Here is a 56,600-nt window from a genome sequence, read left to right as displayed (position 1 = left end):
GAGGTATAGAAAAGCGCGAAATGCCGGCCGATCGCCTCGGCCGCCGTGAAGCCGTAGATGGCGCGCGCGCCGTCGTTCCAGGACCGCACGTAGCCGTTCTGATCGAGCATGCAGATCGCGTAATCGCTCACCGAATCGATCAGCAGGCGCAGCCGTTCGTTTGCCTCGTTCGCGATGTGCCGGTCGGTGATGTCGTGCACGAAACATGCGAACTGGCGCTGGCCTTCGTACCAGACTTCGCTGATCGTCAGCTCGGCGGCGAACTCGCTGCCGTCGCGGCGCAACGCGGGCAGCTCGACGCGCCGGTTGATCATGCGCGCCTCGCCGGTGGCGAGATAGCGCGTCAGGCCTGTGCGATGCCCGTCGCGAAGGCGCTCGGGCACGATATACGACGCGAGTTCGCGGCCGGCCACCTCGTGCTGTTTCCAGCCGAAGAGCGTGCACGCGGCCTCGTTCCAGTCGACGACCATGCCGGCTTCGTCCATCGACACGAACGCGACGTGCGCGTTGTCGAGCACGGTCTGACGCCGGCGCATGGCGTCGGCGAGCTTTTTTTCGTATTCGATGCGCAGCGACGACTCGATGGAAAGATCCGCCGCGACGCTGGCGTTTTCCTGCAAGAGCTTGCGATTTTCCTGCCCGATTTCCTCGCGCGCGATGGTCTCGGCGATGCACGCGCAAAACGCATCGAGAATGCTGATGTCGGATTGCCCGAAATAATCGACTTCGCCGGAAATGAGCTTCAGCACGGCGACCGAGCGGCCCTCGTAGACGACGGGCGCGACGACCATCGATACGGCGCCGACCGCCTCGCACGCGGCGCGATCGACGCGGTGGTCCGTTGCCGAATTGCGGCAGATGAGCGCCTGCTGGCGGGTGATGCAAAGCCCCGAGAGGCTGCCGGAGGTAGGCAACCGAACGCCGATATGCGCCGCCGCCGCGCCGCTCGCCGCGCGATATAAAAGCTCCTCGCCCTCGATCCATTCCACCACGGCGGACGCGACGCCCGCGACTTCTCTCAGCGTGTCGGTGACCTTTTGCAAATAGGCGGAAAGCGGAAGCCGCGAATGGGCGAGGCTGGCGAACGTGGCGAACCATCGCTGGAAATGCGCCTGACGCTTATGTTCCGCCTTGATTTTATTTTCAGGCATCGAGGCCGCGTATTGAGTCCGCATAAAGGAGTTTCAATCAATGGACGGCGATGGATCATCGCGGAAGTATCGGGATTTGTCGGAATATTGTTTTCAGTCGAGACATAAATATAACGGCAAACGTTTGCGCTTTCGGAGAAATTTTCGGGGCGGATTAATGAGCGCGCGGCTGGGCGGATCGCAGAGCGCTCCGATTTCTGCTTCAGTATTAATTCCGTGTCGGAGGCAGTATTTTCGGTAAATTCGCCGTTTCTCTGTCGGGCTGGCATTGGCCAGAAAGAAAATCAGCCGCGAGGCGGCTGATTTATTTCGCTTGTTTATCGACGGATTATTGGTGCTTCCATTCACGCGCGGCATCGGCGGCAAAATCCCGATACGAACGCGGCGGGCGGCCAAGCAGCGTGCTCAGACGCCGCAGTTCTTCTGCCGACGCCACCGCGCCATCCTGCTGATAGCGCTGCATCATGAGGCGCATGTCGTAGGCGAGCCATTCCGGGCCGGCGCTTTTCATGCGCGCTTCGAGCGCGTCGAGATCGTCGCCGCCATAGCGGATTTCGCGTTGCAGCGCGTCGCGCCAGATCGCCGTGATGCTGTCCGCCGTCAGCGCGTCCGGGCCGACGAGTTCGTACGCCTCGCGCGGCAAAGACGCGTCGCTGCGTTCGCGGCGCAGCAGTTCGCGCGCGGCGGCATCGCCGATATCGCGGGTATCGACCATCGAAATACCTTTTGCGCCGATCGGCATGCCGTACACGCCGTGCTGCATCAGCGCGTCCTTCAGGCGGATGTCATTCTGCATGAAGTAGGCGGGGCGCAGGATCGTCGCGGGCAGATCGCAATGCTCGATCATGCGTTCGACGGTGTGCTTGCTGGTGAAATGGGGCACGTCCGTGTAGGCGTCGCCCTGGAACACCGAGAGATACACGATGCCCTTCACGCCGGCCTCGCGCGCGATGCTCATCGCCTGCAGCGCTTGCGTGAGTTCATCGGCGGCGTTCGGCGCGAGCAGAAAGAGCGTGTCGATGGCTTTCATCGCCTCTCGCAGCGTGCCGATTTCGTTCAGATCGCCTTTTACGGGCGTCACGCCCGCCGGAAGATTCGCGCGCTCCGGATTTCGCGTCAGCGCGCGGATCTGCGCGCCGCTGTCCTTCAAATGGTCGAGAACCTGCGTGCCGATGACGCCAGTGCTACCTGTCACGAGAATAGTCACGTCGATCTCCTTGGATGCGTTGATGACAGTCGTTACGATATGCGTTCCGGTTTCGAGCCGATAGACCAAGGTTCGAGACGCGTCGTCTCATCGATGGAACGAGTCATGGACCTTACCGCGCTCACCGATTTCAACGCCGTCGCGCTGCACGGCGGTTTCGGACCCGCCGCACGACAGACGGGCCGTCCGAAAGCCACGCTTTCGCGGCGCGTCGCGGAGCTGGAGCAGAGCCTCGGCGTGCGGCTGATCGAGCGCGGCTCGCGGATGCTGCGGCTGACCGAAGAAGGCCGCGCGCTGCACGAAGGCACGCGCGGCCTGCTCGCCGAAATCGACGATGCCGGCGAAGCGATTCGCTCGCGCGCGCCCGTGCCGAGCGGACGATTGCGGGTGAGCGCGCCGATCGTGTTCGCGCACGTCGTGCTGCCGCACGTCGCGTCGCGGTTCGCGGCGGCTTATCCGCAGGTCGAACTGGAAATCGTCGCGGAAGATCGCGTCGCGGACCCGGTGCAGGACGGCTACGACCTCGTGATCCGCATCAATCCGGACGCCGACGAATGGCTGGTCGGACGACGCATCGCGACCGACCGGCGCGTGCTGGTCGCCGCGCGCGGCTTCACCTTCGACGAAGCAGCATCTTCCCTGCCTGCCGTCGTGCTTGCGCGGGAGAGCAGCGTTGTCTGGCGGATTCAGAGCGACGACGGCCGCGAGCGTTCAATCACGCCGCAAGCGGTGCTGCGCCTGTCGTCGTTGCTGATGGCGCGCGAGGCGGTGCTCGAAGGCGCGGGCGCGGCGCTGTTGCCGGGCTTGCTCGTGGAGCCGGATATCGCGGCGGGACGGCTCGTCAAGCTTGGGGCCGATGCGGGGCCGTCGGTGGAAATCTGGGCGCTTTACAGCTCGCGGCGGTTGTTGAGCGCGAAAGTGCGGGCGTTTTTGGATGTGTTGCGGAGGGTGGAGTGACGCTCAATACGCATACCTCCCCACCACCTCCGCCACGCGCCCCAACGCGTCGGCCAGCGTCGTCACATCCACCGATCCGAGCGCCAGCCGCAACGCATGCGGCACCTGCGCCGCGCTGCAAAACGGCTCGGCCGTCGACACCGAAACGCGCTCCTCCATCAGCGCCGCCGCGATGCGATCCGCGCGCACGTCCTCGGGCATCGGCAGCCAGACGAAGTACGAAGCCGGATGCGCCACGCGCTTCAATCGCCCCAACGCGTGCGCCGCGATGACCTGCCGCATCGACGCATCCGCGCGCTTCTCCGCCTCCAGCCGCTCGACCGTGCCGTCTTCCAGCCAGCCGCACGCGATAGCCGTCATCACGCCCGGCGTGTTCCACGTCGTCACCCTGATTGCGCGCTCGATCTTCGGCACCCATTCCAGCGGCGCGACGACATAGCCGACGCGCAAACCCGTCGCCACGTTCTTCGAGAAACCGGACACGTACACCGTGAGTTCGGGCGCGATGGCCGCGAGCGGCGGCGGGGCATCGTCGGCGAGAAAGGCATAGGCCGCATCTTCGATGATGAAAAAGCCATGCTTGCGCGCAAGCGATGCCAGTTGCCTGCGGCGCGTCGCCGTCATCACCCAGCCGAGCGGATTGTGCAGCGTCGGCATCGTGTAGATCGCGCGCACGCGGCGGCGCTTGCACAACGCAGCGAGCGCGTCCGGGTCGGGGCCCGTGCCCGACGCCGGCACAGGCGCGAGCTCGATCCGGTGCGCTTCTGCCAGCAGTCTGAAGCCGGGATAGGTCAGCGCGTCGACCGCGACGACATCGCCGGGTTTGAGCAGCGCCATGACTGTCGTGGCGAGGCCGTGCTGCGCGCCATCGACGATCATCACGCGATCCGCGCTCACATCGAGACCGCGGCGCGCGAGATGACGGGCGACCGTCGCACGATCGCGCGCGCGTCCGCCGTGCGGCTGATAGCGCAACAGCGCTTCGAGATCGCCCGCTGACGACAACTGGCGCAACGCATTGCGCAGCAATTCCGCCTGACCGGCCAGCGCCGGATAGTTGAAATTCAGATCGACCATGTCCGCGGCGATGGCGACCTGATCGATGCCGAGTTCGCGCGCGAGCGTCGTTTCCTTCACGAAGGTGCCGCGTCCCGTTTCGCCGCTGACGAGACCCATCGCGTTGAGTTCGGCATATACGCGCGTCGCGGTCACGATGCCGAGCCGCTCGCGCGCGGCCAGTTCGCGATGCGTCGGCAGGCGCTCGCCCGGCTTCAGGCGGCCGGAGCGAATGTCATCGACGAATCTGTCGACGATCTGCTTGTAGCGCGGCGGTTTCGGCATGATCGCGAGCCCCGGATGTATCCATGACAATACTTTGATTGTATTCGTTTGCCGCCGTAGCATGCGCTCATGCGTTCCATGCGCGGAAAGGAGAACATCATGCATATCGCCATTCTCACGTTCGAGGGCTTCAACGAGCTGGATTCGCTGATCGCGCTCGGCGTCCTCAATCGCGTGAAAAAGCCTGGCTGGAAGGTGTCGATCGCGTGTCCGTCGGATGAAGTGCGTTCGATGAACGGCGTCGTGCTGAAAGCGCAAGCCACGCTCGAAGACGCCGCGCATGCCGATGCGGTGATCGTCGGCAGCGGCATGCTCACGCGCGAAGTCGTCGCCGATGCGTCGTTGATGGCGCGCATCAGGCTCGATCCCGCGCGTCAGCTATTGGCCGCGCAATGCTCGGGCACGCTCATTCTCGCGAAGCTCGGGCTGCTTCAGGATGTGCCCGCCTGCACGGACCTGACGACGAAGCCGTGGGTCGAGGAAGCCGGCGTGCGCACGCTCGATCAACCGTTCGTCGCGAACGGCAATGTGGCGACGGCGGGCGGATGCCTCGCGTCGCAATATCTCGCGGCGTGGGTGATCGCGCGGCTCGAAGGCGTCGAAGCGGCGCGCGACGCGATGCACTACGTCGCGCCCGTCGGCGAGAAGGAAGTCTATGTCGAGCGCGCGATGCGAAACATCACGCCGTATCTCGACATCGCGACCATCGCTTGAACGAAGCGCGTCACGCGCGCTTCTTGTGCGGCAGCGCGTCGCGCTCGCGCTTGCCCGCCGGCACGACCTTCAGCTTCTTGCGCGTGAGGGCGAGCGCTTCGGCCTTCGTCGCGACGCACGGTCCCGAGCCGAGCAACGGCTCGCGCGCCGTAACGAATGCGCGTCGGAAAGAGCGCGGGCAGCGACGACGGCATCACGCCGGTGAACGTCGAAAGCAATGCGCCGAGCATCATCATGCCCGCGAAAATCGACGGGACCGTGCCCATGCGGATCAGCGTCAGCGCGGGAATCGACAGCACCAGGAGAAAATCGCCCAGCGTGAGATGCGGAGACGATTTGCTTCGTGCGTTGCGCTCGTGCGAGGGGCTCAATTGTCTCACTCCTGATTTTCGCGGCGAACACGAGGAACGGCGATGTGTTCGCGCAGAAGGCCGCCGATGTGGCGCGCGGCCCTCGGCATGATGGTTTATCGGAGTGTGCGGATCGCGGCGCGTGTCTGCCTTCGCTCACGCGTCTGGAAATCGGTGGAAAACGACATGCGCGGCTTTGCATCGTCGGATCGGATCGAACAGGCAGGGCGCAAGCGTTGGCCGTCTGCCGACATTCGCCCGCTTCGCCGATGATCGCGCATCGCCGCGAAGCCCGTTGTTTTCAAGGCTCGCAGCGAATCAGCGCGTGATTGGCACAGGCCGTGCATTGATTCGAGCGGGCGCGATGCCGTCGGCACAATGATTTCATTCCGGGAACCGTGTCGACAGATCGCGCCTCTTTTTATCGACGAATTCACGGGGTTGCCATGAAAGCGAAGACCATCGGCGTTGTTCTTGTTGCGAGCGCGGCGTTGTCGGCCGTCTCTGCGTTCGCGGACGAGTGCAGCTCGGACGCGCTGCACTCGCGCGATGCGCACGACAAGCCAGCCGTTCATGCGATGAACACGGCACATCGCACGAACGATGTGCCCGATGCCGGCACGTCCGCCGTGGGCGGCGACGATACGTACCGGACGCAATCGGGCAAGCGCGAGCAGCACGACAGCATCGATGCGTCGTATCGCGGGGGGTGATCAGTCGAGCGTAATGCCGTCGAACCGATGCCCGCCCAGCGGGCTGATCAGATACCCGTGCACGCGCTTCGAGATCGGCTGGAAGATATTGGCGTGCGCAAGCGGCGTGTACGGCACCTGATCCTTGAACACCACCTGCGCTTCTTCATAGAGCTTCGTGCGCGCGTTCTGGTCGGTGACGAGGCGCGCTTTCGCGAGCAGATCGTCGAACTGCTTGTTGCACCACTTCGCCACGTTGCTGCCGTGTACCGCGTCGCAACCGAGCGTCGTGCCGAGCCAGTTGTCGGGATCGCCGTTGTCGCCGAGCCAGCCGTAGAGAATCGCATCGTGCTCGCCGTTCGTCTTCGCGCGCTTGTTGTACTCGGCCCATTCGTACGTGACGATATTCGCCTTCACGCCGATCTTCGCCCAGTCCGATTGAATCAGTTGCGCCATCAGACGCGCATTCGGGTTGTAGCCGCGCTGCACCGGCATGGCCCATAGCGTGATCGTGAAGCCGTTCGGAAAGCCGGCTTCCTTGAGTAGTTCCTTCGCCTTCGCGGGATCGCGCGGCGCATCTTTCAACGCCTTGTTGTAGGACCATTGCGACGGTGGCATCGGATTCGTGGCGATGGCCGCCGCGCCTTCGTAGACCGTCTTGATGATCGCCTGCTTGTCGATGGCCATGTCGAGCGCGCGGCGCACGGTCACGTTGTCGAGCGGTTTGTGCGTCGTGTTGTAGCCCACGTACGCGACGTTGAAGCCGACGCCCGACAGCACCGCGAGCTTCGGGTCCTGCTTCGACGCGGCGATATCGGCGGGACGCGGAAACGACGTCACCTGGCACTCGCCGCTCGACAACTTCTGCTGACGCACGGCGGCGTCGGGCGTGATCGAGAAGACGAGCTTGTCGATATGCACGTCTTTTCTGTTCCAGTAAGCCGGGTTCGCGTCGTAGCGGATCGTCGCATCCTTCTGATAATCGCGGAACACGAATGCGCCCGTGCCCACGGGTTTCTGATTGAGATCTTCCGGCTTGCCCTGCTTCAGCAGTTGCGCGGCATATTCGGCCGATACGATCGATGCGAACTCCATCGCGATGTTGCGCACGAACACGACATCCGGCGTCTTCAACGTGAAGCGCACGGTGGTGTCGTCGAGCTTCTCGACGGAGGCGATGTTCTTGTCATAACCGAGATCGGTCAGATACGGAAAGCTGACCGGATGCGCCTTCTGGAACGGCTCGTTCGGATCGATCATACGCTTGAACGTGAACACGACATCGTCCGCATTGAAGTCGCGCGTGGGCTTGAACCACGATGTCGACTGGAACTTCACGCCGCGCCGGAGATGGAACGTGAAGGTCTTCGCATCCGGCGACTCGTCCCACTTCTCCGCGAGACCCGGCACGAGATCGAGCGTGCCGCGTTTGAATTCGACGAGCTGATCGTAGACGGCATGCGCGCCCGCATCGAAGTCCGTGCTCGTGGTGTATTGCGCGGAATCGAAACCGGCGGGGCTGCCTTCGGAACAGAACACGAGCGTCTTGTTCGCCGCCGATGCGGCCTGCGAAGTCAACGCGATTGAAGCAAAGAGGGAAACGGCAAGAAGTCGATGCGTCAGAACCATTTTTCTTGTTTGCTCGGAAGAGTGGGCAAGCCGCCTTGCGGCGGGCGTGAACCGTACTCTACCAAGCAAACGTATTGCGAGCTTGCTACATCGAACGCAACGCGAAGCGCTTGAGCTTGCCCGTCTCGGTGCGCGGCAATGCGTTGAGAAAGGCCACGACGCGCGGATACTTGTAAGGCGCGACGTTGCGCTTGACGTACTCCTGCAATTCGGCGATGAGCGTATCGTCGCCCGTGAAACCGGGATTGAGCACGACGAATGCTTTGACCAGTTGCCCGCGTGTTTCGTCGGGCACGCCGATCACGCCGCATTCCGCCACCGCTTCGTGCTGCATCAGCACGCTTTCCACTTCGGGTCCGGAGATGTTGTAGCCCGCCGATACGATCATGTCGTCGGCACGCGCCTGATAGAACACGTAACCGTCTTCATCGATCACGACGGAATCGCCGGGCAGATTCCAGCCGTCGCGCACGAACTTCGACTGACGCTCATCGGCGAGATAGCGGCAGCCCGTCGGCCCGCGCACCGCGAGCTTGCCGATCGTGCCGGGCGGCACGGGCTGCATCGCATCGTCGACGGCCTGCACGATGTAGCCCGGCACCGCGCGCCCGATTGCATGATCGCGCACGTCCGCGGCCGCCGACGAAATGAAGATATGGATCATCTCCGTGCCGCCGATGCCGTCGATCATCTCGATGCCGCTCGCTTCGCGCCAGAGCGCGCGCGTGGAATCGGGCAATGCTTCGCCCGCCGATACGGTCTTCTTCAGGCTCGATACATCGAAGCCCGCGATGAGCGGCGCCATCTGCCGATAGAACGTCGGCGCGGTGAACATGATCGTCGCGCGATAGCGTTGCACGGTTTGCAGCAGCGTGCCGGGCGTGAGCTTTTCGAGCAACACCGTCGATGCGCCCACGCGCAGCGGAAAGCACAGCAGGCCGCCGAGACCGAACGTGAATGCGAGCGGCGGCGTGCCGCAGAACACATCGTCGGCGGTGGGCTTCAGGATGTGTCGCGGGAACAGATCGCACATCGCGAGCACATCGCGATGAAAATGCATGCAACCCTTCGGCGCACCGGTCGTGCCGCTCGTGAACGCGATGAGGCACACGTCATCGGCGGCGGTATCGCAAGCATCGAAATGATCGGGCTTGCTTTGCGCGAGCGATTCGAGCGAACCGGGCGCGTCGTCGTGAAACGTGAGGACTTGCGCGAGCGCTTCGCAATGGAAGTCGTCGCCCTTCGTCGCGCAGCGTGTGAGTTCATCGGTCAAGCGCACATCGCATAGCGCCGCCGATATCTGCGCCTTGTCGATGATCTGCTTCAACTCCTTCGCGCGCAGCAGCGGCATGGTCGGCACGACGACGAGACCCGCTTTCAACGCCGCGAGAAACGCAACGGCCATCTGCAAGGTATTCGGTCCGCGCAACAGCACGCGATTGCCGGGACGCAGGCCCATTTCATCGACGAGCACATGCGCGCTGCGATTCACGAGCGCGTGCAACTCGCGATAAGTCGTTGCATGCGGCTCGCCGTTCGCATCGGACCAGATCGCGATGCGATCGCCGTGGCCGCGTTCGATCGCGCGATCCAGCAGCTCCGTCGCGCAATTGATGCGCGCGGGATAAGCGACGTCCGCATTGTCGAGCATGAGCACCGGCCATTGTTCCGGCGGCGGCAGATGATCGCGCGCGAATGTATCGACGTGTGCTGAGCGTTCCATCGTGCCCTCCGCTTAGTCGGGGATAACAGCCGTGGCTTCGATTTCCACTAGCGCATCATCTTCGATGAGCGCGACGACCTGCACCGCGCTCATCGCGATGTCGTAATCGCCAATCAGCTCGCGGAACGCCGCGCCGATTTCCTTCGCCGCCGCGAGATACGCGCGCTTGTCGGTCACGTACCACGTCATGCGCACGAGATGCTCGGGTCTGCCGCCCGCTTCGCGCAGCACGGCGACGATGTTGCGCAACGCCTGCGCGGCCTGTGCGCCGAACTCGTTGCTGACGAAGCGCGCCTGTTCATCCCAGCCGATCTGTCCGGCGATAATCACCTGCGTGCCGCGCGCCGTGACGCCGTTCGCGTAGCCGCGCGGCTTGATCCAGCCCGAAGGCAGAAGCGTCTTTTTCATGAGCGTGTCTCCTCTTGCAATGTGCGGCTCGTGCCCGGCGCGAATTGCTCGATCGCATGCGCGATGTCGCCGGGAATGTCGATCGATTTGCCGTCGTCGAGCGATGTCGTCACGAGAACCTGCTTCGCGCGAAAGCGCACTTCGCCATCGCAATGACACACGATGTCGATGCGAATCGAGCGCTGTCCGACGGAATCGACGGCAAGCGACAGCGTCACCCTTTCGCCCATGCGGCTCGGTCGCGAGAAGTCGCAATTGAGCTTGACGATGGGCAGCCCGACGCGGCGCTGCGAAATCATCCGCGCGTAGCCGATGCCGAGTGCGTTGTCGAACCAGTCTTCGACGAGCATGTTCGTCATCACGAGATATTGCGGAAAATAGACGATGCCCGCGGGGTCGCAGTGCGCGAAGCGAACGCGCATGGGCATATCGAAGGTTCGCGTCATCGTTGCTGTGCTCCGTGCGCTTTAAGCAGATCACGCCCGACGATCAGTTGCTGCACTTCCGTCGCGCCTTCATAGATGCGCAACGCGCGTATCTCGCGATAAAGCGACTCAACAGCCGTGCCGCGCTTCACGCCAAGACCGCCCCATAACTGCACGGCTCCATCGATCACCTGTTGCGCACCTTCGCTCGCATGCCACTTCGCCATCGCGGCTTCGCGCGTGACGCTTTCGCCCTGATCGCGCAGCCACGCGGCGCGATAGACGAGCAGCGCGCTCGTGTCGATGGTCAACGCCATCTGCGCGAGCTTCGCCTGCGTGAGCTGAAAGTCGCCGAGCGTCTGGCCGAACATCTTGCGCGATGCGGCGCGATCGAGTCCTTCCTGCATCGCGTGGCGCGCAAAGCCGAGCGATGCGGCCGCGACCGATGTCCGGAAGATGTCGAGCGTGCGCATCGCGATCTTGAAGCCTTCGCCCGCGACGCCGAGCATCTGGCTGCGCGGCACGCGCGCATGGTGGAAGGAGAGGCGCGCGAGCGGATGCGGCGCGATCACGTCGATACGTTCGGTGATTTGCAGGCCCGGCGTATCCGCATCGACGATGAACGCGCTGATGCCGCGCGAACCCGGCGCTTCGCCCGTGCGTGCGAACACGACATAAAAATCCGCGATGCCGCCGTTCGAGATCCACGTCTTCTCGCCATTCAGGATGTAGACGTCGCCATCGGTGCGTGCATTGAGCGACATCGCTGCGACGTCGGAGCCTGCTTCGGGTTCCGACAACGCGAACGCCGCCAGTGCGGTGCCGCTCGCGACGCGCGGCAAATAGCGCGCTTTCTGTTCATCGGTACCGGCAAGCGATATCGCGCCGGAGCCGAGGCCTTGCATCGCGAAGGCGAAGTCCGCGAGGCCGTCGTGCTTTGCGAGCGTTTCGCGCAAGAGGCACACGGCGCGCGTATCGATCGTATCGTTCGATGCACCGTAGCGTGTCCCGCCGATGCAATGCCTGAGCCATCCCGCGTCGCCGAGCATGCGCACGAGGCGCTTGCAGGCGGCGTCGGTATCGGTGTGATCGACGTGCTTCAGATGCTCGCTCGCCCATGCATCGACGTCACGCGCGAGTTGGCGATGCCGTGGCTCGAAGAAGGGCCAGGCGAGTGCGCTATGCGGATCGGCGGTCAAGTCAGTCTCCTTCGAACACGGGACGCGTCTTCGCGGCGAACGCGCGATAGGCGCGCTCGAAATCGCGCGTGCTCATGCAGATGGCTTGCGCCTGCGCTTCGGATTCGATCGCTTCATCGATGCTCATGCTCCATTCCTGATGCAGCATCTTCTTTGTGATGCCGTGCGCGAAGGTCGGACCCGCGACGAGATCGGAGGCGAGTTTGGCGGCTTCGTCGAGCAGGGATTCGGGCGTGCAGAGGCGGTTGTAGAAGCCCCATGCGTAGCCTTCATCGCCGGTCGCGGCGCGGCCCGTGAAGAGCAATTCCGAGGCACGCCCCTGGCCGATGATGCGCGGCAGAATCGAGCACGCGCCCATATCGCAGCCCGCGAGACCGACGCGCGCGAAGAGAAACGCGAGCTTGCTGCGCGCCGTGCCGAGACGCATATCCGACGCCATCGCGAGGATCGCGCCCGCACCGGCGCAGACGCCATCGACGGCGGCGATGACCGGTTGCGGACAATGGCGCATCGCCTTGACGAGGTCGCCGGTCATGCGCGTGAAGAGCAGAAGCTCGGGCATCGGCAGATCGATGAGCGGCGCGATGATTTCATGGACGTCGCCGCCGGAGCAGAAGTTGTCGCCCGCGCCGTGGATCACGACGGCCTTCACATCGGTCGCATAGGCAAGCTGGCGGAACAGATCACGCAGTTCCGCATACGACTCGAACGTCAGCGGGTTCTTGCGCTCGGGCCGGTTCAGCATGATGGTCGCGACGCCGTTCGTCACGGACCAGCCGAAGTGTGTCGCGCGATAGTCCGAGAGCGTGGTGCGATTGCCGGCGAGAAGCGCGTCGGCGGCGGATGAGGTCATCGCCATCTCCTTTAATCCTTCAGCGTGTTCATCAGATGCTGCTTCAGCTTGCCGAGCCGCTGATGCGTCTGCGATTTCTCGTTCAGTTCGAGGCCGCCGAACATCTCGACGACCCATTGCTCATGCGCGGTCGCCATCTTGTCGAACGCGGCGCGGCCTTGCGGCGTGAGACGCACGCTCGTCGAGCGGCGATCGTTCGGATCGGTATAGCGCGATACGAGTCCTTCCTTTTCGAGCTGGTCCGTGATGCCCGTCACGTTGCCGCCGGTGACCATCATGCGGCGCGACAGCTCGGTCATCTTCAGGCCTTCCGGTTGGCGTTCGAGCTGCGCCATCAGATCGAAACGCGGCAAGGTCGTGTCGAACTCGGTACGCAGACGCTTGCGCAATTCCGTTTGCACGAGGTTGGTCGTCGTCAGCATGCGCAGCCACAGACGCAGGCCCATATGGCTGTCGGCGCCCGTGCTCATTTCCAGATCGACGACGTTCTCCGCCGGCTTCTCGATGCCCTTGCGCGGCGCTTTTTGCTCCGTCGCGACAAGGCTCTTCTTCTTGCCTGCAATGTTGCTCACGTGACTTCTCCACCTGATACGGATATCGACTGGCCGTTCATCGCAGCGGAACCGGGCGCGCACAGCCACAGCACGGCGCTGGCGACTTCTTCCGGTTGTACGAAACGGCGTTGCGGGTTGTTGCGCACGAGCGCATCGCGCGCGTCCTGTTCGCTGCGCGCGGTCTTCGACATGATCTGATCGAGCGATGCACGCAGCAGTTCGGTTTCGGTATAGCCGGGGCAGACGGCATTGACCGTGACGCCTTTGGTCGCGACTTCGAGCGCGAGCGCGCGCGTGAGACCGATGACGCCATGCTTCGCCGCGCAATACGCCGCGACATACGCATAGCCGATCTGTCCCGCCGTGCTCGCGACATTCACGATGCGGCCATAGCCGCGTTCGAGCATCGATGGCAACGCGGCGCGCGTGCAGAGAAACACGCCGGTCAGGTTGACGTCGAGCATGCGTTGCCACAGCGCCGCATCGGTGTGCGTGAAAGGCGCGGCTTGCGCGTGGCCCGCGTTGTTCACGAGGATATCGGCGGGACCGGCGCGCGAGAACGCTTCTGCGACGGCGGCTTCATTCGTTACGTCGACGCTGATGCACGCGACATCGCCATTAGCGCGCATCGCGTCGCGCTGTGCTTCGAGGCGCGCGAGATCGCGACCCATCAGCGTGATGCGCGCGCCCGCTTGCGCAAGCGCCTCTGCGCACGATGCGCCGATGCCGCTGCCTCCGCCCGTCACGATGGCGTGTTTGCCGGCGAGCGCTGTCATGATCAGACCGTTCCTTCGGCGCGTTGCGCGCGTTCTTGCGGCGTGAGGCGCGCATTGTCGGCGGCCATCGCGCGTTCGCGTTCGAGATTGCGTTCCAGTTGCGATTTCGCGGCCGCGTATTGCTTCGGCCAGGTCACATCGAAGTAACCGATCTTCGCGGCTTCGTTCAATGTCCACGACGGATTCGCGAGATGCGGACGCGCCACCGCGCACAAGTCCGCGCGTCCCGCCGCGATGATGCTGTTCACATGATCCGCTTCCGATATCGCCCCGACCGCGATCGTCGCGATGCCCGCTTCATTGCGGATGCGATCCGCGAACGGCGTCTGGAACATGCGGCCATACACGGGTTTTTCTTCCTTGCTGACTTGCCCCGACGATACGTCGATCATGTCGGCGCCCGCGGCCTTGAATGCGCGTGCGATCTCGACGGCATCGTCGGGCGTCGTGCCGCCATCGACCCAATCGTGCGCCGAGATGCGCACGGACATCGGCTTGTCTTGCGGCCAGGCGGCGCGCATCGACTTGAATACTTCGAGCGGGTAACGCAGGCGGTTTTCGAGCGAGCCGCCGTATGCGTCGGTGCGATGATTCGTGAGCGGCGACAGAAAGCTCGACAGGAAATAGCCGTGCGCACAGTGCAACTCGAGCCAGTCGAAACCCGCTTGCGCCGCCATTTCCGTGGCGCGCACGAATTGCGCTTCGATCTCGCGCAACTCGTCATGCGATGCTTCGCGCGACCATTGGCTCACACCTTGCAGATACTGTTGCGGCGATGCGGAAACGAGCGGCCAGTTGCCGTCCGGAAGCGGCTGGTCGATGCCTTCCCAACTCACGCGTGTCGATGCCTTCGCGCCCGCATGGCCGAGCTGCATGCCGATCTTCGCGTCCGACTGAGCATGCACGAAATCGACGATGCGTTTCCACGCGGCAAGATGTTCGGGCGCATACATGCCCGGACATCCCGGCGTGATGCGCGCTTCGGGCGATACGCAGGTCATCTCGGTCATCACGAGGGCGGCGCCGCCCATCGCGCGTGCGCCGAGATGCATCAGGTGATAGTCGCCCGCGATGCCATCGACGGCGGAATATTGCGCCATCGGCGAAACGACGATGCGGTTTTTCAGCGTGATGCCGCGGAGTTTGAACGGCGTGAACATCGGCGGAACGGAACGTTGTTGCGCGCTGCGTTCGATGCCCGCGCGCGTGGCAAGCCAATCTTCGAACGAGGCGAGATAGTGCGCGTCACGTTCGCGCAGATTTTCATGCGAGATGCGTTGCGAACGCGTGAGCAGCGAATAAGCGAACTGCTCGGGCTCGAACGACGCGTAACGGTCCACATGCTCGAACCATTCCGTTGAATTGCGCGCGGCGTTCTGGATGCGCAAGACATCGACGCTGCGCACTTGCGTGTAGTGTGCGAGTGCGCCTTCGAGATCGCCATCGCGCTTTGCAAAAGCAGTGTCGATGCTGTTCGCGAGTTCGATCGCATCTTCGAGCGCGAGCTTCGTGCCCGAGCCGATGGAGAAGTGCGCCGTATGCGCGGCATCGCCCATCAACACGACGGGCGTGCGCTGGCCTTGCGCGCCTTCGCGCCAATGCACCCATTCGCGATTTACGACGCGCGGAAAGCGAATCCACTGCGCGGAGCCGCGCAAGTGCGTGGCGTTCGAGATGAGTGCGTGGCCGTCGAGATACTTCGCGAAGAGCTTTTCGCAGAACGCGATGCCGTCTTCCTTGCTCATGTCGGCGAGGCCGGCTGCGCGCCATACGCGTTCGGGTGCTTCGACGATGAACGTCGACGTGTTGTCATCGAAACGATATGCGTGCGCCTGAAACCATCCCCATTCGGTCTTTTCGAACGCGAACGTGAACGCGTCGAAGCACTTGTGCGTGCCGAGCCACACGAAGCGGCAGTCGCGCATGTCGATATCGGGCTGATACGTCGATGCATATTTCTGCCGGATCGCGCTGTTCAGGCCGTCGCTCGCGATGATGAGATCGGCGTCGTAGTCGTCGTCGTTCGTGACTTGCGTTTCGAACACGAGCTTCACGCCGAGTTCTTCGCAACGCGCTTGCAGAATATTCAGCAGACGTTTGCGGCCGATGCCGCAGAAGCCGTGACCCGACGAACGCACCGTGCGCCCGTTGATGTGAACGTCGATGTCGTCCCAGTGATTGAAGGCATCGAGAATGGCGCCGGCGCTTTGCGGGTCGGCGGCGCGCAAGTTGCCGAGCGTCTGATCGGAGAAGACGACGCCCCAGCCGAACGTGTCGTACGGACGGTTTCGTTCGACGATGGTGATGTCGTAAGCGGGGTGGCGGCGCTTCATCAAAAGCCCGAAATACAGGCCCGCCGGGCCTCCGCCGATGCAGACGATGCGCATGCTTGCTCTCCGACTGATGTCTTCCGTGTCGATAATTTAGGTTTAGATAGTTTAGATGTCAAGCAAAATTACGGAGCGGAGCAGGGCGCGGTTGCCATGCGATGGAGGCAGTCTTATCCCTTGCCGAGCGGCGGCCGGCTCGGGAATCCGGCCATGTTGCTCAACTGGGCCAGTTCATTCGCGGCTTCGCGCAGCAGCACCGAGTATTCGTGAATCTTTTCGGCCGTCAGGCGTTTTCGCGGACCGGCCAGGCTGATCACGCCGACGCAACGCGAACCGCTCACCACGGGCGTCGCCACCGCCGACATGCGCGGGGCAAACACCTCGTCGATCATCGCGTAGCCGCGCACACGCGCCGCATGCAGAAAACCCAGCAACGCTTTGAGGGTGGTCGGCGCATTGGGGCCGAACTCGTTCGGCTGTCCGAAGCCCTGCTTCAGGACGAGCGCGGCGGCTTGTTCATCGGTCATCGTCATGAGCCACGCGTGTCCGGTCGACGTGCATGACAGCCGGGCCGCCTGGCCCATGTCGGGATCGTAGCGAAAGCCGGTGCGCTGTCCGTCCGCCTTTCCGACCCAGATGATCGATTCGCCGTCCACCAGAGAGAGCCGCGCCAGTTCGCCCGTCCGCGCAGCGACGCGCTCGATGATCGGCTGGGCGATATCCGCGATGCCCGTCAGGCTCAGGAATTCCAGCCCGTTCGACGTCATGCGCATGGTCAGGATGTAGCGGCTGTGATCGACCAGTTGCCTGACATAGCCGCTTTCGACGAGATCGGCGAGCAGGCGATGGCATGTGCTGCGCGGCAGGCTCAACGCGTCGGCAATGGCGACGAGGCCCGCGCCTTCACCGTGCGAGGCGAGGAAATCGAGAATTTTCAGACCGTTTTTAAGCGACATTTCGCGTCGATTTCGTCATGTGAAATGCAGTTCCGCTCCGGAACGCCCCGCTTTTCAAGCGCAAACAATAGCACTTGTTCGCAGCCGGAAACGAACGCTTCACACTACCTAAAATACTGGAGACATCATGTCAGTTCCTGCTGACTCAGACATTGCCGCGGGCGAACGGTCCGCGCAGGCTCACTCGATGGCGCGTCGCGCGGTGGCCGGCGCCACCGTCGGAACGGCGCTGGAATGGTTCGACTTCGCGTTGTACGGCGTGGTCGCCGCTACGATCTTTCCGAAGCTGTTTTTCCCGTCGCTCGACCCGACCGCTTCGCTGCTCGCGTCCCTGGCGAGTTTCTGGGCCGGGCTTGCGGCACGTCCGCTCGGCGCGGTGATTTGCGGCATGCTCGGTGATCGCTGGGGACGCCGCAATCTGATGCTGATAACGGTTTCGGTAATGGGCGCGTCGTCGTTCCTGATGGGACTGCTGCCCACCTATCAGCAAGTCGGCATTCTTGCGCCGGTCTTGCTCGTGTCGCTGCGCATCGTTCAGGGTTTTGCGCTCGGCGGCGAATCCACGGGTGCACAGTTGATGGCGGTCGAACACGCGTCCGCGACAAAACGCGGGCTGTATTCGGGCCTGCTCGGCATTTGTTCGCCGCTCAGTCAGATCCTCGCCAATTTCGCTCTCTTTGCGTTGTCCAGTTCGCTTTCAGCCGATGACTTCGAATCGTTCGGATGGAGAATCCCGTTCCTCGCGAGCTTCGTGCTCGTGCTGCTGGGCATCTATATCCGCATGAAGGTCAGCGAGACACCGGCCTTCGAGGCGCTCAAGAAGAAGGGCGAAGGCGCACGCGCCGCCAATCCGCTCGGCATCGTCTTCAAGTTTCACTGGCGAACCGCGCTGCGCCTGACGCTGTTCTTCTGCGGCCCGGCTGCGCTGTTCTATCTGATCGTGGTGTTCTCGCTCAGCTATCTGACGAAGAACCTCGGCGTGCCCAAGCAGACCGGCTTCATGCTGCTGATGGTCGCGAATGTCTGCGCCATCGTCGGCGCGCTGGCGGGCGGCTATCTGAGCGACCGGATCGGCCGAAGAGGCGCGCTGATGATCGGCTCGTTCTGCACGCTGGTCTGCTGCCTGATCTACTTTCCGATCCTCAACCAGCACTCGATCGTCATGACGATGGCCGTGATGGGCGCCTTCCTCGGCTTCACGCAATTCCAGAGCGGCATCCAGCCGGTGTGGTTCGCCGAGTCGTTCCCGACCGAGGCGCGTTACACGGGGTCCGCGCTGTCGTACTCGGGAGCCAATCTGCTGACCGGCGGGCCGATGCCTATCGTTGCCGTGGCGCTGCTCAACGCCTTTCATGGCTCGCCGTGGGCCATCGTCGCTGTCTGCGGTTCGCTGAACCTGCTCTCCTTCCTCATGATCGCCACGTCGCGGGAAACCAAGGACATGGCCCTCGAACGTAGCGCCACACACTGACACCATGACTCGCAAACTCTATATCCTCAATGGCTCCAACCTGAACATGCTGGGCGCGCGGGAGCCGCATATTTACGGCACGACGACGCTCAAGGACATCGAACAGAACTGTCTCGCGCTGGCCGAGGATCTCAAGTTCGACTGCGCGTTCCGTCAGACCAACAGCGAAAGCCAGTTGATCGAATGGATTCAGGAAGCGTTCCTGCAGGACGCCGCGCTGATCATCAACCCGGCCGGCTTTTCGTTCGGACGGATTCCGGTGCTCGACGCGGTCAAGCTGATCCGCCGCACGGTGGTGGAGTTGCACATCACGAACATTCACCGGCGCTCCGAGGAGTATCGTCACTCGACGATCTCGGTCGCGGCAACCGCGGTGATCTGCGGGGCTGGCGCGAACGGCTACCTGCTGGCGATCCGCGCGGTCGACGATCTTTGGGGCGGCGAGCGCTGATACATCAAATTCGGAATCCGAACGATATCGAGGGGCGGCGCGGGTGGACGCGTTGACCTACTTCTCCGCCCCAATCGTCGTTACCGGCTGCCACTTCATCGCCTTGACCTGATAGAGCGTCGATGTCGGGTTGTTCAGATCGCCGTATTTATCGAACGAGATATGACCGGTGATGCCGTTGTACTGAATCGTGCGCAGCGTTTGCATGAATACGGCGGGCTTCACCGAATTCGCCTGCTTCATCGCTGTGATGGCGAGCCACGCGCAGTCATACGCAAACGGCGCATAAGTCAGCGTATCCGCGCCGAAGCGCTTCTTGAATTTCTGCGCGAACGCGCGGCCTTCGGGCAATGAATCGACAGGACGCCCATACTCCCAGGCCATCGCGCCTTCCGCCGCGCTTCCGGCCGAGCTGATGAACACGCTATCCGCAATCCCGCCGCTTCCGACGAACTGCGCGCGGATGCCGAGCTGCTTCATGCGCTTGACGATCAGCCCCGCCTGACCATCGAGTCCGCCGAAGTACAAAAGGTCGGCATTGGCGGCCTTGATGTTCGTCAGTTGCGCATTGAACTCGACGGCTTTGTCGTTGGTGTATTCCTCCGATACGACCTGGCCGCCCGCCGCCTGCACGGCCTTCCTGAACTCTTCGACCGCGCCTTGCCCGAAGGCCGTGCGGTCGTCCATGACGGCGATGCGCTTCGCTTTCGTGACCTTCACGGCATAGGTGCCGGCGTTGCCGGAATTCTGTGTGTCGGTCGCGATGATGCGGAACACGTTGTTCAAGCCCTGACGTGTGATCGTCGGATTGGTTGCGGCCGGATCGAGCAGCGGGATGCCGGCGCGTGCGAAGATCGGCGAGGAGGGCAACGCGACGCCGGAGTTGTAGTAACCGACGACGGCGACCACGCCATCGTCGACGAGCTTCTGCGCCACCTGAACGCCGATGCGTGGATCACCCTGATCATCGACGGATGCGAGCTCGAACTGAACCGGCTGCCCTTCGATCTCGATGTGCTTGGCGTTCGCCTCTTCGATGGCGAGCCGCACGCCGTTCTCCAGATCCTTGCCGTTCGATGCACTGATGCCGGTAAGCGGCGCCGACAGTCCGATCCGGACAGTTTGCTGGGCGCCTGCGACGAGCGGAGCCACGCAGAGCGCGGACGCCGCGAAGAGGGAAACGAACGTTTTCATGACAGAGCACTCCATCAAAGGAAGGTCATACGCGTTAGCCAGCATCGCGGGCGTTTGCGGAACGCGGGCCTGAAAGCCCGTCACTCGGCGTGCTATACCGTGAATGTCTCCGGACAAAAAAGGTTTCGGTACGTATTTTCTGTCCAATCCGGGCGTTTCGTATTCGGGTTAAATACTTAGCCCCGCCGTGTGTGAACGATTGTTCGGCGACTTGCCGATCGATGATTTCAAAGGACTTGCAGATGACTCGAACCGAAAAGGACAAGATGCTGGCCGGCGAGTTGTACACCGCCAACGACGCTGAAATTCAGGCCGATCAGGCGGCGGCCCGTGCGTGGATGGCGCGCTTCAACGGCGCGATCGACATGCCGCTCGCCGACAGGTATCAGCTCATGAAAGAACGGTTCGCGGCCGTCGGACCGGACGCGATGGTGCGCCCGCCGTTTCATTGCGACTACGGCTACAACATCAGTCTCGGCGCGGGCGTGTTCATGAACTACGGCTGCACGATTCTCGACGTCGTCGCGGTGGAAATCGGCGACATGACGCAGATCGCGACGGGCGTGCAGATTCTGACCGCCGATCATCCCCGCGATCCGGCCGTTCGCGCGACCGGTCTGGAACTGGGCCGGCCCGTGCGGATCGGCCGTAACGTGTGGATCGGCGCGGGCGCGATCATCCTGCCGGGCGTGACGATCGGCGATGACGCGTTGATCGGCGCGGGCAGCATCGTCACGCGAGATGTGGCGGCGGGCGCTACCGCCGTGGGGAACCCGGCGCGCGTCCGGTCATAGAAGGCCCAGGCGTTCGAACTCGCTTTCGAGCGCCTCGGCGTTGTCGAACGTGTAGCCCAGCAGCCCTGCATCGACTGCGCCGCGCACGTTGGCTTCGGTGTCGTCGATGAAAAGCGTTTCGCTTGGCCGCGCGCCGATTTCCTCCACGCAGCGAACGTACGTCTGCGGCGCGGGCTTCGTCGCACCGAAGGACGCGGACGAATACACCGCCTTGCCGAACAGGCGATCGACGGCAGGATTGAGATAAGCGAGATGATCCGTGACCAGGTGGCAATTGTTGGTCAGGATCGCGATCGCGCGGGACTTTTGAAGCTGCCCGGCGAGCGCGAGCGTCCGCTCGTTCGGCGTAATCGATGCGCGCCGCGACGCGAGCCACTCGTCTTTGCCGAGCGGGTAGTTCAGCATCGCGCCGAGCGTAGCGAGATATTCCGCGTCGTCGATGATCCCCGCATCGGCGCGCGCTTCGAGACCCGAGCCCCAGATCGCATGACGCACTGCATCGGGCGTGCAATGCGTGGTCGCCGCCAGATGCGCGACGCGGGCCTCGCGGTCGTAATGCGTCAGCACGCCTTCCATGTCGAAAAGGACGAGAGAGATATCGACGGTGGTCATGTCCGGTGTCCGAGGATTGGCCGCCCGACGATACTAACAAGACAAAAACGCGCGGTTTTTGCGTCGTCAGCCATGCAAGGCCAGCCCCTTCACCGCCTTGTCCACGGCCTTTTTGGCGCCATGCAGCGCGAGGCCCACGAGGTCCAGATTCGCCGCATCCTGCGCGCGGAATGCCTCGCGATTCGCTGCATCGTGTCCGGTGGAAAACATCGCGTGGACGTACGGCACGATCCTGAGCTCGCGCGCAAGCGCCTGCCGATGCGCGGCTTGCAGGCCGGGCAGATCGGCGGTGAAGACGAGCATCGGCTGGCCGAGCATGCGGCCATAGCGGATTCCGGCGGCGTCCTCGTAAGGTTCGCCCAGCGCTTCGGGCGCAGCCGCCGCCACGCCGGTCGCGAGAAATGCGACGACATTGAGTTTTTGCCAGACCGGCAGATCGTCGCGGACGATCAGCGCCACTTTCGTATCGAACATGAACGTTTCTCCTTGAACGCTCATGCTCCGCGATTCGCGGCGATCAGTCTGGAACGTTTGTGCACATCTGCCGATACGCCGCCGGCGTCATCCGGTACGCGCGATGAAACCAGCGGCCAAGATGACTCTGATCCGAGAATCCGACGATCGCGGCTACCTGCGCGGGCCGCTGACCCGCCGCCAGCAACCGTCGCGCGGCGCGCAGACGCACGTGCACGAGATACGCGTGCGGCGACGTGCCGAACGTGCGCTTGAAGAGGCGCGTCAGGCGGAACCGGTCCATCCCGGCGACGGCCGCGAGTTCATCCAGTCCGATGTTGCCGTCCATCTGTTCGTGCAGCAGATCGCGCACGCGAAGGGCGGCGGGCGGCATCGCGAGTTGGTGCTTCGCTGGCGCGTCGTGCAACTGGCCGGTGAGCCGCATCAGCAGATGATCGAGCGTCTGGTCGCGCGCGAGCCGGCCTTCGTCGTGATGTATCGCGAGAAATGCCGCGCGAATCGCATCGACGAGGCGTCGATCGTCGACCAGCGTATGGCGAAAAGCCGCCTCGACGCCGCGCAGTCCCGGAAGATTCAGTTCGCGCACCGCACGCTCGACCCAGCCTTGCGGCAGGTACAGCATCGCGTAAGTGAAGCCGCCCGCTTCGGGCGCATGACCGTCATGCAGCGCGCCGGGTTCGATCAGGATCGCGCGGCCCGGCACGCTCGTATGCAAGGACCGATGACACTGGAAACGTTGCACGCCCTGCTCGGTGTAGCCGACCAGCATGTCGTCGTGATCGTGCGGATCGTAGGCGTGGCCGCTGAAATGCGCGCGCAGCCCTTCGATGCCCGTTTCCGGATCGCGCCGCGCGACGAGCCAGTGATCGGGCTTCACGTTATCCCTCGCTCTCCGGCAGCAGCGCCGAAAGCAGCCGTCGCAACTCCACACACTCTTTCGACGTCAGCCGCGTGGTGAGAATGCGCTCGACTTCATCGACGCGCGGTCGCAACATCAGCAGTTGCTTCTTGCCGGCGCCCGTCAGAAAGAGCACGTAGCTGCGCTTGTCGACGGGATCATCGGATCGTTCGATGAGACCATTGCGCACCATGCGCGCGACGAGATCGGCGATGGTCGAACGGTCTACGTCGAGCTGATCGCCGAGTTGTCTTTGATTGACGCCGGGCGTTTCGTGCAGGATTTCGAGCGCCGCGTACTGCACGCTCGTGATTTCCGCAGACACCTCGGCAAGCCACACCGCGACGTGGCGCTGTTGCGCGCGGCGCACGAGACTGCCCGTGTATTTCGTCAGCGCGCCGCGGTCGTCTTCTTTCTTCGGCAATTTGATTTGACTAGTTCATGAGCGGGTTGATGCACGCGGAAAGATCGGCTGGAAAAAGGCTTTCAGTTCCGCGTACGCGTCCAGCGGCAGGACATGCGCGACATATTGATCCGGACGGACGACGACGAGTGCGCCCCGTTCGCGATCGATGCCGCGCGCGTCGAAGATATCAGCCGACGGATCGATGGTAAATGCCTTTTCGTAGTCGACGAGACCATGACGTCCCTTGCGCGGCAGCAGTACGCCGGGCAAGTCGTTCAGCCGCACGTCGCGATGATCCTGCTGCAACACGGCCCGCAGGTCAAGCACGCTGTCCGGATCGGCGCCGTCCGGCGTGACGAGCCGCAGCACCGAATCCGGCGACGTAGCGAGATGCTCGCACAGCGCGCGAAGGGCGCTGCCGCTCGCGTCCGCAAACGCGTAGAGACGCCAGCGTCCATCGGCGCGCGCGACGTGACCGAGGTGCATCGGCTTCGCATCCGCCAGCCGGATCACAGGCGACGAGTGAAAGCGCGTGCCGATAGCGAAGCCGCTCGCGAGCGACTGATGCGTCTGCTCGCCCGTCAGCATCGCGGGCCGGTAGCGCGTCGCGACGCCCGCCGTATAGCGGCCGGCACGCACGAAGTACGCCTGCAACTCGGCGGGATCGACGCCGCCCGCTTCCGGCCGATTCGGGTCTTTGGGCGGCGCGGCCATCATCGCGGACCATTCCTTGTCGAAATCGATGAGTTCCTGCGCGATCGGCTGACGCTCGTCGGAATACGTGCGCAACAGATCGGCATCGCCGAGACCGCGCAGCACCGCGCCGAGCTTCCAGCCGAGATTGAAGCCGTCCTGCATCGAAACGTTCATGCCCTGACCGGCCTTCGCGCTGTGCGTATGGCAGGCGTCGCCCGCGATGAACACGCGTGGCTCGCGCGATGTGCCATCGGCGGCGAGGGCATCGTCGAAACGGTCTGTCAGACGCTGGCCGACCTCGTACACGGAGAACCACGCGACTTCCTTCACGTCGAGCGTATAGGGATGCAGAATCCGCTGCGCCGTCTGAATGATGCGATCGACGGTGATCTGCTTGATCGCGTCGCGGTTCTCCGCGGTGACCTCGCCCAGATCCACGTAGAAGCGCACGAGATAGCCGCCTTCGCGCGGAATGATGAGCAGATTGCCTTTGCTCGCCGACTGAATGGCGGCCTTCAGGCGAATGTCCGGGAAGTCCGTGACGGCGAGCGCGTCCATCACGCCCCATGCGTGATTCGCCGCATCGCCACGCAGCGTCTGTCCGATGGCGGCGCGCACGCGGCTGCGGGCGCCATCGCAACCCACCACATAGCGCGCACGCACAGTGACGACTTCGTCGAGCCGCGCGGCATCGGTGCGGCGCAACGTGACGCGCAGCGGATAGTCACCTTGATCGTCGCGCTCGACGTTCACGACTTCGAGATCGTAGTCCGGTTCGAGACGCCGTGAAGAACGGCGCATCACATCGAGCAGATAGTCCTGCACGCGCGCCTGATTGACGATGACATGCGGGAACTCCGACAATCCCGTTTCGGTGTCCTGAACACATCCGGTACGCCTGATATTGCCGCGATCGTCCGCATCGGGCCGCCAGAAGACCGTTTCGTTGACCCAGTACGCTTCGCGCAGCAGGCGCTCGCTCAGGCCAAACGCATGGAACATCTCGACGGTCCGGCACGCGACGCCATCGGCCTGGCCCATCAGCAGCGGTCCGGAACGACGTTCGGCGACGCGGACATCGAGCGACGGAAATTGCGAGAGCTGAGCGGCCAGCACGAGTCCGGCCGGCCCGCTGCCGGCGATGAGCACATCGACCGTCTCGGGCATATCGGCGCTGCGCGCGTTATCGATAGCGGGTTCGATCGTCGGATCGCCGACACGGAAACCGTCGAGATGAAATTGCATGGTGTCTTCCTCCTTGCCTGAATGTTTCGTTGGGTTCAAATATACTCCGTACACCAACTATTTCAAGGCAATTCTGGCGCACCGGATGTTTACCCCTAGATGCAGGCTCGTCGACGTCAGCCGCGACGCAGCGCGTCGACCTGCCGCTTCCAGAGCGTCCACGGCCGCTCGATCACGCCGAGGTTCGTTTCCGTGCTGGCGCGGCCTTCGCCTTCGTCGAGATACGTGACTTCGCCGCCCAGCGCGATGGCCTTCTGCTGCATGCCGGCATTGAGCTCCGTATAGATCGCACGATAGACCGACGCGGGCAGCGATGGCCCCGTCGCCACGAAACCGTGACCGCGCATCAACGCGACGTCCGATGCGCCGAGCGTCTCCGCCAGCGCCTGACCTTGCGCGCTGTTGCGCACGAGCATGTCGGTGCAGCCGAAGCAATGGCGGATATCGAACACGGGCGAGCCCGTGGCGAGGAAGCCGGCCATGTGATAGATCGGACGCAGCCGCACGGAAGACGCCGCGAACGGAATCACCGATGGCGAATGGCTATGCACGACCGATTGCACATCGGGGCGGGCGCGGTAAATCTCCGCGTGAATCCACGTTTCCAGATAGCGCTTGCGCGTGTCGCCGTCGACCGGCTGGCAGTCGAAATCGAGCGTGAGAATGTCTTCGGGCTGCACGAGTTCCGGCGCCATCGACTGCGCGATCAGGAAATGCTGCGGATTGCGCGGATCGCGCACGCTCACATGACCGAAGCCATCGAGCACTTCATGCTGCGCGAGGATGTGATTGGCCGCGGCGAGGTCTTCCAGCAGACGCGGCATGTCGTGCGCGTCGTGCGTCGTTGCGGCGGCGGTGTAAGGCGTGTTCTGCGTCATGGTGTATGTCGTTGTGATGTGAAAGAGGACAGGTCAGTGTCCGAACGCGGGCGCGTCGGGCAGGCTTTCCGGGCGCTCGACCAGAAAGACCAGCAGCGCGGCGGTGACGAGCGAGGCTGCAAGGACGAAGAACATCGCGCCGGGGCCGCCGGTCGCCTGCTGCAATACGCCGGAGACCGCCGGCCCGCACATGGCGCCGAAGCGCGCGATGCCGAAGAACACGCCGACGCCCGTACTGCGGATTTCGGTGGGATAGCTGACGGCGACCAGATTGTTGAGGACCGTCTGCGTGCCGATCACGAACATGCCCGCGACGACGATGATCCAGAAGATCTGCCCGCCCGATATCAGCGCGAGCATGCCGATGGCGCTCGCGCCGAGCAGCCACGCGATGGACATCGCGAGACGCCGGTTGCCGATGCGATCGGCGACGAAGCCCGACAGCAGGCTGCCGAACGCCGAAGCGAACACGAGCAGCGAACCGTAGGCGAAGCTGATCGAGAGGTTCTCGCCGCGCTTCATCAGGATGGTCGGCAGCCAGCCCGACAAGCCATACGACGAGAACAGCGAAAGCGCGCCCATCGCCCAGAAACACAGCGTCTGACGACGAAAGCGCGCGGCGAAGAGCGCGCGGAACGAGCCGGGCTTCACGGTCGGCGCATGGGCGACGAATTCGGCCTGGCGAAACTCCGCGGCGCGCGCGGGCCAGAAGCGCGTCAGTTGCGCGCGCACTTCATCGAGACGATTGCGGCTGCCGAGAAAGGCGACGGATTCCGGCAGCGCGAATTGCAGCGCGATGGCGAGAATCATCGCCAGTGCGCCCGTGTAATACATGCTTTGCCAGCCGAAGCGCGGCATCAGCCACGCCGCGATGAAGCCCGAACTCGTCGCGCCGCCGATCCAGCCGAGCGAGAAAAAGCCGATCGTGAACACGTTGTTCGAGCGCTTCGGGGCGATCTCGTTGATGTAGGTCACGCACATCGGCATCAGCAGGCCGAGCGCGAGTCCCATGACGAAGCGCAACGCGACGAACGACGAAAGATCGTGAGCGAAGAGTGCGATTGCAAGGCTCATCGCGCTCGATATCCAGACGCCGGGCAGGATCACGCGCCGCCGCCCGAACCGGTCGCCGAACAGCCCCGACACCGCCGAACCGACTGCGAAGCCGCCGAGTCCGCACGAGAGCAGCAGACCGATCTGACTCGGCGAGAGATGCCAGGCAGGCGCGACGTCGTGGACGATGTACGACGCGTTGTACAGATCGAAGCCGTCGTACCAGAGGATCAGCGCAAGCAGGATCGCGAGACGGAAGTGGAAACCGCCGAGCGGCGCGGCGTGCAGCGTGTCGCGCAAGTCGAGCCGATTGCGCGGTACAGGCGTCGTGTCCAGGGTCATGCAGTGTCTCCGGATGTGAGGACTGCCGTTGTCGTCGATACCGCGCGGCGCCCTTCGTTTTTTGTCTCGGAGCCCACTCTACTGATACAGTTTATATCTATCAATATTGAGTTTTAAAATCAACATAACGACGTTTTCGCCATGAGTGAACGAGACTGGAACGACGTGCTGACCTGCGAGGAAGCGCTGGCGCGGCTGAACATCAAGGCGGCGACGCTCTACGCTTACGTCAGCCGCGGTCTGGTGCGCGCCACGCCGCATGAAGACGGCCGCAAGCGCCTGTATTTGCGGCGCGACATCGAACGGCTGGCCGCGCGCAAACGCGGGCGCGCGCCGAGCGGCGCGGTGGCCGAATCGACGATGCGTCTCGGCGATCCCGTGCTGCACTCCGCGATCACGCAGATCACGCCGCACGGGCCGCGCTATCGCAATCGGCTGGCGGGCGATCTGGCGAGTTCGGGCGCGGCGTTCGAATCGGTCGTGCATCTGCTGACCACGGGCATCTGGCAGAGCGGCTTCGCGGTCTGGGCGCCGCTCGAAACGCCGCCCGACGTGCTGCGTTTCCTGTCGGTATATGAGGGCGGCATCGCGAGCGGCGATATCGGCGCACTGCTCGGCATGGTGCCTTTCTCGCTGGCGATGCAAGGGCGCGGCACGCGAGAAATCGCCGATGGCGGCGCGGTGCAGGCCGCGCGCCTCATGCTGCAGAGCATGGCGGGGTGCGTCGGATTCCTCGGACCTGAGCGTGTCTTTTGCGCGCGCGCCGAGGGCGAGAGCATCGCCGGGCAGATTCTGCGCGCGGCTGGCGCGGCGGTGACGCCCGAGACGCTGCGCGCGCTCACGACGGCGCTCGTCGTGCTCGCGGACAACGAACTCGCGCCCGCGACGTTTTCGGCGCGCGTGGCTGCATCGACGAATGCGGACATGTTCAGTTGCGTGGCGGCGGCCATCGGCTCGCATATCGGTTTCTCCACCGGCACCGGGACGGAGAAGATCGAAACGCTGTTGCTGTGCGAGCCGTTATCGGAACTGGATGCGCGCATCGATCGCGTGCGCGAATACGGCGCGAGCCTGTTCGGATTCAATCACCCGCTTTATCCCGGCGGCGATCCACGGGCCGATCTGATGCTGGAGGCGGCCGCGCAAATCGCCGCGCATGGCGATGCAGCGTCTGCCGCGGGCGAGCGCACGCGCCTCACGATTGCGTTTCTCGAGCGCATGCGGCGCGAACTCGACGCTCACCCCGGCGTCGCGCTCGGCCTCGTGACGCTCGCCCGCGCGCTCGGATTGCCCGACGGATCGGCCACCGCCATCTGGATCGTCAGCCGCACGGCCGGCTGGGTCGCGCACGTGATGGAGCAGCGCACGCAGGCTTTCCTGCTGCGTCCGCGAGCGAAGTACGAGATGACGTCATCCGGGGAAACGGGCACGGGTTCCTGACGAAACACGTGCGGCGCCCCTCTCTTCGCGAGAGGGGCATCGGCCGGACGCTTTCCTTATCCTTCCAGCACGACTCGGAGATTTTCCCTGGACGGAACACCTGAAAGCCAAGAAATAATACGGATACCGTATTAAATGACCGGAGCAATCCATGAAGAGAATCAAGCCGCGCAGTGCAGCGTGTGTCGTATCGGTAGTGCTGGCGTCGATGGGCGCTGGTTTTCAAGCGAGCCAATCGATGGCGGCGACCGCGCCGTCCATGGCGTCGAGCGCGAGCGCGCCAGTCGCCACCCGAAAGGAAAATCGTGCGCTGCGCAAGCTCGTGTACGCCGCGATCGCGAAGGACAAGAGCATCGATGCCGGCGATATCGGCGTCAGTGCGAAGGACGGCGCGGTCACGCTGACCGGCACCGCGGCCGATCCGGCGCAGATCGAAAAGACCGCGGCACTGGCGAAAGACGTCCCCGGCGTGAAGTCCGTGACGAACAAGCTGACCGTCAGACGCGCCTTCGGACAATAACGGCAATCGACGGCAATCGACGGCGCGAGACAGCTCAGACCTGAGCGAGGCCGCCGTCGACAAAAAATTCGGCGCCCGCGACGAAGCTGGAGTCATCGGATCCCAGGAAGAGCACGACCTTCGCGACTTCGTCCGGATCGGCCACGCGCCCGATCGGCACGTTCGCCGCCATATAGTCGAGCAGCGCCTGTTGCTGCGCCTGTTCCGGGCCGGCGAGTTCGACCAGTCCCGGCGTTTTCACCGGTCCGGGGCTGATCACATTCACGCGAATCCCGCGCTCCTTCAGATCCAGCGTCCAGCTACGCGCGAGATTGCGCACGGCGGCCTTCGACGCGCTGTAGACGCTGAACGCGGCGGTGCCGGTGCTGCCCGCCGTGGAACCCGTCAGGATCACCGACGCGCCGTCGCGCAGCAGCGGGATCGCCTTCTGAACGGTGAAGATCACGCCCTTCACGTTGCGCCCGAACGTGTCTTCGTAATGTTCCTCGGTGATCGCGCCCAGCGGCAGCATGGAGCCGCCGCCCGCGTTGGCGAACAGCACGTCGATGTGCGCATGCTTTTGCTGAACGGCATCGTAGAGCCGGTCGATGTCCGCGAGTTTCGACATGTCCGCGCGCACGCCGACGACGCGCCCTTTCATCGACTCGACCGCCGCATCCAGTTCCTTCTGCCGCCGTCCGGTGATGAACACCGACGCGCCTTGCGCAGCGAAGCGCGCCGCCGTCGCCAAGCCGATCCCGCTCGTGCCGCCCGTCACCACGACGACCTTGTTTTCGAATTTGCCCGTCATTTCGATTCTCCGTTGGGTTCGCGATGCTGGTTGCGTCGCGTTGAAGACATCATGCCGACGAGACAATCGGCGCGGTAGACTGCGAAAACGGGTTTGATAGTTCCAAAAATGGGTCAATGGGATCGATCGGCATGGCAGACATCAACGATTACGTCTTGTTTGCGGAAGTGGTCGCGCACGGTGGTTTCGCCGCGGCCAGCCGGGTGCTGCGCACGCCCAAATCGACGATCAGCCGCCGCATCGCCGGGCTCGAGGCGCGGCTCGGCGTGCGCCTGATCGAGCGCTCGACGCGGCGCTTTCGCGTGACCGACATCGGGGAGGCGTTCTACGAGCGTTGCAGAACCATCATGCTCGACGTCCAGCAGGCCGACGCGGTGGTCTCCGAGGCGCTGAACGAACCGCGCGGGGTGATCCGGTGCAGTTGTCCGCTCGGACTCATGCCGGTGCTGTCGAAGGCGTACAACACGTTCCTGTCGCGCTTTCCGAAAGCGCGTCTGCAGGTCGTCGCCGTGGATCGCCCTGTCGATCTGATCGAAGAGCGGATCGACATCGCCATTCGTGTGCGCGTGCGGCTCGATACCGATGCGTCGCTGATCGTGCGCACGCTGGGCCACTCGAGCCGCATTCTGGTGGCGGCGCCCGCCGTCGCGTCGCTGTGCGCGAGCGGGGACATCGGCGCACTGTCGGACTTGCCGACGCTCGCGACCACCGATCAGATGGGCGAGATCGAATGGACATTCACGGGACCGGACGATTCTGCTCGCACGATCCGGAGCGAGCCGCGCATGACATGCGTGGACTTCGTGTCGCTGCGCGATGCGGCGATCGCGGGCCTCGGCGTCGCCTTGCTGCCCGATCACGTATGCCGCGAGCAAGTCGCAAGCGGCGAACTAGTGCACGTATTCCCGGAATGGAAGACCGAGAGCGGAATCGTTCATCTCGTCTTCACGACGCGCCGCGGGTTGCCGCCTGTCGTGCGGGCGTTCATCGATCACGTCGCGTCTGTTTTCAGCTTTGAATAGGCGATTCGTCCGGCATCAATCGCCGCTACGAGCGTCGTCGAAGAATCTGCGCATGAAGTCGGCGAGCGTGGCGAGGTTGAACGGCGTCGACAGGCACGCGTCGAAACCGGCGGCCAGCGCGCGAGCCTCTTCCTGCGCCGTCGCGCGGCCCGTGAGCGCGACCACCGCGAGTTTCGCGGCGCGCTGCACGTCTCTTAACTGGCGCGCTATCCGGGAAGCATCGGCCCCGAGATGGTCGATATGGGCGATCGCCAGATCGAATTCCGTCTCTCCGGCGATGCGCAAGGCGTCGGCGGCGCCGTTCGCGCCGGAAACCCGCGCGCCGTAAAGCGCAAGCAGATCGGTCATCGCGTCGAGCGAATCCTGCTGATCGTCGATGACCAGTACGCGGACCTCTGCGAAGACGGAAAGATCCGCCGGTGCATCGCCCGCAGCGCCGTGAGCGAACGAGGCATCGGCGGGCAGGACGACCACGAAGCACGCGCCCTTGTTCTCGCCATCCGAGAACGCGTCGACGGTGCCGCCGTGCAGCAGCGCCAGTTGCCGCACCAGCGACAGTCCGATGCCGAGACCGCCGGGCCGCGCGCGACACGGCACGTTGGGCGTTTGCCGGTACATATCGAAGATCGACGAAAGCGTGTCGGGCGCGAGACCGCAGCCCGTGTCGGCCACTTCCAGGCGCACGCTTTCGGCGTTCTGCTGAATCCGCACGGCGACCTCGCCGCCTTGCGGCGTGAACTTGAGCGCATTGCTGAGAAGATTCCAGACAATCTGCTCGATGCGCACGGCATCCGCGCGGATCAGCGCCGGCGTCTGCGGAACGTCCAGTCTCAGCGCGACGCCGCCGTTGTCGAAGTCCGTGCGCATCGCATCGACGATCGAGCGGACGACGCCCGCGAAGTCGGTCGGCGCGAAGCGCAAGGACAGCTTGCCCGTCTGGATGCGAGAAAAATCCAGCAGATCGTCGATGATCTGCGCCTGCGTGAGCACGGATTTCTGAATCGCGTCGGAGACTTCCTGAACCCGGCCGATATGCCTCGCTTCCGGAATCCGCGCGAGAATCTCGGCCTTGATGTGAATCAGGTTGAGCGGGTTTTTCAACTCGTGCGACAGCACCGCGATGAACTCGTCCTTCAGACGGCTGAGCTTGCGCACCTCGACATGGTCCGCACGCTCCAGTTCGAGCACGCTGTTCTTGCGGCCATCGGCCAGTTTGCGTTCGGTCGCGTCATGGACGATCTTGGTGTAGCCCGAGAAACCGGGCACTTCGATGCGGCTGAGAAATCCGCTGCAAAAAATGCGCGCGCCGCTTTTCGTGACATGCCAGCGCTCATCTTCCGCGCGTCCGAATTGATCGGCTTTCTCGCGCTCCTTCGCAGGTATGCCTTCGGCCAGATCTTTCGCCGTGAAGATCGGGTCGAGCGGCCGGTCGAGTATTTCGTCGGCCTCGAAGCCGAACAGACGATTCGCGCCGACGTTCCAGCTCGCGACCTTCCCATCCTCGTCGATGACGATGATCGCAAAATCATGCGTCGCATGTGCCGCGAGGTGCAGCTTCTCTTCGCTGCGACGCGCGTGCTCCTGCGCGAGCTTCTGTTCCGAGATGTCGATGAGCGCGAGCACGGCGCCATCGATCCGGTCGTCGTCGGTGCGATAGGGCAGCACGCGCGCGAGAAAGGCGCGGCCATCGACGGTCGTGACCTCGCGCTCCGACCGCTTGAGCGACTCGAACGCGGTACGCAGGTCGTCGAGCATGTCGGGATAGTCGAGGCGGTGCGTCAGATCTTCGAGCGGCCGGCCCATGTCGGTGAAACGGATGTTGAACAGCGTGTCGGCCGGCGAAGTGTACCGTTTGATGCGAAGCGCGCGATCCACGAAGATGGTCGCGACGCCCACCAGCGAGATCAGATTCTGCAGGTCGTCGCTGACCCGCGCGGACTCGTGCACCTTCGCGATCAGTTCCGAGTTGACCGTCAACAGTTCCTCGTTGAGCGATTGCAGTTCTTCGCGGCTGGCCTCCAGTTCTTCGGTTGCCGAACGCAGTTCTTCGTTCATCGCCTGAAGCTCTTCGTTGGATGCACGCAACTGCTCGCTCGATGCCTGGCCATGTTGCCGCGATTCGCTCAGGCGGTCTTCGCTTCCCGCCAAAGCCATTCTCAGCGACTCGATCGTGTCCGCGCCCGCTGACGGGATGTGCGCCGGCGCTGCATCGGGAAGGGGAATCAGGGAATCGCAGGTGACCGAAATCAGATGCTCCTGATGCGCCAGATCGCGATACGGCCTGAACGACAGATCGACCGGCGCTTGTCCCAGCCCGATCAGAAAAGGCACCGCGTTCGCGACTTCACGGCGCGCGCTGTTCAGGCACTTCTGTATCGTTCGACGGACTTCGGCCTGTGCATCGCCACGCACGATGTCGAACAGATTGTCGACCCGCTCGCGGCGCGCGTTCTCGGTGAGCCGGTTCGCGTTCACCGACCGATGCAAAATCGCGCCGTCCGGGCGCATCACGATCACCGCCGGGCCGTACAGGTCGAGCGCGCGCGTCTGACTCGGCAGAAACGGCTCGCGAGGCTTGGTGTCGTCGGGCATCGTGAAGAAGGCATGGCCGCTCTGAGCCGCCTGTCCGTTCGGATGCGGGAAGTTGAAGGTGCGGTTGGCCGCGACGTGCGGCGCCGCGCGATAGATCTTCTGCTGCTTGTCGACCGGCCTGAACTGTTCGGTGTTGAAATCGGCCGACTCCGCCGCGCCGAGCAGAAGCACCCCTTCGTGCGGACGCAGCGAAAAGTGAAGGGCATCGAGCACGTACTTCTGCGCGCGCCGGTCCAGATAGATCAGCACATTGCGGCACGAGACGAGATCCAGGCGCGAAAACGGCGGATCGAGAAGCAGGTTGTGCGCGGCGAAGATCACCGTGTCGCGTAGCGACTTGACGACGCGATATCGATTACCGTCCTTATGGAAATACTGGCCGAGACGGGCGGGCGGAACGTCGTTCTCGATCGCCTTCGGATAGCTGCCGGCCCGGGCGACGGCAATCGCGTGCTCGTCGATATCGGTCGCGTAGATGATGACGCGAGGCCGATGCGGCGCGCGGCTCGCCGCTTCGTCGAGCAGCATCGCGATAGAGAACGCTTCCTCGCCCGTCGCGCAGGCCGGCACCCACGCGCGGATCTCGTCGCGCTCCTTCAGGTTCTTCATGATCTGCGGAATCACCGAGCGTTCGAGCGCGGCGAACGCCACCGGATCGCGAAAGAAGTTCGTGACGCCGATGAGCATGTCCGCCAGAAGCTTCGGCGTCTCGTCGGCGTGCTCGGTCAGGAATTCCCGATACGCCGCCGCCGTCGAGACTCTATTCACCTGCATGCGCCGCTCGATGCGGCGCACGACGGTCCCGCGCTTGTAATTCGAGAAGTCGTGCCGGCTGCGTGTGCGCAGGATCGCCAGCACGTCGTCGATGGCATCGGCGTCCGGCGCGGGTGGTTCGGCCTCGTTCGGCGTCTGCTCGTCGGACGGCGCCGGCAGGCGGATTTTGGCGGCGTTTCGGGCCAGCGCAACGACGCGCGGCATGATCTGCCCGACCGGCAGGACGATATCGACGTCGCCCGTATCGATCGCGCTTTTCGGCATGTCGGGATATTGCGCTTCCTCGGGACGCTGCGCGATCGTGATGCCGCCGCGCTCTCTGATGCGCGAGATGCCGACCGAGCCATCCGATCCGGCGCCCGACAGCACCACGGCGAGCGAGCGCGAGCCGTGCGCATCGGCGAGGCTGCGAAAGAACAGGTCGATGGACGTCGGCGGAAAACGCGGCAATTCCGGCTCGGAGAGACGCAGGTAGCCGTCCACCATCGACAGCAGTTTGCCGGGCGGAATGACGTACACCGTGTTTTTCTCGAGCGGAACGGGGCTTCTGACCTGTTCCACGCGCATGTCGGTGACGCGCTGGATCACTTCGTGCGCCTGGCTTGCATGATCCGGCGACAGATGCAGCACGACCACGAACGCGATGCCGGGACTCGCCGGCGCGCCCTTGAACAATTGCAACAGCGCCTGCAATCCTCCCGCCGACGCACCGATGCCGACCACCGCGAAATCAGGGCCGCTGCCTGTGCGATCGGATGGGCGTTCTGAGGGCGGGGTCATGGTTCTTCAAGGCGCGGGATCGAGGTATCGTTCACACGCAAAATGCACGCCTTGTCAAAGAACTAAGCTTATGTGAGTACGAACGGCGAAAGAACGTGCGGAACGCTCGCATAGCGGACGCCTCGGAGCACGACGATGACCGTCTCTGATCTCGACATCGAGCATTGCATGCTGGACCTGCTCGGGCGCCGCGCGGCGAGCGCTTCGATCTGTCCATCGGACGTCGCACGCGCGCTTGCCGGCGATGAAGACGCATGGCGCGCGTTGATGCCGCCGGTGCGCCGTGTGGCGGCGCGCCTCGCGCGCGAAGGATCGGTCCTGATTTCGCAGCGCGATGCCGTCCTGCATCCGGACGCGGTCGGTCGCGGCCCGATTCGTCTGCGGCGCGGCCCGAAGTTCTCCGCGCCGGGAGATCGGCATCAAGGACCATGAAGTCGAAGCAGCGTCATGGCATTTCCATTGCTGAAAGATCGCACGACCGACTTTTCACTCTGGAGACTGTCATGAAGGCACGCACCGCTTTGATTTCCCTTTTCTCGTCGACGCTGTTATGCGCGGCGCCGATCGCCGTTCTCGCGCAGACGCAGGCCGCGAGCACGACGCAGGCGAATGACCTTCCCGAGGTCGACAAGGCTTTCGTACAGACCGCGTCACAAGCCGGCTCGACCGAAATCGACGCGGCCAAGCTCGCGACGAAGCAGTCGCAGGACAAGGACGTCAAGAGCTTCGCGCATCACATGATGGTCGATCACATGAAGCTGGCCATGCAGCTCAAGATGGCCGCGCCGCATGGCGTCGCGGTGCCGAAGGACAACTCGGACACAGCCGCGCTCGATGCGCTCAAGCCGCTGAAGGGCAAGGCGTTCGACACGATGTACATCCAGAAGCTCGGCGTCGAAGGGCACCAGCAAGCCGTGGCCGCGTTTCAGAAGGAAGCGCAGGAAGGCCAGAACGCCGACCTGAAGAAGGCCGCGCAGAAGGCGCTGCCGACGATCCAGAAACACTTGCAGATGGCGCAGGATCTCGCCGCGAAGAAGGGCGTGCAGTAACCGGCGCGACCCGAAAAACGAAAGCACCGCGTCCTTCCGGGGACGCGGAACGGAGGCAAGGGTTTACCGCAAGCCATTCTCGCTTGACGCCATCCGCGTTGCGCCCGATACTTTGTCCGTACAAAGTGATGTTTAAGACAGGAGGCGTGACAAGATGCATTCGGACAAAGTAGGCAAGCAGCGTTATCGGGCCAGTTACGGGCGTTATCTGGAAGATTTCACCGTCGGCGATATTTACGAGCATCGCCCGGGCCGCACGATCACGGACGCGGACAACATCCAGTTCTCGCTGCTGACGATGAACTTCCACCCGATGCACTGCGACGCGCATCACGCCTCCAAAAGCGAGTTCGGCAAGCTTCTCGTGAGCAGCGGCCTGACGGTTGCGATCGTGCTCGGCATGTCGGTGAACGACGTGAGCGGCAAGGCCATCGCCAATCTCGGCTGGAAGGAAATTCGCCTGACCGGTCCCGTGTTCGCGGGCGACACGCTGTACGCGGAATCGGAAGTGCTCGAAGTGCGCGAATCGAAATCGCGTCCGACGCAGGGCATCGTCACGGTGCACACGCGCGCATTCAATCAGGACGGCAAGCCTGTCATGGACTTCATCCGCACTGCGCTGATCGCCAAGCGCGGCCACGGCACCGCCGAAGACTGACCGCATCTATCGCCGGCCCATTCCCGCCGGCGTTCCCTTTCCGTTTCGCGGATAAGACCGCTCGATTGCATCGACGCACGGCGGCGAGACGGTTCATCGTCACAGTACTGGAGACAACTGTGAATCAATACGTAAGCTCGGGCGCCCGGCTGGACCGGCTGCCGATGTCGCGTTTTCACTGGAAGATTCTGGGCCTCATCAGCGCCGGTGCGTGCCTCGACGCATTCGATGTCTATCTCGCGGGCGGCGTGTCCGCCGCGATGCTCAAGGCGGGCTTCTCGACGATGCAGCTCAACGCGCTCTTCGTTTCGTCGGGCTTTCTCGGCATGGTGATCGGCGCGGGCTTGTCGGGCTATCTCGGCGATCGCTTCGGACGCCGCTCGTCGTATCAGTTCAATCTCGCGCTCTTCGGGCTGATGTCCTTCGTCGCCGCGTTCGCACCGAATATCCAGTGGCTGATCGGCGCGCGCTTCGTCATGGGCATCGGACTGGGCGCGGAGCTGGTCGTCGCGGCGGGCACGTTGTGCGAATTCATTCCGCCCGCGTATCGCGGACGCTGGATTTCACTGCTCGGGCTCATCGTCAACTCGGGGCTCGTGCTCGCGACGAGCGTCGGTTATGTCGTCATTCCGCATCTCGGCTGGCGCTGGATGTTCGGCATCGCGGGTATCGGCGCGGTGATCGTGTGGGCGCTGCGTCATCGCATGCCGGAATCGCCGCGCTGGCTCGAATCGGTCGGACGCACGCAGGAAGCCGAGGAAACCGTCAGCGCGATCGAAGCGGAAGTCGCGCAGCAGAAGGGACCGCTGCCCGAGTGCGCGCGCACGCAGAATCTCGAAGTGCCGCGCGCGCCGCTCTCCGCGCTGTTCCGCCGCGGCATGATCGGCCGCACGCTGACGGCCGCGTTGACGGCGGTGGCGGTGAACGTCGCGGTGTATGGCTTCGTCGCCTGGCTGCCGACCTTCTTCGTGCACGAAGGGCGCGACATCGTCACCTCGCTCGGCTTCACGACGCTGATGTCGTTCGGCGCCCCGTTCGGCGCGGTGCTCGGATATCTCACCGCCGACCGCCTCGGACGCGCGAAAGGTCTCGTGTTTTATAGCGTCATCGCGATTGTGCTGGGCTTCGTCTATCCGCAGATGACGGCCAACGTGGCGATCGCCGTCGTGGGCTTCACGCTCGTCAGTTGCATCTTCGGCATCGTCACGCTGGGTCTGTTCGGCTACGTGCCCGAGTTGTTCCCGACTGCGCTGCGCTTGCGCGGCACCGGCGTGGCGGGCGTGTGCGGACGTATCGCGTCGATGCTCACCTCGTATGCCGCCGTGATTCTCTATGCGCAACTCGGGTTGTTCGGCGTGCTCGGGATGGTCGCGGGCGTGCTGATCCTGCTCGTGATCGCCGTGTTGAGCCTCGGTGTGGATGCGAACCAGTTCTCGCTGGAGGACGTCTCGCCCGATGACGAAGCCCTCGCCAACGATCTGCCGCTCAACCATCAGGGAGCCACGCGATGAACGCACGCAACGACCTTCAGCAGCAGGCGCAAACCGTATCGCACCGGCTGGCTTCGTTCACCACGCATCTGCAACTGAGCGACGTGCCGCAAGCAGTGCGCGAACGCGCGAAGCATCTGATTCTGGACAGCATCGGACTTGCGTATGCGACGTTGAAGCTGCCGTACGCGACCTCGACGCTCGCCGCGATGCAGGAACTCGGCAATGGTGAAGCGACGGTATTCGGCCACTCGCACAAGCTCGCATTGCGCGATGCGATGCTGCTCAACGGCCTGCTGATTCACAGCCTCGATTTCGACGACACCCATGCACGCGGCGTGATCCACTCGACGGCGAGCGCATTGCCGGTCGCCTTCAATCTCGCGGAGCGCGAGAACGCGAGCGGCGCGGATCTGCTCACCGCATATCTCTGCGCGATGGAAGTATCGACGCGCGTCGGCTCCGCGGCGAAGAGCGGCTTTCACAACGCGGGCTTTCATCCGACGGGACTGGTCGGCGCATTCGGTTGCTCGCTGGGCGCGGCGCGTCTTCTCGGTCTGCCGGTGGAAGCGGCACAGCATGCGCAAGGCATCGTCCTCTCGATGGCGTCGGGCAATCTCGAGTTCCTGCAGGACGGCGCATGGACCAAGCGTCTGCATCCGGGATGGGCGGCGGTCGCGGGCGCGACATCCGCGACGCTCGCGAAGCATGGCTATATCGGTCCGAATGCGGCTTATGAAGGCCGCTTCGGTCTCTACTCGCTCTACATGAAGACGCCGCTCGAAGCAGGCGATATCGACATCGCCACGGCGGGCCTCGGCGAGACATGGGAAATCGATGGCGTCGCGTTAAAGCCGATTCCCGCGTGCCATTTCACCCATGCGTCGTCGGATGCGGCCATCGCGCTGCATCGCGAACATGGCTTGCAAGCGAGCGATATCGAACGCGTGATCGTGCGCGTGCCCGGCCCGACGATCCCGATCGTCTGCGAACCGGTCGCGCCGAAGCAGAAGCCTTCGAACAGCTATGACGCGCAGTTCAGCATTCCGTACATCGTCGCGACCGGGCTGCTGCACGGCCGCTTCACGCTCGACGATCTCGAACCCGAAGCCCTCGCCGATGAAACCGTGCGCGCCGTCGCCGCTCGCGTCACGCACGAAGTCGACGCCGACTCGACGTTCCCGCGTCACTACACGGGCGAAGTAATCGTCCATACGCGCGATGGCCGCACGCTGACGCATCGCGAGTCGATCAATCGCGGCTCGTCGGACAGGCCGCTCACGAACGAGGACATCGTCGCGAAGTTTTTCGACAACGCGCAGCGCAACGTGTCGCGCGATGCCGCCGAGCGCATCTGCGAAGCGGTGCTCTCGCTCGATACCCAGCCCGCGCGCAATCTCGCGCAAGCGCTCGCGTAAGCAACACACACGAATACAGGAGAAGCAATGGCCACCATCGACGCCGATCAACCGCAGGACATGAGCGACTACGAAGAGAACGAGACGCTCATTCTCGACATGCTCGACCGCTTTCTCAAGACGGAAGTGAAGCCTTACGTGCATGACCTGGACGCGAAGGACGAGTATCCGCACGAGATCGTCGAGAAGATGAAGGACATGGGCCTTTTCGGTTGTTTGATCTCGACCGAATACGGCGGCCTGGGTCTCACGACATCGACCTACGCGAAGATCGTCGATCGCATTTCGGCGGTGTGGATGTCGGTGAGCGGCATCATCAACTCGCACCTCATCATGGCGATGACGATCCAGCGCAACGGCACCGAAGCGCAGAAGCGCGAGTTCCTGCCGCGCATGGCGACGGGCGAGCTGCGCGGCGGCATCGGTTTGACGGAGCCGGATTGCGGCACGGACCTTCAGGCGATCCGCACCGTCGCGCGCCGCGAAGGCGACGAATATGTCGTCAACGGCAGCAAGACGTGGATCACCAACAGCAAGTACGGCAACGTCCTCGCGCTGCTCGTGAAGACCGATCCGGAAGCGCAGCCGCGTCATAAGGGCATGAGCCTTCTGATCGTCGAGAAAGGGCCGGGCTACGAAGTGAGCCGGCAGTTGCAGAAGCTTGGCTACAAGGGCATCGACACGTGCGAACTCACGTTCACCGATTTCCGCGTGCCGGTGTCGCGTGTGATCGGCGGGCAGGAAGGGCTCGGCCTCAAGCAGATTCTGAGCGGGCTGGAACTGGGCCGTATCAACGTGGCGGCGCGCGGCGTCGGCGTCGCGCAGGCCGCGCTCGATGAAGCGGTCGCGTATTCGCAGCAGCGCAAGACCTTCGGCAAGCCGATCTGCGAGCATCAGGCGATCGCGCTCAAGCTCGGCGAAATGGCGACGCGCGTGGAAGCCGCGCGCCTTCTGACCGATTCCGCCGCGCGCGCTTACGACAAGGGCTTGCGCTGCGACATGGAAGCCGGCATGGCGAAGTACTTCGCGACCGAAGCGGCTGTCGAGAACAGCATGGAAGCGATGCGTATTCACGGCGCATACGGCTATTCGAAGGAATACAACGTCGAGCGGCTGTATCGCGACGCGCCGCTTCTGACCATCGGCGAAGGCACGAACGAGATGCAACGCCTGATCATCGCCAAGATGCTGATTGCGAGGAACCCTGCATGAGCCTGCCTCTTTCCGGCGTACGTATCGTCGCCATCGAACAATACGGCGCGGGTCCGTTCGCGACGCAACATCTCGCCGATCTCGGCGCGGAAGTCATCAAGATCGAGAACTTCCGCGAAGGCGGCGACGTGGGCCGCAACGTGGGTCCGCACTTCTTCGGCGAAGGCGACAGCCACTTCTTCGAAGCATTCAATCGCAACAAGTGCAGCCTGACGCTCGACCTGAAGAAGCCCGAAGGCCGCGAAGTGCTGCTCGATCTCGTGAAGACGAGCGATGCGGTCTTCAACAATCTGCGCGGCGATCTGCCCGTCAAACTCGGCGTCACCTACGACCAGTTGAAGGACGCGAATCCGGCAATCGTCTGCGCGCATTTGTCGGCGTATGGACGCACGGGCAGTCGTGCATCGTGGCCCGGCTACGATTATCTGATGCAGGCGGAAGCGGGTTATCTTTCGGTGACCGGCGAGCCGGACAGCCCGCCGGCGCGCTTCGGGCTTTCGATCATCGATCTGATGACGGGCACCACCGCCGCGATGGCCCTGCTCGCGGGTCTCGTCGAGGCACGCGCGACGGGCATCGGCCGCGACATGGACACGAGCCTCTTCGATGTCGCGCTGCATAACCTCGCGTATGTCGGCACGTGGTATCTGAACGGCGGCACGGTGACCGGGCGCGACCGGCGCTCCGCGCATCCGTCGCTGACGCCGAGCCAGTTGTACAAGACGAAGGACGGCTGGATTTTCCTGATGTGCAACAAGGAAAAGTTCTGGGGCGTGCTGGCCGAGATTCTCGATAAACCCTCGTGGATCACCGACGAACGCTTCCGCAACTTCAAGGCGCGGCTCGCGAATCGCGATCTCGTCGAACAGGAACTGGATGCGGCGCTCTCGCGCGCGACGACCGCCGAATGGCTCGCCCGTCTGGGCGGCCGCGTGCCCGCCGCGCCGGTCTACGACATCAGGCAGGCGCTCGACAATCCGTTCGTCGCGGAGCGTGAAGGCGTGACGGAAGCGGAGCATCCGCGCTTCGGGAAGGTGCGCAACGTGGCGGCGCCGGTTCGCGTGAACGAGACATTGCCCGCGCGCGCGGCGCCGGAACTGGGGCAGGATAACGCGAGGCTTCTGGCCGAACTCGGTTACGATGCTGATCGGATCGCCCGGTTGCGCGAAAGCGGTGCGGTGCAGTGACGATACTTGCACCGGATGTCGCGCGAACGGCGGATCCATCCGTCAATCCTTCATCACGCGTGCAAAAGATGGTCAACGTGCTCGGTCAGCAGCCGCGCTATCTGCAACTGGCGCAGACGCTCATCAACGAAATTCAGAGCGGGCGCTTTCCGGTGGGGTCCACCATTCCCACCGAATTCGAACTTTGCGAGCAGTTCGGCGCGAGCCGCTCGACCGTGCGCGAAGCGGTCAAGCAGCTCGTGCAGCTCGGCATGGTGGTGCGGCAGGCCGGCATCGGCACGACCGTCAAGGCGGTGAACTCGGAAGGCAGCTATCGTCAGGTCATGCAGCAACTGAGCGACCTGCATCGCTATTCCGCCGATACCGCGTTGCAGGTGCTGAAGAAAGAAACCGTCGAAGTGAGCGATGCGTCGCTCTGCGCGATGTTGCAGGCGAAGCCCGGCGAAACGTGGCTACGTCTCGAAGGCATCCGGCGCTCGCCGGAAAGCGTCGATCCGATCTGTCATACCGAGGTCTATATCCAGCCCGCGTTCCGTTCGCTGACGGGCATCGAGGACGATCCGCACACGCCGATCTTCACGATGATCGAACGTCAGTTCGGCGAGCAGATCGCGCGCGTGGAGCAGGAGATTCGCGCAATGGCGCTGCCCGCGAACATCGCGCGCCTCGTCAACGCCAAGGCGCGCTCGCCCGCGCTGTGGCTGTCGCGCCGTTACTTCAACAAGCGGGGCGAGATCGTCGAAGCGGCGGTCAGCATTCATCCCGCCGATCGTTTCAGCTATTCGGAGACGTTCCAGCGCGGCTGGAGCGGCGCCTGACGCATTCGAGGACATCCGCATGATTGCACGCAGTTTTCTGTTCGTTCCGGGCGATCGTCCGGAACGGTTCGACAAGGCATTGGCGACGCAGGCGCATCGTGTCGTCATCGATCTGGAAGATGCCGTCGCCATCGATGCCAAAGCGCAGGCTCGCGCACAGATCGCGGAATGGTTGCGCGAGACGCATGAGCGCGTGGTGATTCGCGTCAACGCTTTCGGTACGCCGTGGCACGAGGAAGACGTCGCGATGGTGCGCGCGGCGAACGTGCGGGCCGTGATGGTGCCGAAGGCCGAAGATGCGGCGCAACTCGCCGATATCGCCGCACGCTGCGCCGAGGACGTCGAACTGATCGCGCTGGTGGAAAGCGTGGCGGGCGTGGTGCGCATGCGCGAGATCGCGCAATGCGAGCGCGTCGCGCGGCTCGCGTTCGGCTCGTTCGATTTCGGCGTGGACGCGGGCATCGACGGCACCGGGCGCGAGCTGGACTACGTGCGCTCGCAGTTTGTCGTCGAGTCGCGTTTTGCGGGGCTGCTGCCCCCGATCGACGGCGTGACGCTCGCCACCGGCGATATCGACGCGATCAACGCCGATGTGCTCGACGCGCGCCGGTTCGGTTTCGGCGGCAAGCTGTGCATCCATCCGAAGCAGGTGGATGCGGTGAACGATGGTTTCGCACCGAGCGCCGCCGAGCGCGAATGGGCGGCGCGCGTGCTCGCTGCGCTGGAGGCGAATCCGCGCGGCGCGATATCGGTGGACGGAAAGCTGGTCGACAAGCCGATCGTCGACCGTGCGCGAAGAATTCAGGCCGCGTGAACGCGGTTCAACGGAGATAAAAGGAATGAAGGTACTGGTGCCGGTCAAACGGGTGGTCGATTACAACGTGAAGGTCCGGGTGAAATCGGATAACACGGGTGTCGATATCGCCAACGTGAAGATGTCGATGAATCCGTTCGATGAGATCGCGGTCGAAGAAGCGGTGCGGTTGAGGGAAGCGGGCGTTGCGACGGAAGTGATCGCTGTTTCTTGCGGTGTGACGCAGTGTCAGGAGACGTTGCGCACGGCGCTGGCGATTGGTGCGGATCGTGCTGTGTTGGTGGAATCGCCGGAAGAGTTGCAGCCGTTGGCGGTGGCGAAGTTGTTGAAGGCATTGGTCGATCAGGAGAAGCCCGAGCTGATCATTCTCGGCAAGCAAGCCATTGACGATGACTCGAATCAGACCGGTCAGATGCTCGCGGCGCTGGCGGGTTTGCCGCAGGCGACGTTTGCATCGAAAGTTGTGATTGCGGATGGCAAAGCCACTGTGTCGCGTGAAATCGATGGCGGCGCGGAAACGCTTTCTCTGCAGCTGCCCGCAGTGGTCACGACCGATCTGCGCCTGAACGAGCCGCGTTATGTGACGTTGCCCAACATCATGAAGGCGAAGAAGAAGCCTTTGAGCACGATCACGCCGTCGGATCTTGGCGTCGATATCACGCCGCGTCTGAAGACGCTGAAAGTCGTCGAGCCGCCGAAGCGCAGCGCGGGCGTCACGGTGCCGGACGTGAAGACGCTGGTCGAGAAACTGAAGAACGAAGCGAAGGTGATTGGATGACGACTTTGGTTATTGCAGAACACGACAACGCATCGATCAAGGCATCGACGCTGAACACGATTGCAGCAGCGACGAAGATCGGCGGCGATGTGCACGTGCTGATCGCCGGTTCGAACGCGCAAGCCGCAGCGGATGCAGCAGCAAAGATCGCGGGCGTATCGAAAGTGCTGCTCGCCGATGCTCCGCAGCTCGCCGAAGGTCTCGCGGAAAACGTCGAAGCAACGGTGCTGAACATCGCGAAGGGTTATTCGCACATTCTGGCTCCGGCGACGGCTTACGGTAAGAACATCGCGCCGCGTATCGCAGCACATCTCGATGTCGCGCAAATCAGCGATATCACCGCTGTCGACAGCGCCGATACCTTCGAGCGTCCGATCTACGCAGGCAACGCGATTGCGACCGTTCAATCGAGCGATCCGATCAAGGTCATCACCGTCCGTGCAACGGGCTTCGATCCGGTTTCGGCAGAAGGCGGCAGCGCATCGGTTGAAAAGATCGACGCCGCAGCAGACGCGGGCATTTCGTCGTTCGTGAGCCGCGAAGTCACCAAGCTCGATCGTCCTGAACTGACGAGCGCGAACATCATCGTGTCGGGCGGTCGCGGTCTGGGCAGCGGCGAAAACTACACGAAGACGCTGGAACCGCTCGCCGACAAGCTCGGCGCAGCGCTGGGCGCATCGCGCGCGGCAGTCGATGCGGGCTACGTCCCGAACGACTATCAAGTCGGTCAAACCGGCAAGATCGTCGCGCCGCAACTGTACGTGGCAATCGGTATCTCGGGCGCGATTCAGCACCTCGCGGGCATGAAGGACAGCAAGGTCATCGTCGCGATCAACAAAGACCCCGAAGCGCCGATCTTCAGCGTGGCCGACTACGGTCTCGTCGGCGATCTCTTCACGGTCGTGCCCGAACTCGCGAGCACGCTGTGACGATGGACCGCGTGCCGCTGCACACACGGCAGATCACGCTGCAAGGCTTCAAACGCGCGGACGGCCTCTATGACATCGAAGGCCGTCTGCGCGACACGAAGTCGTACGACCGCGCGTCGCACGGCGTGGTCGTGAAGGCGGGCGATCCGGTGCACGACATGATGCTGCGCATTACCATCGGCGTCGATTTCGTGATCCGCGAGGCGAAGGCCGAATCGATCACCGTGCCGTACGTCGGCCATTGCGATGCGATCACGCCCGAGTATCGCAAGCTCGAAGGCATGAAGCTCGCGCCGGGCTTCATGCGCGAGATCAGAAGCCTGTTTGGCGGCACGCGCGGCTGCACGCATCTGACCGAACTCATCGGCGCGGTGGCGACCGCCGCATTCCAGACGATGAGCGAGGAAATCAACGCGAGCGGCACCCTGCTGCGGCCGTTCCAGCTCGACGGATGTCATGCGCTGCGCACGGACGGTCCGCTTGTGAAGGCATTCCATCCGACGTGGTACGTCGCGCCGGAACGTGCGTGAGGCAGCCGCCACGCGCGTCGAAGCTATGACAAAATCGGCCTCGCGCTCCCCTCCCGTGCGATGCCGTCATGAGGCCACCTTCAGCCACCGTTCCCATATCCGTCGTCAACGGCTTCCTCTCGGGCGCCGATCGCGCCGCGGTCGTGCGCCTGGCGGAGCATTCCGGCATTCCGCATGAACTGCTCGGCATGCCCGCCGCGCGCGTCACGCAGGAGCAGTTTTCGACGCTATACCGGCTGCTCGCCATGGAACTCGATGACGAGATGCCCGGCATCTTCGCGCGTCCGCTGCGCAACGGCACGCTCAAGTTCCTGTGTCTGAGCCTGCTCGATGCGCCGCGTCTCGAAGTGGCGCTGCATCGCTTCGGCCAGTTCTTCCATCTCGTTCTCGATGAATTCCAGCTCGTGTCGCGCCGCGAAGGGCAGTATGCGACCGTCGAATTCGTCGCGAATCCCGATGGACCGCCAGCGAGCGCGCTCGCGCGTGAACTCGTGCTGAAGCTCGTGCACGGCGTTGCGTCATGGCTCATCCGCGAGAAGATTCCGCTCGTCGAAGCGGCGTTCGAATTCATGCGCCCCGCGCAATCGGGCGATCTGCTGTATCTGTTTCCGGGGCCGGTGCGCTTCGGGCGCGATCGCACGCTCATCGCGTTCGATGCCGGCTATCTCGATCGGCCTATCCGGCAGCGCAAATCGGATCTCAACGCGTTTCTTCAGCGTGCGCCGGAAGACTGGATTTTCGTGTCGTTCACGGAAGAGATGGTGTGTCATCGCGTGCGGCAATGCATTGCCGCGGGCTTGCCGGCGACGCCGACCGTCGAGGCCGTCGCGCAGCAACTGCATTACTCCATGCGCACGCTGTGCAGACGTCTCGAAGCGGAGGGAACGACCTTCCAGGCGATCAAGGACGAAGTGCGCCGCGATATCGCGATCCAGCGTCTCACCCGTTCGGACGATGCCATCGCCGCCATCGCCTACGACGTCGGCTTCGACAATCCGACCGCGTTTCATCGCGCGTTCCGTCACTGGACCGGCAGCACGCCGGCCGCGTACCGGCAGAGAAAGGGTGAGTGACCAACGGGCGCACCCGTTTGGCAGATTTTGTCAGTGAAAGGGCAGGTTCCGGTAGCAAAGGAATCGGGCAGCGTTGATACCATGCATCGCAACACGTCAACATTTGCTGCCGCAGCGCGTGCTTCGTCGAAAAGCTGTGGGCCGAGGAGTCATCGATGAATTACACGCCGCCCGTCAAGGAAATGATGTTCGTCATGGAAGAGCTGGCAGATATTGCAAGCGTCAGTCAGCTTCCGGGCCTCGCCGATTCGAACGCAGACACGGCGCAAGCCATTCTCGACGAAGGCGCGAAGCTCGCCGCCGAAGTCATCGCGCCGCTCAACGCGCGGGGAGACCAGCAGCCGAGCGCATGGCGCGACGGCGAAGTGACGGCGACGCCCGGTTTCGCCGATGCGTTCCGTCAATACACGGAAGGCGGCTGGCAAGGCATCAGCCATCCGGCCGAATTCGGCGGACAAGGACTCGCGAAGCTGATCGCGGCGCCGTGCATCGAGATGCTGAACGCATCGAACCTTTCCTTCGCGCTGTGCCCGCTGCTCACCGATGGCGCCATCGAAGCGTTGCTGCTCGCCGGTTCGGATGACTTGAAGGCGCGCTTTCTGCCGAAGCTGATCGAAGGCGCGTGGACCGGCACGATGAACCTGACCGAGCCGCAAGCGGGCTCCGATCTCGCGCTGGTGCGTTCGCGCGCCGAACGTCAGGGCGACGGCACGTACAAGATTTTCGGCACCAAGATTTTCATCACGTGGGGCGAGCACGACATGGCCGAGAACATCGTCCATCTCGTGCTGGCGCGCACGCCGGATGCGCCGGAAGGCGTGAAGGGCATTTCGCTGTTCGTCGTGCCCAAGTTCCTCTTGAACGACGACGGCAGCCTCGGCGCGCGCAACGACGTGCAGTGCGTATCGATCGAACACAAGCTCGGCATCAAGGCGAGCCCGACCGCCGTGCTCCAGTACGGCGACAAGGGCGGCGCGATCGGTTATCTGGTCGGCGAAGAGAATCGCGGCCTCGAATACATGTTCATCATGATGAACGCGGCGCGTTTCGGCGTCGGCGTGCAGGGCATCGCGCTGTCGGATGCCGCGTATCAGAAGGCCGCCGCCTACGCGAAGGAACGCGTTCAGAGCCGTCCCGTCGATGGTTCGAGCGCGGCTTCGGTCGCGATCATCCGCCATCCCGACGTGCGGCGCATGCTCGGCACGATGCGCGCGCTGACCGAAGGCGCGCGTGCGCTCGCCTATGTCGCGGCGGCGCACGCGGATTTCGCCCATCATCACGACGACGCCGGCACGCGCGCACGCCATCTCGCGATCAACGAATTCCTCGTGCCGATCGTGAAGGGCTGGAGCACCGAAATGTCGATCGACGTCACGAGCCTCGGCGTTCAGGTGCATGGCGGGATGGGTTTCATCGAAGAGACGGGCGCGGCCCAGTTCTATCGCGACGCGCGCATTCTGTCGATCTACGAAGGCACGACGGCGATTCAGGCGAACGATCTCGTCGGCCGCAAGACGCTTCGCGATGGCGGCGCGGCGGCGCGTGCGCTGCTCGGCGAGATCGACGCAACGCTCGACGCGCTGAAGTCGGCCGATGCCGGCGATGCGGCGCGCGTATTCGAAGCGATGCATCGGCGCCTTTCCGATGGCCGCGCGGCGCTCGCGAACGTCGTCACGTACGTGCTCGACACCGGCAAGCGCGATCCGAACGCGGTGTTCGCCGGCAGCGTGTTCTATGTGAAGCTCGCGGGCATCGTGCTGTCGGGCTGGCAGATGGCGCGCGCGCTGCTGGTCGCGCAACGCAAACGCGCGGACGATCCGGCGTTCTACGGCGCGAAGATCGCGACGGCGCACTGCTTTTCCGAATACGTGCTGACGCAGGCGCGCGCGCTCGAAACGGCGATCGTTTCAGCGCACGGCGACGATCCGCTGTTCGCGCTGAGCGAAGCCCAATTCTGACGCGAATGCGCAAATCAAAGGAGCGAGACGATGCGTGAAGTGGTAGTGGTGAGCGGCGTGCGGACTGCAATCGGCGATTTCGGCGGCAGTCTCAAGGATTTCTCTCCGACCGAACTGGGCGCGAAGATCGTGCGCGAAACGCTTCGTCGCGCGAACGTGACGGGCGATGACGTCGGTCACGTGGTCTTCGGCAATGTCCTTCATACGGAGCCGAAGGACATGTATCTGGCGCGCGTCGCGGCGATCGAAGGCGGCGTTGCGCAACACGTGCCCGCGCTGACGGTGAACCGGCTGTGCGGCTCGGGCCTGCAGGCGGTCGTATCGGCGGCGCAGACCATTTTGCTGGGCGATGCGGACATCGCGATCGGCGGCGGCGCCGAGTCGATGAGCCGCGCGCCGTACACGTTGCCGGGCGCGCGCTTCGGACAGCGCATGGGCGACGGCAAGCTCGTCGACATGATGCTCGGCGCGCTGCACGATCCTTTCCAGACGATCCACATGGGCGTGACGGCGGAGAACGTCGCGCGCAAATACGGCATCTCGCGCGATGCGCAGGACGCGCTCGCGCTCGAATCGCATCGCCGGGCGGCACGCGCGATCGCGGAAAAGCGTTTCGACGAGCAGATCCTGCCGATCACCGTGCGCGCGAAAAAAGGCGATGCCGTCTTCGATACCGACGAGCACGTGCGTCTCGACGCGAGCGCCAGCGATTTCGAAAAGCTGAAGGCGGTGTTCGTCAAGGAGAACGGCACGGTGACGGCGGGCAACGCATCGGGCATCAACGACGCGGCGGCGGCCGTGCTGATGATGGAGCGCGACGAGGCCGAGCGGCGCGGCGCGAAACCGCTCGCGCGCCTCGTGTCGTATGCGCACGCGGGCGTCGATCCGGCGTATATGGGCATCGGCCCGGTGCCGGCGACGCGCAAGGCGCTCGAACGCGCGGGTCTTCGTGTCGATCAGCTCGATGTGATCGAAGCCAACGAAGCCTTCGCAGCGCAGGCGTGCGCGGTGACGAACGAGTTGGGACTCGATCCGGCGAAGGTCAATCCGAACGGCTCGGGCATTTCGCTCGGCCATCCGATCGGCGCGACGGGCGCGCTCATCACCGTGAAGGCGCTTTACGAGCTGAAGCGCATCGGTGGCCGCTATGCGCTCGTCACGATGTGCATCGGCGGCGGTCAGGGCATCGCGGCGATCTTCGAAAGTCTGCAGTGAAGCGACGTCACGGGTAGACGGGAACGACCTGCAGGAGCGGTTCGGGCTTCACGGCGATCTCGCCGGAAAACGGGCGATCATGCGAAAGAATCAGCAGCATGGTCGTCGCGAGACTCGCGCAGAAAAGCCCGATCGCAACCGCGCACGCGAGCCGGTTTTCGCCATGAACCAGCGCGATCGAAAACACGAGACAGAAGGCGAGAAAGCTCAGGCATAGCCACTTGATGCCGCTGACCTCGGACCGGCTCACGAGAATGCGCTCGCGACGCGCCTCGAGCGCCCGCTCGAGAAACTCCGCCACCTGGCGTTGCGCGGTCTGTTGACCGGCGGTATTCGCGGGCAGGGCGAGCGTGTACTGAAGCGCCCGGTTCAGCGTAGGCGGGCTGATTTTCAGCGTGACGGCGCCTTGCGCCATCATCGGCCATTCGGTGTCGACGGTGTACTCGATGTAGTCGCGCACCAGCTTTCGCAACTGCATCTGCGCGTCCGCCGGGAAAATCGCCGACAGCACGATGACGGATCGCAGCGCGCCGGCTTCCGCATCGACGGCGTCGTTGGCGCGCGCCGTGTCGTTCCACACTTGCGCGGCGGTGAACGCGATGAGCAAGCCGAAAATGACGCCGATCGGCGAAAGCAGGCCGGGCGACAATGTCGCGAATGAGCGCCGATGCGCGCTCGCCGCAAGCCGGCCCGTCACGTAATGCACCAATGCTCCGATGAAACCCGTCGCGCCGAAGACCACGAGCGTCATCTGCCACAGCGGCAGGTTGTGCAGCCAGTTACTCGTCATCGGAATGTGCTCCGTGGACTCAACGGACAGCACATTTAATCACAGTCAATCGGCGTCTTCGAACGAACCGGTGCGCACTTCGCCGCCGCGCGCATAACGCGTGATGAGCACGCCGCCGGGCGTGCGCGTCGAGTGCGCGAGCGTGAAGGCGGACACTTGCGCATCGTCGGCGAAGAGGCGCTTGCCGCGTCCCAGCATCACGGGAAAGATCAGCAGACAGAGTTCATCGACGAGGCCCGCCGCGAGCAGTTGGCGCACCATGTCGCCGCTTCCGAACGTCAGCAGACCGGCGCCTTCCTCTTCCTTTAACGCGCGCACCGCATCGGCGAGATCGCCTTCGAGCGCGCGACTGTTCTGCCAGTCGAGCCCGGCGGATAGATGCGTCGCGACATGCTTCGGCACGCGGTTGAAGACGTCGGCGATGGCGCGGCTTTTCGAATCGGCCGGAACGTCGGGCCAGTGGGACGCGAAGATGTCGTAGGTGTTGCGCCCGAGCAGCAGCTCGAACGGCTGTGCGAGGAGGCTCTGCACGTGCTGGCCGATGGCTTCATCGGCAAAAGGGACGATCCAGCCGCCAAAACGAAAACCTCCGCTGGGGTCTTCCCTGGGGCCGCCGGGCGCCTGAATCACGCCATCGAGGCTGATGAAAGTCGAAACGATGAGCTTGCGCATGAACGTTCTCCGGGTCGATGGATTCGATGGTTCCATCGAGACGACGAACGAGGCGGCGGGAAATCGACATATGTGAGCCTGCCACGCCCGCCCGCCATCACCCCCTTTACCGCCCCAGCCCGCTCGCCGCGATCTGCTGTTCCACAAATTGCGCAAACAGCGCGTGCATGTGCGTCGTCGGATGCAGGTCGTCGGCGAACATGTAGGTCTGATCCGCGTTCGACGAAACATACGTCGCCGGCGAGCAGAGCAGCGACGTGTCATGCGGCGTCTTGGCAGGATCGCAGGCCTGGCCCGTATTGGACACGGTGAATCCGTTGGCCTGAAAGTTCGCGATGGTCTGCGTCGTCCACGCGTAGGAATCGACGACAAGCACCTTGCCTTGCAGACCGTTGGCCTGCAGCGCCGAGGTCAACGTCGCGTTGAAGAGCTGCGAGAGCTGCGTGAGGTTGCCGCCGCCATCGGCGGACTTGATGCCGTCCGGCGACAATCCGATATTCGGCACATTCACCACCACGACATGCGCGGCGCCGTTCTGCACGATCTGCGCGACGAGTCGCGCGAGCGTCGTGGCCGCCGTCTGCACGGTCGTATTGGCGGCAGGCGGGCTGCCGGCGCGCAGCACGTCGTTCGCGCCGGCCCAGACGAGCACCAACTGGCCCGAGTTGAAACTGCCGTGCATCGACAGATAGCTCGAAATCTGCTGATTCACCGGCATTTCGATATCGCCGATCACATCGGTCAGGAACTGGTTCTGGTTTGCCGGCGTGGCGACCGTCGAGCCGCCTTGCGCATAGCCCAAACCGCTTTGCGGCTTCAGTTCGTGCCCGAGGTCGATGGTGAATGCCGCCGTCAGCGTGTCGCCGTAATATTGCGCGACGTCCTGCGTCCAGACCTGTCCCGGATTCGTCGTGAAGCGCCCGCCCTTGACCACGCCCGCGATCGGCGCGTACGTCCCGACATCCGATAGGCTGTCTCCGAATACCACGACCTGCAGCTTGACGCCGCCCGCCGGCGCGGATGAACCGCTTCCGCCCGAATCGCCTCCGCTGCCGCCGCCGCATGCGGTAAGCGCTGCAATCAGCAGGGCAGAAATTGCGTGGCGCATGCCGCGTCTGTTGTCGTGATGGCGCATCGCTCCTCCGTCGCATCGTTGTCCGGGGCGGCTTCGCGCGCGGCGGCGGGCGAAGCCGGAGGCGGGCGAAGTCGCGGGCCTCGGGGTTCGATCACAACATCAAGCAAGAAAGATGCGCCTTGCGTGCGGCACGCCTAGCGCCAGTAACCGGCCGCGTAGCGGTGATATCCCCAGCCCGGACGTCCGCCCCAGTAACCGACCGCGACCGACGGCGCGTACACGGGTGGCGGCGGCGCGTAATACGCGACGGGCGGCGCATAGACCGGAACCGGCGCGACAGTCGCAACCGGCGCAACCGCCACGACAGGCGCGACGGGCACCACCGGCATCCCGACGCTCATGCCGACGAACACATGCGCCTGGGCACTACCCACCAGTCCGATTCCGAGCACCGCAGCGGCGGCGGCATGTCCGATCGTTTTCATGTTCCTTCTCCTGGAAGCGCGGTGCGGCGTGGCTGCGCATCGGTTGAGAAGGATTCTGGGCGTCGACAATGGGCGGCGAATGAGTGCAGCGCGCCGATGCCCTCACTCGGTTCCGCAGTCGTTGCAGGTGTTGTCGATGTACTTGGCCGGTTTCCCATGCTCCGGCGGGCTGATCTGCATATAGCCGCCATCGAGGATGTTGTGACGCACGACATTCCCGCTATAGTCGACGCCGCCCTCGCCATTGGCCCCGCCGGTGATGTTGCCGCCGTTGACCATGCGATTGCATTCGAGGACGTTGCCGCCCGTGTCCTGCGTGGCGTCGTTGTTTTCCGGACCCATGCGGCAGTTGTCGGCGAGGTTGTAGGCCACGCGCCCGTTGACCGAGCCCACCAGCGCGATGCCATAAAGCGGGCAGTTGGCGAACGAGTTGAACATCAGAATGTCGCCGGTGCCGCCGCCTTGTCCTTCGGTCTGGAACATCGACTGGCCGAAGAAGTCGCGGAAGCTGTTGCCCGCGAGCACGAAATGGTCGACCGCGCCGTTGGTCTGGATCGGAATGTCGTATTCCCCGTCGCGGTCCCATTCGCGGATGCGCGTCGGATTCGCGCCCACGAAGTTGCAGCCGACGACGCTATTTCCCGTCGACGGGCCTTCGAAATTGAACATGTTGCCGTTCTTGCGGATCGTCTTTTTGAGCGTCACGCCCGGCTCGCACTGGAGATGCCGGTTGCTCGCCGTCACGACGACCGTGTGATTGAGCAGATACGTGCCGGCCGGAACGAGCACATCGCCGGCATCGATGGCCGCCTGGAACGCCTTGGTGTCGTCGGTCTTGCCGTCGCCGGCGGCGCCGAATGCCTTCGGACTGCGCGGATCGACCAGCTTCGGCGGCGTGAAGGACGTCATCGGGCAATTCGGCGTCGCCGGAACAGGCGAACTCGTGAGGCTCGCGCGGTGGCCGCCGTCGTCGCTTTCGTTTCTCAGGCGATGCCACCAGCGCACGAGCGTCTGCCAGTTCAGGCGTTCGAGCACCCGGCCATCGTCCCAGACGGCGTAGACCGTCTGCACATGCCGCGTCACGCCGGGCGTGTTGATCGCGAGCAAGGAAACGACAATCATTATTACGACAACCCAAATGGATTTCTTCATTTACCTTCCAGGCACACTTGCGTTCTCGCCACGCCGAAGCTGCGGCCAGGCCGGCGCGCAGCCGAAACTCTCGCACGTTATGAATGTGGACTTCTGCACGGTAGCGCACCAGGCGCGTGCGCAAAATGCCTGTGCGTGCCGGCATCTCCGGGCATGATCGCGCTGGCATCGGCGCGCGCCGGTGGCGTGGCGAACAGTTCGCCCTTCCCGTTTGATGCACTCTCCCCCGGTGCGCAAGCGAGCATCCCGTCTTGCGCGAATCGAGGTCAATTTGCCGGAGGGGAAGTGCTGACCGCAACAGTGCAATCGCTAAGAGAGCGTCTGCTCGGCGTTCATCAGGATCACAAGCGCATCGCGAGAAGCGCCTTTGTCCTGTTGTTGTTCGTTCTCGCCGGGAAGCTGATCGGCGCGTCGAAGGAAATGGCGATCGCGTATCGATACGGCGTCAGCGGTACCGTCGACGCGTATCAGCTCGCTCTCACCATCGTCACCTGGCTGCCGGCCACCATCACGAACCAGTTGAGCGTGCTGCTCGTTCCCGCGCTCGTCGCGCTCAGAAACGACAAGACCCGGCAGAACCAGCTTCTGAGCGAACTCGAAGGCGCAGGGCTTGCCATTGGCATCGTGGTTTCGCTGATGCTGTATTTCTTCTGGCCGCACATGGTCGGCTTCTTTTCGGGAACGCTGTCCGAAGCGACGCGCGAGATGTGCCGGCAGATGGTCGTCGGCATGACGCCGGTCGGCGTGCTGGCCTTCACGATCTGCATCTCGGCGGCGCGGCTCCAGGCATCCGAAAAGCACATCAACACGCTGCTCGAATGCGTGCCGGCCATCGCATTGCTGGTGTTCGTGCTGGGCGCGCGCGACAACTCGTCGAGCATGCCGCTGATCGTGGGCACGACGATCGGCATCGTCATTCAGGCGCTGTGGCTGCGGATACTCGCAAAACGCGCCGATGGCGTGCGCGCGCTTCCGCGTCTCTCCGTGCGCGCGCCGCATTGGCCGGGCATGACGCGCTCGCTCGGCATGTTGCTGATCGGCTCGGTGGTGGCGAATCTGTGGCTGCCCGTCGACCAGTACTTCATGGCGCATATGGGCGATGGCGCCATCGCGACGCTCGGCTACGCAAACCGGCTGCTTTCCCTGCTCGTGAGCATGGGCGCGATCGCCATCAGCCGCGCGACCTTGCCGATTCTCTCGGAAATCCTGCATCGCGGCGATCATGCGCGGGCGCGCAGCACGGCGCGTAAATGGTCTTTCGTGATGCTCGGCGTGGGAACGGCCGGCGCGGCGCTCGCCTATGTCCTCGCGCCGTTCGCGATCAAGCTGCTGTTCCAGAAGGGCGCTTTCACGAGCGAGGACACGATCGCGGTCACGAGCCTCTTCCGCTGCGGGCTGTCGCAGATTCCGTTTTCGTTCGGGATGTGCGTGCTGATTCAGTCGTTCGCGAGCGAGGCGCGCTATCGGGCGATCACGGTCATATCCGTGCTGGGCTTCGCGACCAAGCTGGCGGCGACGGCGGTGCTGATCCGCTTCTTCGGTGCGCAGGGCGTGCTGCTCGGGACGGGCGTGGGCGCGGCCAGCGTCTTCATCTGCTACT

At 63.8% G+C, this 56,600-nt stretch carries 54 protein-coding genes and 1 pseudogene (2 of these 55 running past the window's edge); 25 read left to right on the top strand and 30 right to left on the bottom strand.

Annotated elements, in window-relative coordinates; translation table 11 throughout:
• Both AWB76_RS08465 and AWB76_RS08460 read right to left on the bottom strand, forming a co-directional pair.
• A protein-coding gene (locus AWB76_RS08465; protein ID WP_244173267.1) for a hybrid sensor histidine kinase/response regulator crosses the window boundary here: on the bottom strand, positions 1-1,151 show its beginning. The gene continues 1,336 nt to the left of window position 1, outside the view; the window shows 1,151 of its 2,487 coding nt (coding positions 1-1,151); it begins with the start codon at positions 1,149-1,151; its stop codon lies beyond the left edge, outside the window.
• Between the two features lie 328 nt (positions 1,152-1,479).
• A complete protein-coding gene (locus AWB76_RS08460; RefSeq protein ID WP_061159851.1) occupies positions 1,480-2,358 on the bottom strand; it encodes an SDR family oxidoreductase in 879 nt (292 codons plus the stop codon).
• 105 nt (positions 2,359-2,463) lie between these two features.
• On the opposite strand from AWB76_RS08460, the gene AWB76_RS08455 reads away from it, so the two are divergent.
• Positions 2,464-3,315 (top strand): LysR family transcriptional regulator, encoded by an 852-nt coding sequence (locus AWB76_RS08455; protein ID WP_061159669.1) that lies wholly within the window; start codon positions 2,464-2,466, stop codon positions 3,313-3,315.
• A 3-nt stretch (positions 3,316-3,318) separates the two neighbouring features.
• On the opposite strand, the gene AWB76_RS08450 is transcribed toward AWB76_RS08455, so the two are convergent.
• Positions 3,319-4,656, bottom strand: a complete 1,338-nt coding sequence (locus AWB76_RS08450) for an aminotransferase-like domain-containing protein (protein WP_061159668.1) — start codon at positions 4,654-4,656, stop codon at positions 3,319-3,321.
• A 99-nt stretch (positions 4,657-4,755) separates the two neighbouring features.
• Here AWB76_RS08450 and AWB76_RS08445 point away from each other — a divergent pair, with 99 nt between their 5' ends.
• Complete coding sequence (locus AWB76_RS08445; protein ID WP_061159850.1) at positions 4,756-5,370, top strand: DJ-1/PfpI family protein; 615 nt, start codon at positions 4,756-4,758, stop codon at positions 5,368-5,370.
• 10 nt (positions 5,371-5,380) lie between these two features.
• On the opposite strand, the gene AWB76_RS43000 is transcribed toward AWB76_RS08445, so the two are convergent.
• The gene (locus AWB76_RS43000) at positions 5,381-5,506 is read right to left on the bottom strand and encodes a hypothetical protein (protein ID WP_374729921.1); all 126 of its coding nucleotides are present in this window, start codon (positions 5,504-5,506) and stop codon (positions 5,381-5,383) included.
• Positions 5,505-5,675, bottom strand: a pseudogene (locus tag AWB76_RS42995) (MFS transporter); the annotation flags it as partial. The pseudogene AWB76_RS42995 and the gene AWB76_RS43000, both read right to left, overlap by 2 nt.
• Before the next feature lie 491 nt (positions 5,676-6,166).
• On the opposite strand from AWB76_RS42995, the gene AWB76_RS08430 reads away from it, so the two are divergent.
• Positions 6,167-6,433 carry a hypothetical protein gene (locus AWB76_RS08430; protein ID WP_061159665.1) on the top strand — a complete coding sequence of 89 codons (267 nt, stop codon included), beginning with the start codon at positions 6,167-6,169 and terminating at the stop codon, positions 6,431-6,433.
• On the opposite strand, the gene AWB76_RS08425 is transcribed toward AWB76_RS08430, so the two are convergent.
• The 10 genes from AWB76_RS08425 to AWB76_RS08380 form a co-directional block, all read right to left on the bottom strand.
• Positions 6,434-8,041, bottom strand: coding sequence for an ABC transporter substrate-binding protein (locus tag AWB76_RS08425; RefSeq protein ID WP_061159664.1), 1,608 nt, complete (start codon positions 8,039-8,041; stop codon positions 6,434-6,436).
• An 85-nt stretch (positions 8,042-8,126) separates the two neighbouring features.
• Positions 8,127-9,764: an AMP-binding protein gene (locus AWB76_RS08420; RefSeq protein ID WP_061159663.1), complete on the bottom strand. Its 1,638-nt coding sequence runs from the start codon at positions 9,762-9,764 to the stop codon at positions 8,127-8,129.
• A 12-nt stretch (positions 9,765-9,776) separates the two neighbouring features.
• The gene (locus AWB76_RS08415; RefSeq protein WP_061159662.1) at positions 9,777-10,172 is read right to left on the bottom strand and encodes a RidA family protein; all 396 of its coding nucleotides are present in this window, start codon (positions 10,170-10,172) and stop codon (positions 9,777-9,779) included.
• Positions 10,169-10,618, bottom strand: coding sequence for an acyl-CoA thioesterase (locus tag AWB76_RS08410; RefSeq protein WP_061159661.1), 450 nt, complete (start codon positions 10,616-10,618; stop codon positions 10,169-10,171). Before AWB76_RS08410 ends, AWB76_RS08415 begins: the two co-directional genes overlap by 4 nt.
• Entirely contained in the window at positions 10,615-11,796 is a 1,182-nt protein-coding gene (locus AWB76_RS08405) for an acyl-CoA dehydrogenase family protein (RefSeq protein WP_061159660.1), read from the bottom strand. The genes AWB76_RS08410 and AWB76_RS08405 overlap by 4 nt, the downstream gene beginning before the upstream one ends.
• Before the next feature lies 1 nt (position 11,797).
• The gene (locus AWB76_RS08400) at positions 11,798-12,649 is read right to left on the bottom strand and encodes an enoyl-CoA hydratase family protein (protein ID WP_061159849.1); all 852 of its coding nucleotides are present in this window, start codon (positions 12,647-12,649) and stop codon (positions 11,798-11,800) included.
• An 11-nt stretch (positions 12,650-12,660) separates the two neighbouring features.
• Positions 12,661-13,221: a MarR family winged helix-turn-helix transcriptional regulator gene (locus AWB76_RS08395; RefSeq protein WP_061159659.1), complete on the bottom strand. Its 561-nt coding sequence runs from the start codon at positions 13,219-13,221 to the stop codon at positions 12,661-12,663.
• Positions 13,218-13,979, bottom strand: a complete 762-nt coding sequence (locus tag AWB76_RS08390; protein ID WP_061159658.1) for an SDR family NAD(P)-dependent oxidoreductase — start codon at positions 13,977-13,979, stop codon at positions 13,218-13,220. Before AWB76_RS08390 ends, AWB76_RS08395 begins: the two co-directional genes overlap by 4 nt.
• Positions 13,980-13,981: 2 nt before the next feature.
• Positions 13,982-16,366, bottom strand: coding sequence for a bifunctional salicylyl-CoA 5-hydroxylase/oxidoreductase (locus AWB76_RS08385; protein ID WP_061159657.1), 2,385 nt, complete (start codon positions 16,364-16,366; stop codon positions 13,982-13,984).
• A gap of 113 nt (positions 16,367-16,479) precedes the next feature.
• Positions 16,480-17,265 (bottom strand): IclR family transcriptional regulator, encoded by a 786-nt coding sequence (locus AWB76_RS08380; protein ID WP_061159656.1) that lies wholly within the window; start codon positions 17,263-17,265, stop codon positions 16,480-16,482.
• 127 nt (positions 17,266-17,392) lie between these two features.
• Between AWB76_RS08380 and AWB76_RS08375 the strand changes: the two genes are divergently transcribed.
• Together AWB76_RS08375 and AWB76_RS08370 are read left to right on the top strand one after the other, a co-directional pair.
• Entirely contained in the window at positions 17,393-18,736 is a 1,344-nt protein-coding gene (locus AWB76_RS08375; protein WP_374729918.1) for an MFS transporter, read from the top strand.
• 4 nt (positions 18,737-18,740) lie between these two features.
• Positions 18,741-19,187, top strand: a complete 447-nt coding sequence (locus AWB76_RS08370; protein ID WP_061159654.1) for a type II 3-dehydroquinate dehydratase — start codon at positions 18,741-18,743, stop codon at positions 19,185-19,187.
• Between the two features lie 57 nt (positions 19,188-19,244).
• On the opposite strand, the gene AWB76_RS08365 is transcribed toward AWB76_RS08370, so the two are convergent.
• Complete coding sequence (locus tag AWB76_RS08365; RefSeq protein ID WP_096031268.1) at positions 19,245-20,381, bottom strand: branched-chain amino acid ABC transporter substrate-binding protein; 1,137 nt, start codon at positions 20,379-20,381, stop codon at positions 19,245-19,247.
• A gap of 242 nt (positions 20,382-20,623) precedes the next feature.
• On the opposite strand from AWB76_RS08365, the gene AWB76_RS08360 reads away from it, so the two are divergent.
• The gene (locus tag AWB76_RS08360) at positions 20,624-21,175 is read left to right on the top strand and encodes a sugar O-acetyltransferase (RefSeq protein WP_061159653.1); all 552 of its coding nucleotides are present in this window, start codon (positions 20,624-20,626) and stop codon (positions 21,173-21,175) included.
• Here the strand turns inward: AWB76_RS08360 and AWB76_RS08355 are convergent.
• The 7 genes from AWB76_RS08355 to AWB76_RS08325 all read right to left on the bottom strand — a co-directional run bounded on the left by AWB76_RS08355 (position 21,170) and on the right by AWB76_RS08325 (position 27,779).
• Positions 21,170-21,787, bottom strand: a complete 618-nt coding sequence (locus AWB76_RS08355) for an HAD family hydrolase (RefSeq protein ID WP_061159652.1) — start codon at positions 21,785-21,787, stop codon at positions 21,170-21,172. The two genes, AWB76_RS08360 and AWB76_RS08355, sit on opposite strands and share 6 nt — an antisense overlap.
• A 66-nt stretch (positions 21,788-21,853) precedes the next feature.
• On the bottom strand, positions 21,854-22,261 hold the full coding sequence (locus AWB76_RS08350) for a DUF2000 domain-containing protein (protein ID WP_061159847.1): 408 nt from the start codon (positions 22,259-22,261) through the stop codon (positions 21,854-21,856).
• A 43-nt stretch (positions 22,262-22,304) separates the two neighbouring features.
• Positions 22,305-23,138 (bottom strand): AraC family transcriptional regulator, encoded by an 834-nt coding sequence (locus AWB76_RS08345; RefSeq protein WP_061159651.1) that lies wholly within the window; start codon positions 23,136-23,138, stop codon positions 22,305-22,307.
• Position 23,139: 1 nt separating this feature from the next.
• Positions 23,140-23,583 carry a MarR family winged helix-turn-helix transcriptional regulator gene (locus AWB76_RS08340; protein ID WP_061159650.1) on the bottom strand — a complete coding sequence of 148 codons (444 nt, stop codon included), beginning with the start codon at positions 23,581-23,583 and terminating at the stop codon, positions 23,140-23,142.
• A 15-nt stretch (positions 23,584-23,598) separates the two neighbouring features.
• Positions 23,599-25,506 (bottom strand): FAD-binding monooxygenase, encoded by a 1,908-nt coding sequence (locus tag AWB76_RS08335; RefSeq protein WP_061159649.1) that lies wholly within the window; start codon positions 25,504-25,506, stop codon positions 23,599-23,601.
• 116 nt (positions 25,507-25,622) lie between these two features.
• Positions 25,623-26,384 carry a class II aldolase/adducin family protein gene (locus tag AWB76_RS08330; protein WP_082864381.1) on the bottom strand — a complete coding sequence of 254 codons (762 nt, stop codon included), beginning with the start codon at positions 26,382-26,384 and terminating at the stop codon, positions 25,623-25,625.
• A 33-nt stretch (positions 26,385-26,417) separates the two neighbouring features.
• Complete coding sequence (locus AWB76_RS08325; RefSeq protein WP_061159648.1) at positions 26,418-27,779, bottom strand: MFS transporter; 1,362 nt, start codon at positions 27,777-27,779, stop codon at positions 26,418-26,420.
• A gap of 141 nt (positions 27,780-27,920) precedes the next feature.
• Between AWB76_RS08325 and AWB76_RS08320 the strand changes: the two genes are divergently transcribed.
• Together AWB76_RS08320 and AWB76_RS08315 are read left to right on the top strand one after the other, a co-directional pair.
• The gene (locus tag AWB76_RS08320) at positions 27,921-29,219 is read left to right on the top strand and encodes a citrate synthase (protein WP_208606547.1); all 1,299 of its coding nucleotides are present in this window, start codon (positions 27,921-27,923) and stop codon (positions 29,217-29,219) included.
• 151 nt (positions 29,220-29,370) lie between these two features.
• Positions 29,371-29,739, top strand: coding sequence for a BON domain-containing protein (locus tag AWB76_RS08315; protein ID WP_061159647.1), 369 nt, complete (start codon positions 29,371-29,373; stop codon positions 29,737-29,739).
• A 34-nt stretch (positions 29,740-29,773) separates the two neighbouring features.
• Here the strand turns inward: AWB76_RS08315 and AWB76_RS08310 are convergent, their stop codons facing one another.
• Positions 29,774-30,529, bottom strand: coding sequence for an SDR family NAD(P)-dependent oxidoreductase (locus AWB76_RS08310; protein WP_061159646.1), 756 nt, complete (start codon positions 30,527-30,529; stop codon positions 29,774-29,776).
• 131 nt (positions 30,530-30,660) lie between these two features.
• On the opposite strand from AWB76_RS08310, the gene AWB76_RS08305 reads away from it, so the two are divergent.
• Positions 30,661-31,551: a LysR family transcriptional regulator gene (locus AWB76_RS08305; RefSeq protein WP_061159844.1), complete on the top strand. Its 891-nt coding sequence runs from the start codon at positions 30,661-30,663 to the stop codon at positions 31,549-31,551.
• 15 nt (positions 31,552-31,566) lie between these two features.
• Here AWB76_RS08305 and AWB76_RS08300 read toward each other — a convergent pair whose 3' ends face one another.
• Entirely contained in the window at positions 31,567-35,697 is a 4,131-nt protein-coding gene (locus tag AWB76_RS08300; protein WP_063936311.1) for a chemotaxis protein CheB, read from the bottom strand.
• Positions 35,698-35,832: 135 nt separating this feature from the next.
• Between AWB76_RS08300 and AWB76_RS08295 the strand changes: the two genes are divergently transcribed.
• From AWB76_RS08295 to bktB, 15 genes are all read left to right on the top strand, one after another.
• Positions 35,833-36,129 (top strand): DUF3253 domain-containing protein, encoded by a 297-nt coding sequence (locus AWB76_RS08295; RefSeq protein ID WP_061159645.1) that lies wholly within the window; start codon positions 35,833-35,835, stop codon positions 36,127-36,129.
• A gap of 71 nt (positions 36,130-36,200) precedes the next feature.
• The gene (locus AWB76_RS08290) at positions 36,201-36,746 is read left to right on the top strand and encodes a DUF4142 domain-containing protein (RefSeq protein WP_061159843.1); all 546 of its coding nucleotides are present in this window, start codon (positions 36,201-36,203) and stop codon (positions 36,744-36,746) included.
• Between the two features lie 154 nt (positions 36,747-36,900).
• Entirely contained in the window at positions 36,901-37,404 is a 504-nt protein-coding gene (locus tag AWB76_RS08285; RefSeq protein ID WP_061159644.1) for a MaoC family dehydratase, read from the top strand.
• 164 nt (positions 37,405-37,568) lie between these two features.
• A complete protein-coding gene (locus AWB76_RS08280) occupies positions 37,569-38,915 on the top strand; it encodes an MFS transporter (protein WP_061159842.1) in 1,347 nt (448 codons plus the stop codon).
• Positions 38,912-40,312: an MmgE/PrpD family protein gene (locus AWB76_RS08275; protein ID WP_061159643.1), complete on the top strand. Its 1,401-nt coding sequence runs from the start codon at positions 38,912-38,914 to the stop codon at positions 40,310-40,312. Before AWB76_RS08280 ends, AWB76_RS08275 begins: the two co-directional genes overlap by 4 nt.
• A 27-nt stretch (positions 40,313-40,339) precedes the next feature.
• Positions 40,340-41,524, top strand: coding sequence for an acyl-CoA dehydrogenase family protein (locus AWB76_RS08270; protein ID WP_244173266.1), 1,185 nt, complete (start codon positions 40,340-40,342; stop codon positions 41,522-41,524).
• On the top strand, positions 41,521-42,711 hold the full coding sequence (locus AWB76_RS08265; protein ID WP_061159642.1) for a CaiB/BaiF CoA transferase family protein: 1,191 nt from the start codon (positions 41,521-41,523) through the stop codon (positions 42,709-42,711). Before AWB76_RS08270 ends, AWB76_RS08265 begins: the two co-directional genes overlap by 4 nt.
• Before the next feature lie 68 nt (positions 42,712-42,779).
• Complete coding sequence (locus AWB76_RS08260) at positions 42,780-43,529, top strand: GntR family transcriptional regulator (protein ID WP_061159641.1); 750 nt, start codon at positions 42,780-42,782, stop codon at positions 43,527-43,529.
• A gap of 19 nt (positions 43,530-43,548) precedes the next feature.
• Positions 43,549-44,343 carry an HpcH/HpaI aldolase/citrate lyase family protein gene (locus AWB76_RS08255; protein ID WP_061159640.1) on the top strand — a complete coding sequence of 265 codons (795 nt, stop codon included), beginning with the start codon at positions 43,549-43,551 and terminating at the stop codon, positions 44,341-44,343.
• Between the two features lie 25 nt (positions 44,344-44,368).
• Positions 44,369-45,121, top strand: a complete 753-nt coding sequence (locus tag AWB76_RS08250) for an electron transfer flavoprotein subunit beta/FixA family protein (RefSeq protein ID WP_061159639.1) — start codon at positions 44,369-44,371, stop codon at positions 45,119-45,121.
• Entirely contained in the window at positions 45,118-46,050 is a 933-nt protein-coding gene (locus tag AWB76_RS08245) for an electron transfer flavoprotein subunit alpha/FixB family protein (protein WP_061159638.1), read from the top strand. The genes AWB76_RS08250 and AWB76_RS08245 overlap by 4 nt, the downstream gene beginning before the upstream one ends.
• A 2-nt stretch (positions 46,051-46,052) precedes the next feature.
• Positions 46,053-46,580: a DUF2889 domain-containing protein gene (locus tag AWB76_RS08240; protein WP_061159637.1), complete on the top strand. Its 528-nt coding sequence runs from the start codon at positions 46,053-46,055 to the stop codon at positions 46,578-46,580.
• 68 nt (positions 46,581-46,648) lie between these two features.
• Positions 46,649-47,653, top strand: coding sequence for an AraC family transcriptional regulator (locus AWB76_RS08235; RefSeq protein WP_208606546.1), 1,005 nt, complete (start codon positions 46,649-46,651; stop codon positions 47,651-47,653).
• Positions 47,654-47,808: 155 nt separating this feature from the next.
• Complete coding sequence (locus tag AWB76_RS08230; protein WP_061159636.1) at positions 47,809-49,611, top strand: acyl-CoA dehydrogenase; 1,803 nt, start codon at positions 47,809-47,811, stop codon at positions 49,609-49,611.
• A 30-nt stretch (positions 49,612-49,641) separates the two neighbouring features.
• Positions 49,642-50,826, top strand: a complete 1,185-nt coding sequence (gene bktB / locus AWB76_RS08225) for a beta-ketothiolase BktB (RefSeq protein WP_061159635.1) — start codon at positions 49,642-49,644, stop codon at positions 50,824-50,826.
• Between the two features lie 7 nt (positions 50,827-50,833).
• Here the strand turns inward: bktB and AWB76_RS08220 are convergent, their stop codons facing one another.
• The 5 genes from AWB76_RS08220 to AWB76_RS08200 all read right to left on the bottom strand — a co-directional run bounded on the left by AWB76_RS08220 (position 50,834) and on the right by AWB76_RS08200 (position 55,000).
• Positions 50,834-51,616: a bestrophin-like domain gene (locus tag AWB76_RS08220; protein ID WP_061159634.1), complete on the bottom strand. Its 783-nt coding sequence runs from the start codon at positions 51,614-51,616 to the stop codon at positions 50,834-50,836.
• Between the two features lie 45 nt (positions 51,617-51,661).
• Positions 51,662-52,288, bottom strand: a complete 627-nt coding sequence (locus AWB76_RS08215) for a dihydrofolate reductase family protein (RefSeq protein ID WP_061159633.1) — start codon at positions 52,286-52,288, stop codon at positions 51,662-51,664.
• A gap of 106 nt (positions 52,289-52,394) precedes the next feature.
• A complete protein-coding gene (locus AWB76_RS08210; RefSeq protein WP_510183482.1) occupies positions 52,395-53,396 on the bottom strand; it encodes an SGNH/GDSL hydrolase family protein in 1,002 nt (333 codons plus the stop codon).
• A gap of 161 nt (positions 53,397-53,557) precedes the next feature.
• The gene (locus AWB76_RS08205; RefSeq protein WP_061159631.1) at positions 53,558-53,848 is read right to left on the bottom strand and encodes a hypothetical protein; all 291 of its coding nucleotides are present in this window, start codon (positions 53,846-53,848) and stop codon (positions 53,558-53,560) included.
• Positions 53,849-53,950: 102 nt separating this feature from the next.
• On the bottom strand, positions 53,951-55,000 hold the full coding sequence (locus AWB76_RS08200) for a glycosyl hydrolase family 28-related protein (RefSeq protein WP_244173265.1): 1,050 nt from the start codon (positions 54,998-55,000) through the stop codon (positions 53,951-53,953).
• A 285-nt stretch (positions 55,001-55,285) separates the two neighbouring features.
• On the opposite strand from AWB76_RS08200, the gene murJ reads away from it, so the two are divergent.
• Positions 55,286-56,600: the 5' portion of a murein biosynthesis integral membrane protein MurJ gene (gene murJ, locus AWB76_RS08195; RefSeq protein WP_061159629.1), read on the top strand. The gene runs 56 nt beyond the window's last position; only the first 1,315 of its 1,371 coding nucleotides appear in the window; the start codon lies at positions 55,286-55,288; its stop codon lies beyond the right edge, outside the window.

The organism is Caballeronia temeraria, assembly GCF_001544795.2.
GTDB classification, from domain to species: domain Bacteria; phylum Pseudomonadota; class Gammaproteobacteria; order Burkholderiales; family Burkholderiaceae; genus Caballeronia; species Caballeronia temeraria.
The sequence above is the reverse complement of the archived record's forward strand: the minus strand, read 5'-3'. Positions and strand labels throughout refer to the sequence as shown.

What these genes read in the sequence shown, in the direction of transcription:
- AWB76_RS08235 (WP_208606546.1), top strand. Translation starts at nt 46,649, where the DNA reads ATGAGGCCACCTTCAGCCACCGTTCCCATATCCGTCGTCAACGGCTTC.
- AWB76_RS08305 (WP_061159844.1), top strand. Translation starts at nt 30,661, where the DNA reads ATGGCAGACATCAACGATTACGTCTTGTTTGCGGAAGTGGTCGCGCAC.
- AWB76_RS08325 (WP_061159648.1), bottom strand. Translation starts at nt 27,779, where the DNA reads ATGACCCTGGACACGACGCCTGTACCGCGCAATCGGCTCGACTTGCGC.
- AWB76_RS08265 (WP_061159642.1), top strand. Translation starts at nt 41,521, where the DNA reads ATGAGCCTGCCTCTTTCCGGCGTACGTATCGTCGCCATCGAACAATAC.
- AWB76_RS08425 (WP_061159664.1), bottom strand. Translation starts at nt 8,041, where the DNA reads ATGGTTCTGACGCATCGACTTCTTGCCGTTTCCCTCTTTGCTTCAATC.
- AWB76_RS08295 (WP_061159645.1), top strand. Translation starts at nt 35,833, where the DNA reads ATGACCGTCTCTGATCTCGACATCGAGCATTGCATGCTGGACCTGCTC.
- AWB76_RS08385 (WP_061159657.1), bottom strand. Translation starts at nt 16,366, where the DNA reads ATGCGCATCGTCTGCATCGGCGGAGGCCCGGCGGGCCTGTATTTCGGG.
- AWB76_RS08335 (WP_061159649.1), bottom strand. Translation starts at nt 25,506, where the DNA reads ATGCAATTTCATCTCGACGGTTTCCGTGTCGGCGATCCGACGATCGAA.
- AWB76_RS08450 (WP_061159668.1), bottom strand. Translation starts at nt 4,656, where the DNA reads ATGCCGAAACCGCCGCGCTACAAGCAGATCGTCGACAGATTCGTCGAT.
- AWB76_RS08330 (WP_082864381.1), bottom strand. Translation starts at nt 26,384, where the DNA reads ATGACGCAGAACACGCCTTACACCGCCGCCGCAACGACGCACGACGCG.
- AWB76_RS08240 (WP_061159637.1), top strand. Translation starts at nt 46,053, where the DNA reads ATGGACCGCGTGCCGCTGCACACACGGCAGATCACGCTGCAAGGCTTC.
- AWB76_RS08260 (WP_061159641.1), top strand. Translation starts at nt 42,780, where the DNA reads ATGGTCAACGTGCTCGGTCAGCAGCCGCGCTATCTGCAACTGGCGCAG.
- AWB76_RS08445 (WP_061159850.1), top strand. Translation starts at nt 4,756, where the DNA reads ATGCATATCGCCATTCTCACGTTCGAGGGCTTCAACGAGCTGGATTCG.
- bktB (WP_061159635.1), top strand. Translation starts at nt 49,642, where the DNA reads ATGCGTGAAGTGGTAGTGGTGAGCGGCGTGCGGACTGCAATCGGCGAT.
- AWB76_RS08455 (WP_061159669.1), top strand. Translation starts at nt 2,464, where the DNA reads ATGGACCTTACCGCGCTCACCGATTTCAACGCCGTCGCGCTGCACGGC.
- AWB76_RS08320 (WP_208606547.1), top strand. Translation starts at nt 27,921, where the DNA reads ATGAGTGAACGAGACTGGAACGACGTGCTGACCTGCGAGGAAGCGCTG.
- AWB76_RS08375 (WP_374729918.1), top strand. Translation starts at nt 17,393, where the DNA reads ATGTCAGTTCCTGCTGACTCAGACATTGCCGCGGGCGAACGGTCCGCG.
- AWB76_RS08280 (WP_061159842.1), top strand. Translation starts at nt 37,569, where the DNA reads ATGTCGCGTTTTCACTGGAAGATTCTGGGCCTCATCAGCGCCGGTGCG.
- AWB76_RS08410 (WP_061159661.1), bottom strand. Translation starts at nt 10,618, where the DNA reads ATGACGCGAACCTTCGATATGCCCATGCGCGTTCGCTTCGCGCACTGC.
- AWB76_RS08220 (WP_061159634.1), bottom strand. Translation starts at nt 51,616, where the DNA reads ATGACGAGTAACTGGCTGCACAACCTGCCGCTGTGGCAGATGACGCTC.
- AWB76_RS08355 (WP_061159652.1), bottom strand. Translation starts at nt 21,787, where the DNA reads ATGACCACCGTCGATATCTCTCTCGTCCTTTTCGACATGGAAGGCGTG.
- AWB76_RS08370 (WP_061159654.1), top strand. Translation starts at nt 18,741, where the DNA reads ATGACTCGCAAACTCTATATCCTCAATGGCTCCAACCTGAACATGCTG.
- AWB76_RS08200 (WP_244173265.1), bottom strand. Translation starts at nt 55,000, where the DNA reads ATGAAGAAATCCATTTGGGTTGTCGTAATAATGATTGTCGTTTCCTTG.
- AWB76_RS08420 (WP_061159663.1), bottom strand. Translation starts at nt 9,764, where the DNA reads ATGGAACGCTCAGCACACGTCGATACATTCGCGCGCGATCATCTGCCG.
- AWB76_RS08360 (WP_061159653.1), top strand. Translation starts at nt 20,624, where the DNA reads ATGACTCGAACCGAAAAGGACAAGATGCTGGCCGGCGAGTTGTACACC.
- AWB76_RS08430 (WP_061159665.1), top strand. Translation starts at nt 6,167, where the DNA reads ATGAAAGCGAAGACCATCGGCGTTGTTCTTGTTGCGAGCGCGGCGTTG.
- AWB76_RS08210 (WP_510183482.1), bottom strand. Translation starts at nt 53,396, where the DNA reads ATGCGCCACGCAATTTCTGCCCTGCTGATTGCAGCGCTTACCGCATGC.
- AWB76_RS08230 (WP_061159636.1), top strand. Translation starts at nt 47,809, where the DNA reads ATGAATTACACGCCGCCCGTCAAGGAAATGATGTTCGTCATGGAAGAG.
- AWB76_RS08215 (WP_061159633.1), bottom strand. Translation starts at nt 52,288, where the DNA reads ATGCGCAAGCTCATCGTTTCGACTTTCATCAGCCTCGATGGCGTGATT.
- AWB76_RS08275 (WP_061159643.1), top strand. Translation starts at nt 38,912, where the DNA reads ATGAACGCACGCAACGACCTTCAGCAGCAGGCGCAAACCGTATCGCAC.
- AWB76_RS08390 (WP_061159658.1), bottom strand. Translation starts at nt 13,979, where the DNA reads ATGACAGCGCTCGCCGGCAAACACGCCATCGTGACGGGCGGAGGCAGC.
- AWB76_RS08250 (WP_061159639.1), top strand. Translation starts at nt 44,369, where the DNA reads ATGAAGGTACTGGTGCCGGTCAAACGGGTGGTCGATTACAACGTGAAG.
- AWB76_RS08365 (WP_096031268.1), bottom strand. Translation starts at nt 20,381, where the DNA reads ATGAAAACGTTCGTTTCCCTCTTCGCGGCGTCCGCGCTCTGCGTGGCT.
- AWB76_RS08380 (WP_061159656.1), bottom strand. Translation starts at nt 17,265, where the DNA reads ATGTCGCTTAAAAACGGTCTGAAAATTCTCGATTTCCTCGCCTCGCAC.
- AWB76_RS08245 (WP_061159638.1), top strand. Translation starts at nt 45,118, where the DNA reads ATGACGACTTTGGTTATTGCAGAACACGACAACGCATCGATCAAGGCA.
- AWB76_RS08300 (WP_063936311.1), bottom strand. Translation starts at nt 35,697, where the DNA reads ATGACCCCGCCCTCAGAACGCCCATCCGATCGCACAGGCAGCGGCCCT.
- AWB76_RS08315 (WP_061159647.1), top strand. Translation starts at nt 29,371, where the DNA reads ATGAAGAGAATCAAGCCGCGCAGTGCAGCGTGTGTCGTATCGGTAGTG.
- AWB76_RS08205 (WP_061159631.1), bottom strand. Translation starts at nt 53,848, where the DNA reads ATGAAAACGATCGGACATGCCGCCGCCGCTGCGGTGCTCGGAATCGGA.
- AWB76_RS08350 (WP_061159847.1), bottom strand. Translation starts at nt 22,261, where the DNA reads ATGTTCGATACGAAAGTGGCGCTGATCGTCCGCGACGATCTGCCGGTC.
- AWB76_RS08415 (WP_061159662.1), bottom strand. Translation starts at nt 10,172, where the DNA reads ATGAAAAAGACGCTTCTGCCTTCGGGCTGGATCAAGCCGCGCGGCTAC.
- AWB76_RS08290 (WP_061159843.1), top strand. Translation starts at nt 36,201, where the DNA reads ATGAAGGCACGCACCGCTTTGATTTCCCTTTTCTCGTCGACGCTGTTA.
- AWB76_RS08270 (WP_244173266.1), top strand. Translation starts at nt 40,340, where the DNA reads ATGGCCACCATCGACGCCGATCAACCGCAGGACATGAGCGACTACGAA.
- AWB76_RS08285 (WP_061159644.1), top strand. Translation starts at nt 36,901, where the DNA reads ATGCATTCGGACAAAGTAGGCAAGCAGCGTTATCGGGCCAGTTACGGG.
- AWB76_RS08310 (WP_061159646.1), bottom strand. Translation starts at nt 30,529, where the DNA reads ATGACGGGCAAATTCGAAAACAAGGTCGTCGTGGTGACGGGCGGCACG.
- AWB76_RS08400 (WP_061159849.1), bottom strand. Translation starts at nt 12,649, where the DNA reads ATGACCTCATCCGCCGCCGACGCGCTTCTCGCCGGCAATCGCACCACG.
- AWB76_RS08255 (WP_061159640.1), top strand. Translation starts at nt 43,549, where the DNA reads ATGATTGCACGCAGTTTTCTGTTCGTTCCGGGCGATCGTCCGGAACGG.